Consider the following 57,671-nt stretch of genomic DNA (forward strand, 5'->3'; position numbering starts at 1 on the left):
GCTGGACGAGGAGGGCCCACCCCAGGAACGGAACCATTGCGACGGGCAGGAGCCGACGGACCAGGCGCTCGGCCTGGTCGTGCACACGCCCCTCGGTCTTCAGCCCGATGAATGCCGCCGCATGCACGAGGCAGAACAGCACCACGGCGGCCGCACCGAGGAACGCCGGCGCGGTGGCCCACGCGAAGGCCCCGCCCACGCGGTTCCCGTCGGCGTCGAGCGGGAGTCCCGTCGTCGTCAGCGCGAGGGCCGCACCGATCCCCGCCGCCGCGGTGAAGGAGCCGAGGGCGATGGCCCAGTCCCAGCGGCCGCGCCAGGCGTCGCTGTCCCGCTTGCCGCGCCATTCGAAGGCCACGGCCCGGAAGATCAGGCCGAGCAGCACGCACAGGAAGGGCAGGTAGAGCGCCGACAGCAGCGACGCGTACCAGGACGGGAAGGCGGCGAACGTCGCGCCGACGGCGGTGACGAGCCAGACCTCGTTGCCGTCCCAGACCGGGCCGACCGTGTTCAGCAGGACGCGCCGCTGCGTGTCGTTCCTGGCCATCAGCTTCATGAGCATGCCGACGCCGAGGTCGAACCCCTCGAGGAAGAGGTAACCCGCCCAGAGCACGGCGATGAGGACGAACCAGAGGGTGGGCAGTGCCTCGGTCATGACGGGGACCTTCCGGGCGAGTGGGGGCGGGGAGAAGGGAGCGGCGTCGGGCCGGTCGGGTCAGTACGCGAAGGCGAGGACATCGCCGTCGTCCTTCCCGCCGGTCGACGGATCGGCTCCGGCGCGTGCCAGTTCCGGCATGGCCGAGGCGGTGCCGCCGCGGACGTAGGTGAACAGCAGCCGCACCTCGACCACGAGCAGGACGGCGTAGACCGCCGTGAGGGCGATGAGCGAGACGACCAGTTCGGCGAGGGAGACCCCGGGCGAGACCGCCGCTGCGGTGAACATGAAGACGCTGTCGATGCCGGAGGCGTCAGGGTTGGGCGCGACGACGAACGGCTGCCGCCCCATCTCGGTGAAGATCCAGCCCGCGGAGTTCGCGCCGAACGGAGCGAGGATGCCGAACACCGCGAGGCGCATGAGCCACCGGGACTCCGGCACGGTGCCCCTGCGGAGGACCCACAGGGCGGCCGCGGCCGCCGCGGCGGCGATCGCGCCGAAGCCGATCATGATGCGGAAGCCCCAGTAGGTGACCTCCATGACGGGCAGGTAGTCGATCTCGGTGCCTGCGCGCTCGCCGTACATGGGGTCGTCCGGCAGCGTGGTGCCGTACTTCTCCTGGTACTCGGGGAGCAGGGTGTTCACGCCCTTGACCTCGGTGGTGAAGTCCCCGTTGGCGAGGAACGAGAGCACGCCGGGCACCTCGATGACGGCGGTGATGTCGTCACAGCTCTGGGCGCCGAGATTGCCGACGGAGAGGATCGAGAAGCCCGTGCCGTCGTGGCAGGCGGCTTCCGCGGCGGCCATCTTCATGGGCTGCTGGTCGAACATGAGCTTGCCCTGCAGGTCACCCGTGATGCCGGTGCCGGCGAACGCGATCATGGCGACGACGGCGCCGGCCCGCGCGGAACGGAGCCAGACCTTGTGGTCCACGGCGTCCCGGGCACCCGCCTGATCGCGGACGAGGAGGGTGCCGTCCGCACCGAGGGTGTCGAGACCGTCGTGGCGCCGCTTCCACAGGTGGTACCAGCTGATGCCCAGGAGGAAGGCACCGGCCACCGCGAGGGCGCCGAAGAGGGTGTGGGGGAACGCGACGAGGGCCGTGTTGTTCGTGAAGACAGCCCACGCGTCGACCATCACGGGCCTGCCGTCGACCATCTCGACGCCCACCGGGTGCTGCATCCACGAGTTCGCCACGAGGATGAAGTAGGCGGAGAAGACGGAGGCGAGGACGGCGGCCCAGAGCGACAGCAGGTGGATCAGCCGGGGCAGGCGGTTCCAGCCGAAGATCCAGAGACCGAGGAACGTCGACTCGACGAAGAAGGCCAGGAGCGCCTCCATCGCCAGCGGCGCCCCGAAGACGTCCCCGACGAAACGGCTGTACTCGCTCCACGCCATGCCGAACTGGAACTCCTGCACGAGGCCGGTGGCGACGCCCATGATGAAGTTGATGAGGAAGAGCTTCCCCCAGAACTTCGTCATCCGGAGGTAGTGCTCCCGGCCCGTGCGGTGCCACTGGGTCTGCATCATCGCGACCAGCAGACCCAGCCCGATGGTCAGCGGGACCATCAGGAAGTGGTAGACGGTCGTGATCCCGAACTGCCACCGGGCGATCTCCAAGGCTTCCATCGGACCCTTTCAGCAACGCCGAGCGCCGGCGACGCGCAATTTCTACACGCTGTAGAAAAGTTCTTCTACACATCGTAGAACAAATCGGGGCGCATTTCTACGTGGAGTAGAAATGTCCGCGCCGACGCTGTACGTTGGATGCACCACGCTTCATCGCCCCTCGCCGGGGCGGATCGGGACCCGGGACGGGCTCCGGTCGTGCACTGATCGAAGGAAGAACATGGCAACGCTCGGAGACCTCGAACGCACGGTGATGGACCTCCTGTGGGCGACACCGGAGGCGATGAACGCCAACGCCCTGCGGGATGCGATCGCGGAGGCGCCGTCGGGGGAGGTCGGACGCGAGCTCGCGGTCACGACGGTCCTGACCGTGCTGTCGCGCCTCGAGAAGAAGGGCCTCGTGGAGCGGGAGCGCGACAGCCGCCCGCACCGCTACCGGTCCGTGACGAGTCGTGAGGACCACACGGCGGAGCTCATGCACGAGGTGCTCGTGACGGCGCCGGACCGCGAAGCCGTCCTCGCCCGGTTCATCGGCAGCGTCTCCGCGGCCGAGGCCGAGACCCTCCGCAGGCTGCTCGGCGGCAGCTGACCCTTCGGTGTTCTGGGCCTCCTACCTGCTCGCGGCCCTCGCGATCATCCTCGCGTGGCCGGCCCCGATCGCGCTCTCACGCGCCTCGTGGCCCGCGCGGGCCCCGTTCACCGCGATGATCCTCTGGCAGTCGATCGCCCTCGCCGGCGGACTGTCCATGATCGGGGCGATGCTCGTCTGGGGGCTCGAGCCACTCGGCGACAACCTCGTCTCGGCCTCGGCGGGCTTCTTCGGCATCCTGGTCGATGAGGACTCCGCCGCGACCCTCGGCGTGATCCACGTCTTCGCGATCAGCGCGGCGACCCTGCTGTTCGGACACCTCCTCTTCACCCTGGCGCTGACCTTCGTCCGCATCCGCCGGCAGCGCCGGCGCCACCGGGACATGCTCACCCTGCTGAGCTCCCCCGCCGCCGACCAGCCCGCCACACTCGTGATCAGTCATCCGGCCCCCGTGGCCTACTGCCTTCCCGGCGGGGCCCGGTCCGTGACGGTCATGTCGGACGGCCTCATGGGCCTCCTCAGCCGCGCCGAGCTCGACGCGGTCCTCACGCACGAGAACGCGCACCTGCACCAGCGGCACCACCTGCTGCTGTGGGCTTTCGCCGCGTGGCGTGCGGCGCTGCCCTGGCTGCCGACGTCGCAGCTCGCGCAGCGTGCCGTCAGCGAACTGATCGAGATGCTCGCCGACGACGAGGCCCTGCGCCACGTCGACGAACCCACGCTCGTGCGCGCCATCGCCATCGTCGGTTCGGGTGCGCTCCCGCCCTCGCGGGACGAGCTCGACGACCCCCTCGCGGACGAGGGAGGGACCGGGGTGACCCCCGCTGCGGCCGCCGTCACCGGCGGGGTCGCCGACGCACGGTCGACGGCGCATCGGCTCCGCCGGCTGCTCACTCCCCTGCCGCCGCTGGGCCGCCTCCAGCAGGGCCTCGCCCTGTCCACGGCCGGCCTGCTCCTCGTGGTGCCCCCGGTGCTGCTGGTGGCACCGGAACTGCTGGGCTGAGCGGCTCCGGCCCGACCTTGCCCCGCTGCCACCGCAGCGGCCCGGCCTGATCGGTGGACCGCGCCGCGGGCACGCGTCAGGCGTCGATGCGGTCCCGGTCCAGGGATGCGGCCCCCGCGATGATGAAGTCCTTGCGCGGGGCCACGTCGCTGCCCATCAGGAGGTTGAAGACGTTCTCGGCCGACTCGGCCTCCTGGATGAGCACCCGCCGCAGGGTCCGGTGGCGCGGATCCATCGTGGTCTCCGCCAGCTGGTCGGCGTCCATCTCGCCCAGTCCCTTGTAGCGCTGGATGGGCGACTTGTACCGCTTGCCCTTCTTCTCGAGCGCAGCCAGGAGGCGCGTCAGCTCCGCCTCCGAGTACGTGTACATCATCTCGTTCGCCTTCGACCCGCCGTTGATCACCTCGACGCGGTGCAGGGGTGGGACGGCGGCGTAGACCCGGCCGGCCTCGACGAGCGGCCGCATGTACCGGAAGAACAGGGTGAGGAGCAGCGTGCGGATGTGGGCGCCGTCCACATCCGCGTCGGTCATGAGGATCACCTTGCCGTAGCGGCGCGCGTCCAGCTGGAAACTCCGCCCGGACCCGGCCCCGATGACCTGGATGAGGGCAGCGCATTCCGCGTTGGAGAGCATGTCGCCCACGGAGGCCTTCTGCACGTTGAGGATCTTCCCCCGAATCGGCAGGAGCGCCTGGTAGTCGGAGGACCTCGCGTTCTTCGCGGTGCCGAGTGCGCTGTCACCCTCGACGATGAACAGTTCGGAGCGCTCCGGATCGTCGATGCGGCAGTCGGCGAGCTTGGCCGGCATGGTCGACGTCTCGAGGGCGTTCTTCCGCCGCTGCGTCTCCTTGTGCACCCTCGCCGAGATGCGTGACTTCATCTCGGCGACGACCTTCTCGAGCAGCAGGGCCGACTGCGCCTTGTCGTTGCGGGCGGAGGAGGACAGGCGGGCCTGCAGCTCCGTCTCCACGACCTTCGCGACGATGGCCTTCACCGCCGAGGTCCCGAGGATCTCCTTGGTCTGTCCCTCGAACTGGGGTTCGGCCAGACGCACCGTGAGGACGGCCGTCAGCCCCGCGAAGACGTCGTCCTTCTCGATCTTGTCGCTGCCCGCCTTCAGCTTGCGCGCATTGGCCTCGATCACCTTGCGGAAGGTCTTCAGCAGGGCCTGCTCGAAGCCGGTCTGGTGGGTTCCGCCCTTCGGGGTCGCGATGATGTTGACATAGCTGCGGACCGTCGTCTCGTAGCCGATGCCCCAGCGCAGGGCGATGTCGACGTCGCAGTGCCGCTCCACCTCGGCCATCCGGCTGTGTCCGCGATCATCGAGGACGGGCACGGACTCCTTGAAGCGGCCCGAGCCCTGGAAGCGCCAGACGTCGGTCACCGCCGGGTCGAGCGCCAAGAACTCCGCGTACTCGGAGATGCCGCCGTCGTGCTGGAAGACCTCCTCCACCGGCCCCGACTCCCCCGGCGTGCCCGGGAGCTTCCGCTCGTCCCGGAGCGTGAGGCGCAGCCCCGGGACGAGGAACGACGTCTGCCGCGCGCGGGTCTGCAGCTCCTCGTAGGAGAAGGCGGCATCGGGCGTGAAGATCTGGCGGTCGGCCCAGTACCTGATGCGCGTTCCGGTGACGCCCCGCTTGGCCGTCCCGACGATCTCGAGGCGGGAGCCGTCCAGGAAGGGCTCGAAGGACGACGTGGGTGACGGCGTCCTGGCGTCCTTGAAGAGCCCTGGCTCTCCCCGGCGGAACGACATGGCATAGGTCTTGCTGCCGCGGTCCACGAAGACGTCCAGGCGGGACGACAGCGCGTTGACGACGCTCGCCCCGACGCCGTGGAGGCCGCCCGAGGCGGTGTAGGAGCCACCACCGAACTTGCCGCCGGCATGCAGTTTGGTGAAGACGACCTCCACGCCGGTCAGGCCGGTCTTGGGCTCGATGTCCACGGGGATGCCCCGGCCGTCGTCGTGGATCTCCACGGACCCGTCCGCATGCAGGATCACCCTGATGCTCTGCCCGTGCCCGGCCAGGGCCTCGTCCACGGAGTTGTCGATGATCTCCCAGAGGCAGTGCATGAGGCCGCGGGAGTCGGTCGAACCGATGTACATGCCGGGACGCTTGCGCACGGCCTCGAGGCCTTCGAGCACCGAGAGGTGCCGGGCTGTGTAGTCCGATGTGGGGGGTGTCACGAGCATTCTCCTTGGCGGAACGGGCACGAACCAGGACGGGCACCGGGCGGTGTGTTCGAAAGGGATGGGATCCTCAGTCTATTGCCCGGTACCGACACCGACCGTCAGGCGCGGGCCGGTGCTCCCCGCGAGTTTCTGCAGGGCCCCATACCCCCTGGTACGCCCGGAGCGAAAGAAGGCCAAACCTGCGAAGGGCCGCCGACGAATAGTGGTTATATGAGTACACGATCCACAGGAGGAGACACTCATGACCACTGCAGTAGCAACTCGCGAACTAACTGCCCTGGACCGCTGTGACCGATGCGGCGCCCAGGCCTACGTGCGGGCCGTCCTTCAGTCTTCCGGTGGAGAGCTTCTGTTCTGCGGCCACCACGCGCGGGCCGTCGAAGCGAACCTGAAGCCGCTCACGTCGGAGTGGCAGGACGAGACGCAGCGGCTTCACGTGAAGCCCGCCGTCGTCGGCGACTGACCACCACAGGACGCGAACCCCCCTCGACAACGAGCGCCCCGTGTACAGGCGCTGAAGCAGACGGAAAGACCCCCTCCACCGGAGGGGGTCTTTCCGCGTTCGGGGCCCTGGCCGGCCCGTCCGCGGCCGGCGGGCGGTCGTCGGCCGGGCGCCCGGGGACGACGCAGGGCCCCTCCCGGAGGAAGGGCCCTGCACTGCCGAAGGAGTCCTGCTCAGTCGAGGTAGTCGCGCAGCACCTGGGACCGTGAGGGGTGGCGCAGCTTGGACATGGTCTTCGATTCGATCTGGCGGATCCGCTCGCGGGTCACCCCGTAGACCTTGCCGATCTCGTCCAGCGTCTTCGGCTGCCCGTCGGTGAGGCCGAAGCGCATGGCCACGACGCCCGCCTCGCGCTCCGAGAGGGTGTCGAGCACGGAGTGGAGCTGTTCCTGCAGCAGCGTGAAGCTGACGGCGTCCGCCGGTACGACCGCTTCGGAGTCCTCGATCAGATCGCCGAACTCCGAGTCGCCGTCCTCGCCGAGGGGCGTGTGCAGCGAGATGGGCTCACGGCCGTACTTCTGCACCTCGACGACCTTCTCGGGCGTCATGTCGAGCTCGAGGGCGAGCTCCTCCGGGGTGGGCTCGCGGCCGAGGTCCTGCAGCATCTGGCGCTGGACGCGGGCGAGCTTGTTGATGACCTCCACCATGTGCACGGGGATGCGGATCGTCCTGGCCTGATCGGCCATGGCGCGGGTGATGGCCTGGCGGATCCACCAGGTGGCGTAGGTGGAGAACTTGAAGCCCTTGGTGTAGTCGAACTTCTCGACCGCACGGATGAGGCCCAGGTTGCCTTCCTGGATGAGGTCGAGGAACAGCATCCCGCGCCCGGTGTAACGCTTGGCGAGGGACACGACGAGCCGGAGATTCGCCTCGAGGAGGTGGTTCTTCGCGCGCTTGCCGTCGTGGATGACGAATTCGAGCTCGCGCTTGAGCTTCGGATCCATGTCCGGGTCCGCCGCGATCTTCTCCTCGGCGAACAGGCCCGCTTCGATGCGCAGGGCCAGGTCGACTTCCTGCTCGGCGTTGAGCAGGGCGACCTTGCCGATCTGCTTCAGGTAGTCCTTGACGGGGTCGGCGGTGGCACCCGCGGACACGACCTGCTGGGCCGGCGCGTCGTCGTCGTCGGCATCCGAGTAGACAAAGCCGGTGGTCGTGCCGGTCTCGGCGGCCTCGGGCTTGAGGTCCTCGGCGTCGACGTCTGCTGCGGCATCGACGGCGGGATCGGCTGCGTCGAGCGTGTCCACCGAACCCTGGGCGTCCGTGGTCGAGGCCTTCGCGGCCGCAGCGGTGGAAGCAGCCTTGGTGGCGGGCTTCTTGGCCGCTACCCGTCGCTTCGTGGTGGTGGTACCGGCGTCTGTCGACGCCGGTGCTGCTGTCTTCTTGACCGGCACAGAGAACCTTTCATACGGCGGTGTGTGGTGCCATCAGAGGGACAACACCACTATGACCCTGTCAAGTCCGCGCTGGTTATCAGGACTGTCCGGCGGGCCAGGTCCACTATGGAACGGTCCCTCGGTCCTCGCTATTCCCCGGGATCCGCCCTGGGGCGGAACGTGTTCCGGAGATGCTCGGTACGTCCTGATGCACGGACCCAACCGGGTCTCAACCTCCATTGTCTCACGGCTGCCCGCCGCCCCGGTAATCACCGCCTGACCGTGGGCCCCTCCCCGGCACCCGGTCCCGCCGGTCGGAGTCACGGCGCTCCGTACCCCGCCCTTGTGGAGTCGACGGTCCATGCGGTCGAGCGGCGCCGGGCCCAGGCCGGTAGCCCGCCGCGGTGCAGGAGTTCTGCCAGCAGCCGTGCGAGGCGGTATCCGGGCACCGCCTGCTCGGCGGCGTCGAGGAACACGGCCGCCCGGGAACCGCGCCCCCGCGCGTATTCGAACCAGGCCGACATCGTCAGGGCCGCGGCGCGCGACTCGCCGTCCGACACCGCCGCCAGCTGTGCAAGGACCTGCGTCATCGCATCGACCCGCGCCCAGGCGATCAGCCCCGTGAAGCGCCCGGCCAGGACATCGGCGTAACGCGTAGCATCGCCCGCGTCGCCCCCGTCGCCGGTGTCGCAGGGCTCCCGGCCCTGCGGATCTGCTGCCGGGGCGCCCCGCAGGGCCTCGGCGACGGGGTTCCGGGCATCGTCCACGGCGGTCGGAAGGCGCGCGCTCCATCCGCCGGTGCCGCGGACGGCAGGGAGGACGGGGACGCCGGGTCCACGTCCGAGCCCGGGGCCGGGCCCGCGCGACGTGTCGTCGGGCTCGTCGCCGCCGGCTCCGGCCCCTCCCGAGACCGCCACCCCGCCGGAGAGCCCTCCCGGCCCGGACGGCCCGGACGACTCGCGGAACCCGGACAGCCCGCAGGCCCAGGCGCCGCCGAGCGCCGGCGCGGACCCCAGGCATGCACTCACGAGCAGGAAGTCACGGACCGTCCGCGACTCGATGCTCGCCAGCAGGAAACCCGCGACGTCGGGCTCGGTCCCGGCCCCGAACTCCTCCGGGTTCAGCAGGACGGCGTCCCAGACGGCGGAGGTCGCGAGGAACTGCGGCCCCGAGGTCCAGCGCCCCGAGCAGCACGCGGCGTAGTGCGCCTGAGCGTCCTCGATGGCGTGGCGGTGGGCGTCGGACGAGGAGCCTCCCCCTGCCAGCGCGGGGGCGGCACGGAGGACGGCTGCCGGCGCCGACGCGTCGAAGGCGCTCCCGCCGAAGATGAGTTCCGCGTTGAGGGCACTGTGCGCCACGACGTCGAGGGGCCGGCCGGGCCAGGGACAGCAGGCGTCGTCCCTGCAGAAGTAGTCCCGCCACCCGGCCGGCGAGACGAACCACCCCGCCCGGACCGGGAGACCCGCGCCCTCGAGGACGGCCTCGAGGGCGAGCACCAGCCCCTGGTGCGGTGCCGGTGCGAGCCTCACCCACTCCTCGTCGCCGTACACGATCACGAGCGTGCCGTCCGGGTCGGTGTCGCCGCGCAGGTACGACAGGACACCTGCGGCGAACGCGAGCGCGTCCGCTCCGTCCGGCGGCAGGTCCACCCGGAGCGTGGCGCCCAGCTTCCGGCCGGTGGTCGTCAGGACGACGAGGCTCCGGGCAGGCATGAAGCCGAGGGCGTGGGGTATGTAGGACAGGATGTCAGCCGGCGAGGTGACGGCGAACGAGGGGGACGCTGGGGTGCCGGACACCGGGCTCTTCGAGGACGACATGCACGCCAGCCTGCTCTCCGCTCCGGGGCCACGCCCGGTCCTCCTGCGCTATGTGGACAAGTGCCGGCCGCCGGTCACGCGCGTCCTAGCCGTCCCGGCCCCTGGCGGCCTTCGCGTCCCGGCGACGGCGCCGCTCACGCGCCAGGGCCTCCCGGATCGGTGGCACCACCACGCCCTGCTCGGCCATCCGCCGCCGTACCCTCCGCCGTGCCACCAGGACGGCGACGACCCCGGTCGCGAGGACGACGAGCTGCGTGGACATCGCGAGCCGGAACGATCCGAGGGCGTAGAGGTCGCCCTGCGAGAAGCCACTGCCGAGGAGCAGGTCGAGAACCACTCCGATGACGAACATCGACAGCAGCGAGGCCATGAAGCCGCCGATGTTCACGATGCCGGTGGCCGTACCCATCCGTGCCGCCGGATTGAAGGTGCGGGCGAAGTCGAACGCGATCATCGAGCCGGGCCCGCCGACGGCCAGGGCGACCACCAGCAAGGTGAGGAGCGGCAGCGGCGCGGGCCCCGGATGGAGCAGCACGGCGAGCCATGCGGTGCTGATCAGCGCGGCGATCGCGAGGACCATGGTGGACCGCCGCAGCGGATGCCGCCCGACGTAGCGGCCGAGGAAGGGTCCGCACGCGATACCCACGGCTACGAACAGGGTCATCAGGGCCGAGGCCGTGCCTTCCCCGATCTTCTCGGCGCGCACCAGGTAGGGGTAGCCCCACATGAGGACGAAGACGGTGCCCGGGAACTGGATGGTGAAGTGCGACCAGAGGCCGAGGCGGGTGCCCGGCTGCCTCCAGGCCTCGGCGAGCGAGGTGCCGGTCTGCCGCAGCGTCTGCGCGGTACGCTCGCTCCCTGCCAGCGGCGAGTCCCTGATGACGGCGACGGCGAGCACGACGGCGAGCACCGAGAGCGCAGCGGCCGAGAGGAAGGCCGGTTGCCACCCGAAGGTCGAGAGCAGAGCCACGAACGGGACGACCGACACCACCTGCCCGAGCTGACCGATGATCCCGGTCCACTGCGTGAGGACCGGGATGCGCCGGGGCTCGAACCACGCGGGGAGGAGCCGGAGGACGCTGATGAAGGTCGTCGCGTCCCCGGCACCGACGAAGAGGCGCCCGACGATCCCGGCGCCGATGGAATCGGCGAAGGCGAGCTGCGCCTGCCCCGCTGCCATGAGGACCCCGCCGGCCACGATGAGCGTCCGTGGACCCCACCGGTCCACGAGCACGCCCACCGGCACCTGCAGGCCCGCGTAGACGAGCAGCTGGACCACGGTGAAGATCGACAGCTGGGAGGCAGAGGCGCTGAAACGGTCGGTCGCCTCGAGGCCCGCCACCCCGAAGGTGGTGCGCTGCGTCACCGCGACGAGATAGGCCGCGATTCCTGCCACCCAGACCAGGAGGGCCCTCGAAGAATTCACCTCCCCATTATCGCGGAGGCGAGCCGCATGGCGGTCCGCCGTCAGCGGGGACACCGGGCACGACGGAGCCCGCCCGTTCGACGGGGCGGGCTCCGGAGGATCTCCTGCCGGGTGGGGTCAGGAAGCGGGGGTGCCGTCGTCGTCCTGCCCCTCCGGGGCCTTCCGGCCTGCCGGCTCGTCGCGGCTCTCGCCGTGGCGGGCGTAGTCGATGGACGTCGTGCCGGGGAACTCCGTGTCCCACAGGAGCGTCGACTCCTCTTCCGCCTGGGGGCTGGCGAGATACGCCTCGACGGCGGCGCCCAGCTCCTCCGCGCTGGCGAGTTCGCTGTTGTCCTTGACCAGGAGCGACTTCCGGGCCGCCCCGTCCGCGTATTCGTCGTACCGCTTCTCGAGCGATGCGACCACCGACTGCACCTCCGCCGAGTTGCCGACCTGCCGTGCGATCTGGCGCTCGACGTCGCGCCCGGTCTCGCGGAGCCGGTCCGTCGGCAGCACCAGCCGGGCCGTCGCGCCCAGGTACTCGAGCCCGGCCACGGCGGCCGGCGGGTACTCGGCCTCGGCGAGGTAGTGCGGAACGTGGATGACGTGCCCGACGACGTCGTGCCCCGCCTCGATCAGGCGCAGCTCAAGCACGTGGCCGATGGACGCCTGCAGCTCCGCCGTGGGGCGCCAGGCATTCATGCCGTCGATGAGGTCCGCGCGGTTGCCGTGCAGGGTCACCCCGATCGGCCGCGTGTGCGGGACCGGCATGGGGATCGCGTGGATCCACGACGTCATCGGCACCTCCAGCTCCTCGACGAGGCCGACGACGGCGCTCGCGAACCGCTCCCACTGGAGGTCGGGCTCGACGCCGGTGAGGAACAGGAAGGGTTCGCCCAGCCCGTCGTACAGGCGGTGCAGTTCGAGCCGGTGCGGCTGGTAGTCCGTGAGGTGGTCCTCGGCGAAGGTGATCTTCGGCCGCCGGCCGCGGTAGTCCATGAGCTGGTCGGCGTCGAACTCCGCCACCGGGTCGTGGTCGAGGATCTCGAGCAGCTCCTCGCTGACCTGGGAGACGACATGGCCCGCATCCATGAAGCCCGTGAGGCTCACGAGCAGGGGGAGCCCGCGGCTCGCGGGGTCCTCGAAGACGTCGGTATCGATGTTGTACAGGGTTCGTGGATCCAGCATGGCTCTCTCCTGAAGGTGGTCCTGCTGGTCTCAACACCGCCGGCACCGGCTTCATTCCGGACGAGGATGAGCGGCGGCACACGGACTACGATCGTCAGGACGGTTCCCGGACCACCAGATACCGGAGCCACGAGTGATGCTGCATCTGGACAACCCAGCCGGACACGAGGAGACAGATTCCGTGATCAAGACGACCGAACTACACCTGACAGCTTCCGCGAAGGACCTCCGGAAGATTCCGAGTGACGCCCTCGTGATCGCGGTCGCGAAGGGGACGGACGGGCCGGTCCTGCTGGAGAGCCCGCTGCCGGCCAAGGCCGCACGCGCGCTCGGCGACAGCCTCCAGGTCCTCGGGGTGACGGGCGCTGCGGACGAGGTGCGGCGTCTCCCGGGGCTCCCGGAGACGGGTGCGGATTCCCTCGTGCTGTCCGGCGTCGGGCCCGCGCAGCCTGGCGACACGCTCGACCCCGAGACGCTGCGTCGCGCCGCCGGTGCCGCGGTCCGCCAGCTGACCGGCCTCGACACCGTGGTCCTCGCCCTGCCGGCCTCCACCGTGGACGCCGCGACCGCCGTCGCCGAGGGTGCCGCGCTCGGCGCGTACAGCTACGAGGGCCACAGGTCCGGGCTGAAGCCGGACGGCACCGTCGCGCCCGCCAGGGACAGGGACGCCGTCCGCAACGTCGTCGTCCACACTGAGGTGGCCGACGACGCCGACCTCGCCCCGGCGCTCCGTCGCGCCGTCGTCCTCGGCAAGAACGTCAACGCGACCCGCTCGCTCGTCAACCAGCCGCCCAGCCACCTCTACCCGGAGACCTTCGCCCAGGCCGCAAAGGAACTCTCGCGCGGCCTCCCCGTGAAGATCACGGTGATGGACGAGAAGCGCCTCGAGCGCGACGGCTACGGGGGCATCCTCGGCGTCGGGAAGGGATCGTCCCGCCCGCCGCGCATGGTCAAGGTCGAGTACTCCCCCGCCAGGTCCGCCGTGCACCTCGCCCTCGTGGGCAAGGGCATCACCTTCGACTCCGGTGGACTCTCCCTGAAGCCCGCCGCCGGCATGCAGACCATGAAGCTCGACATGGCGGGCGCCGCCGTCGTCCTGACGACGCTCCTCGCCGTCGCCGAACTGGGTCTGCCCGCGAAGGTCACGGCGTGGCTCTGCCTCGCCGAGAACATGCCGTCGGGCTCCGCGCAGCGTCCCGAGGACGTCCTGTCGATCTACGGCGGCCGCACCGTCGAGGTCCTCAACACCGATGCCGAGGGCCGCCTCGTCCTGGCCGACGGCCTCGCCGCGGCGAGCGAGGAAGCACCGGACGCGATCATCGACATCGCGACCCTCACCGGCGCGCAGATGATCGCCCTCGGCACGCGTGTCTCGGGTGTCATGGGCGACGACGGGGTGCGCGACGCCGTGAAGGCCGCCGCCGACCGTGCCGGGGAGCAGTTCTGGCCCATGCCGCTGCCCGAGGAACTGCGCCCGAGCCTCGAGTCCCAGGTCGCGGACATCGCCAACATCGGCGAGCGGAACGGCGGCATGATGACCGCCGCCGTGTTCCTCCGCGAGTTCGTGGGCCAGGTCGACGGCGAGAAGATCCCGTGGGCGCACCTCGACATCGCAGGACCGGCCTTCAACGAGGGCGCTCCCTACGGATACACGCCGAAGGCCGGGACCGGCGTCGGCGTGCGCACGCTGCTCGCCTATGTCGAGGACGTCCTCGCCCGCGCGCTCTAGCGGCCAGGGGCGCCGTGCCGGTCACGGCGCCCCTTCCCGCGCGTGTTCCCCGCGCGCGCACGTGACCCTGCGCACATCGCGCGGATTATGGCGCACACGACATGGCGTTCGGGTGGATGCCGGCTGCCTGTGGGGATAGGGTGAAAAACGAGAGCACACGAAGCACCTGCCCGGTGCACCGCGACCGCATCTGCAACCGATTCATCAATCGACGCGTCCTGCGCGTCAACGAACCACGCGAGGGAGCGTTCAAGTGGCCGAAGCGGCAACTGCGCAAGAATTCGACATCCTGGTACTCGGTGGAGGCAGCGGCGGCTACGCTGCGGCTCTCCGCGCGGTGCAGCTGGGCTTCACCGTGGGACTCATCGAGAAGGGCAAGCTCGGCGGCACCTGCCTCCACAACGGCTGCATCCCCACGAAGGCGCTCCTGCACTCGGCCGAGATCGCCGACGGCGCCCGCGACTCCGAGAAGTACGGCGTGAAGGCCAGCTTCGAGTCGATCGACATGGCCGCGGTCAACGCCTACAAGGACGGCATCATCGCCGGCAAGTACCGCGGGCTGCAGGGACTCATCAAGTCCAAGGGCATCACGGTCATCGAGGGCTCGGGCAGGCTCGCGTCGCAGAACACCATCGACGTCGACGGCACCGTCTACACCGGCAAGCACATCGTCCTCGCCACGGGCTCCTTCTCCCGCAGCCTCCCCGGCCTGGAGATCAGCGGCAAGGTCATCACCTCCGACCAGGCGCTGACCATGGACTTCGTCCCGAAGACCGCGATCATCCTCGGCGGCGGCGTCATCGGCTGCGAATTCGCGTCGGTCTGGAAGTCCTTCGGTGTCGACGTCACCATCATCGAGGCCCTCCCCTCGCTCGTGCCGAACGAGGACGCCTCGATCGTGAAGAGCTTCGAGCGGGCGTTCAAGAAGCGCGGCATCAAGTTCAACACCGGCACGCGCTTCAAGGCGGTCCAGCAGAACGACGACGGCGTCGTGGTCACCCTGGAGGACGGCAAGACCTTCGAGGCGGACCTCATGCTCGTCGCCGTCGGCCGCGGGCCCGTCACGCAGGACCTCGGCTACGAGGAAGCGGGCCTCACCATGGACCGCGGCTTCGTCATCACCAACGAGCGCCTGCACACCGGCGTCGGCACCATCTACGCGATCGGCGACATCGTCCCCGGCCTGCAGCTGGCCCACCGCGGCTTCCAGCAGGGCATCTTCGTGGCGGAGGAGATCGGCGGGCTCAAGCCCGTCGTCGTCGCCGACATCAACATCCCGAAGGTCACCTACAGCGACCCCGAGATCGCCTCCGTGGGCTACACCGAGAAGGCCGCCCGCGAGAAGTTCGGCGACGACCGCGTGGAGACCCACGAGTACAACCTCGCCGGGAACGGCAAGAGCTCCATCATCGGCACCGGCGGCATCGTCAAGCTCGTCCGCGAGAAGGACGGCCCCATCGTCGGCGTCCACATGCTCGGCAGCCGCATGGGCGAGCAGATCGGCGAGGCACAGCTCATCGTCAACTGGGAGGCGTACCCCGAGGACGTGGCGCCGCTCATCCACGCGCACCCGACGCAGAACGAGGCCCTCGGCGAGGCCCACCTCGCGCTCGCCGGCAAGCCGCTGCACGGCTGAGGCAAGCACCCGACCGCCCGAGCCTGGTCCACGCCCCGAGGGCGTGGACTAAGCTCGGAGGCAGGAATCCAAGCACGTCCAGCTGAGCGGGCCAGGCTCGTCGACCAGCTGCCAAGGAACGATCTACGAAGGAGAAACGGGCGCATTATGTCTGAATCCGTGAACTTGCCCGCTCTCGGTGAAAGCGTCACCGAAGGCACTGTCACCCGCTGGCTCAAGGCCGTCGGTGACCGCGTCGAGGTCGACGAGCCCCTGCTCGAGGTCTCCACCGACAAGGTCGACACCGAGATCCCCTCGCCCATCGCAGGCGTGATCGAGGAGATCCTGGTCGCAGAGGACGAGACCGCAGAGGTCGGCGCGCCCCTCGTGCGCATCGGCGACGGATCCGGCAGCGGGGACTCGGGCGACCCCGCTCCCGCAGCCGAACAGGCTGACGAGGCCCCGCTGCCGGTCGAGGACGCCGTCCCGTCGACGGAGAAAGCCCCCGAGACCGAGCAGACCGCCGCACCGAGTGGATCGGACGACGCCGGTTCCTCGGACGATCCCGGTGAGGGCACCGAGGTCACCCTCCCCGCGCTGGGCGAGAGCGTCACCGAGGGAACCGTCACGCGCTGGCTCAAGGCCGTCGGCGACGACGTCGAGGTCGACGAGCCCCTGCTCGAGGTCTCCACGGACAAGGTCGACACCGAGATCCCCTCCCCCGTGGCCGGCAAGCTGCAGGAGATCCGGGTGAACGAGGACGAGACCGCCGAGGTCGGTGCGGTCCTCGCCGTCATCGGCTCCGGCGCGGCAGCACCCCGGAAGGTGGAGGCCGCCTCGGGCGAGCCCCTCGTCGCGGCGCCGGCCGAGGAGCGCAACGACTCCCCGACCGAGAAGCCGGGCGCCGACCAGGAAGCCGGCCGGGCCTCGGGAACGTCCGAGTCCGACGAGGACGCAGGCGGCGCACCCTCGCCGGCACCCGCCGCCGAACCCGCCGCGCCCGAGTCGACGCCGTCGGCCGGCACGGACTCGGGAAGCACCGATACAGGGTCGGACGCCGCCTACGTGACGCCGCTTGTCCGGCGCCTGGCCAACCAGAACGACGTCGACCTCTCGACCGTCAAGGGCACCGGCGTCGGAGGACGCATCCGCAAGCAGGATGTCCTCGAGGCCGCGGACGCCCGCAAGGCGCAGCAGGCGGAGCCCGCAGCCGCACCGCAGGCAGCCCCGTCGGCACCCGCACCCGCAGCACCTGCAGCACCGTCGAAGGCCGCCCCCGCGGTCGAGCCCTCGAAGCTGCGCGGCACCGTCGAGAAGGCCCCACGCATCCGGCAGACCATCGCGAAGCGCATGCGCGAGTCGCTGGAGGTCTCCGCGCAGCTCACCCAGGTCATCGAGGTGGACATGACCCGCATCGCGAAGCTGCGGACCGCGTCGAAGGACACCTTCCAGGCGCAGAACGGCGCGAAGCTCACCTTCCTCCCCTTCATCTCGAAGGCCGTCACCGAGGCGCTCAAGCAGCACCCGAAGCTGAACGCGTCCTTCGACGAGGAGAAGAAGGAGGTCACCTACCACGACGCCGAGCACCTCGCGATCGCTGTCGACACCGAGAAGGGCCTCCTCGTCCCCGTCATCAAGGACGCCGGGAACCTCAACCTCGGTGGCCTCGCCAAGAAGATCGCCGACGTCGGGGCGCGCACCCGCAACGGCCAGATCGGTCCGGACGAGCTGTCGGGAGGCACCTTCACGATCACGAACATCGGATCGGCCGGCGCCCTCTTCGACACCCCGATCATCAACCAGCCGCAGGTCGGCATCCTGGGCACGGGCATCATCGTCAAGCGTCCCGTGGTGATCACGGGCGTCGACGGTGACGACACCATCGCCATCCGCTCGATGATGTACCTGAGCCTGACGTACGACCACCGCCTGGTCGACGGGGCGGACGCGGGCCGCTTCCTGCAGACGCTCAAGGCACGCCTCGAGGGCGGCGCGTTCGAGGCCGACCTCGGCGCGTAGCCCCCGGGCATCCCAGGAGCCGCTTCCCGCGAGGGAGGCGGCTCCTGCCGTCTGCCCTCCGGCGGCGCTCCGATGGCCGTCCCCCTGGCCTCTGGCCGCGCTGCCGCCCCGCCGTGCTGCTGCCCTGCTTGCTGCCGCCCTGCCTGCCCGGACGGATCCCATCCCCCGATGGGGCGGCCCCGCAACCCCATCCGGGCCCGATGGAACTCGGCTGCGGCGCTCCCTAGGATGGGGGAATCGGGTGCGGCGATCGTCGTGTCCGTCCCACAGCAAGGAGAACCATGGCTACCGTTCGCACAGCCCACACCGTCTGGAGTGGCGACCTTCCCACCGGCTCGGGCCAGGTCACGCTCGATTCGTCCGGTCTCGGCTCCTACGACGTCACCTGGAAGGCGCGAGCCGAGCAGTCGGGCGGCAAGACGAGCCCCGAGGAGCTCATCGCGGCCGCGCACTCGGCGTGCTTCTCGATGGCCTTCAGCCACGCCCTCGGCGAGGAGGGCAAGACGCCCGAACGCGTCGAGACCAAGGCCGAGGTCGACTTCCAGCCCGGCACCGGGATCACGGCCATCCGGCTCACGCTCGACGCCACGGTCCCCGGCCTGTCCGAGGACGACTTCCAGCGCGTGGCACAGGCCGCCAAGGAAGGCTGCCCCGTGTCGCAGGCCCTCGCCGCCGTCAAGGACATCTCGCTGACCGCGACGCTGCAGGGCTGACAGGCTCCTCCCGGAAGGGACGCGCCGTACACAGGAGGCCCCGGACGATGTCCGGGGCCTCCTGTGTACGGGATCGTGCCTGCTTCCGACCCGGCTCAGCCGCGGAGCGCCTGCGGGCGTGGGGGCAGCGGGGCCGGCCGGCGGGAGGGGTAGCCCTCCTTCGCGGGCGCCGCGTCAGTGGGCAGCCCGGCCAGCATCTCCCGCAGGACGTCCACCCCGCGGTCGAGCTGCGGGTCCTGGCCGGCCGCGTGGGCGTGCGGCGGGAACGGCACCTCGATGTCCGGGGCCACCCCGTGGTTCTCGATACCCCACCCCACCCCGCCCGTCACGTGGAAGCCGTACCGCGGCTGGTTGACGCCCGTGCCGTCGGCGAGCGCGAACCGCCCGTCGATGCCGACGACCCCGCCCCATGTCCTGGTGCCGATGACCGGGCCGATCCCCCGCAGCTTCGCCACCTGCGTGATGATGTCGCCGTCCGACCCTGCGAACTCATCGGTGAGGACGACCACGGGTCCGCGGGGCGCGTGCGCCGGGTACGTGCCGGGCGCCTCGCCGCGCGGCATGGACCACGCGGTGACGCGTCGGCCGATGAGTTCGGCCACGAGCTGTGATGTGTGGCCGCCCCGGTTGCGGCGGACGTCGACCACCAGGGCGTCCTGCGCGGTCTCGCGGTCGAGATCGCGGTGCAGCTGGCCCCAGCCGTGGGCCACCATGTCGGGGATGTGGAGGTAGCCGAAGCGGCCGTCCGACGCCTGCCGGACCGCCGCCCTGTTCGCCGCGACCCAGTTCTGGTAGCGCAGGCGCTCCTCGCTGCGCAGCGGGACCACGGCGACGCGACGGCGGGCGCCCGGAGCTCCACCCGATCCCCCCGATCCGTCGGCGCCGGACCGGACCGTGAGCTCGACGGCGAGTCCCGCGGCCCCCGTCAGGAGCACGGACGGCCCGAAGGCGGACGGCACCGGGACGCCGTCGATCGCCTCGATCAGGTCTCCTGCACGGACGCCCACCCCCGGCGCGCTGAGCGGCGAGACCGCCTGGGGATCGGAGGACTCGGTGTCGAAGACCCGCGTGACCTGCCACCCGCCGTCCGCCGGCGCCAGTTCGGCGCCGAGGAAGCCCTGGTGTCCGCCGGGCTCGGTCACGAGTGTCGGCGCGACGTAGGCATGGGACGTGCCGAGCTCACCGTGGAGCTCCCACAGCAGGTCGACGAGGTCGTCGTGCGTACCGAGGCGCTCGACGATCGGCAGGTACCGTTCCCTGACCCCGCCCCAGTCGACACCCGCCATGTCCTCGGTCCAGTAGAAGTCGCGCTGCAGCCGCCAGGCCTCCTCGAACGCCTGCCTCCACACGCTGACGGGATCGAGGGTGACCCTGATGCGCTCGAGGGCCACGTCCACGCGCTTCGGGGAATCCGCCTCGGCCTTGCCGTCGGTGGGGATCGCCGTGACCTTCCCGCCCGAGGTGTACACCGCCGTCGCGCCGTCCCGACTGACCTCGAACGCATCCGCCTCCGCCGCCAGCACCTCGACGCTCCTGCGGGCGAGGTCGAACCGTTCGAGCCGCCGTGCGGGTGCGACCGCGGACGAGGAGGCGCGCCCGTCGCCCGTGACTCCCCCGATGTCGCCCGCCGTCCACAGCAGGCCGCCGTCCACCGCGCGCAGGTCGTCGTAGGTGCCCTGGGCGACGGGCAGCGGAATCGTCCGCGCCATCAGGAGCGCCTCATCGACGACGACGCGAGCGGGAACTCCCTCCCGGGTGCCGTCCGCCCCGGCCGCGTCGTCCCGGGGGTCGGTTGCTCCGGTTGCTCCGACGGGTGCCGCGCTCGGGCCGAACGGCGACGGCGTCCCGACCGAAAGGGCCACCAGGTAGGGCTTCGTCGACGCAGGGAAGCTCAGGTCGAAGCGGTGCGTGTCGTAGACGGGGTCGAAGCTGCGGTCGGAGAGGAAGGCGAGGTACTTGCCGTCGCGCGTGAAGGTCGGCGACCAGTCTCGGAAGCGCCCGTCGGTGACGTCGATGGCGGGAGGGGTACCGGCCCCGTCTCCTGCCATCGACGTCACGCCGGTGAGCCGGATACGGCTGCGTGTCCCCTCCTGCGCCGCGGGCTCGGCCCAGGCGAGCCACGCCGAGTCGTGCGAGAACGTGACCGACTCGATCACCCCGTGCTCGGTGGAGGCGATGCGACGGCGTTCCCCGGTCGGCGTGAGGATCTCCAGCGACCCGGTCTCCGACGCCACGGCGATGCGGCTGCCGTCGGGGCTCACGGCGAGTGCCGACGCGCGGAAGCGCCCCTCGAACCCGATGCGCTGCAGGACGTCGAGGGCGCCCGAGGCCTGCGCCTCGAGGACCGCCGCCTCGCCGTCGGCCTCCGGATCGCCGCTCTCCTGCGCTGTCCCTCCGCCCGGTCCCTCGCCCGGCCCGCTCCGACCCGCCTGCGGGCCGTTCGGGGTGTGGGCGAAGACGTCCCGGACGAAGAGGGCCTCCTCGCCGTCCACGTCAGCGATGTAGGCCACGCGGGTACCGTCCACGGGGCGGCCGAGGCGTGCCCGCACGCCGGGTGCGGCCTCCACGACGCGCGACGGACCGTCCCGGTGCGTCAGCCAGTGCAGGGTCCCGTGTGCCTCGACGATCGACGCGGAGCCGTCGGCCGTCGGTACGGCTGCGGCGAGGTGCCGTTCCACCGGGAGGCGATGCGGACGTCGCGCGGTCGACGCCGAGCCGAGGGTGATCGCGAGCCGGACGGCGTCGTCGTCGAGGGACGGCAGGTGCCAGAGGTGTCCCGCCGATTCGAAGGCGATCCCGGTCCCATCCGTGCTCGCATGACGGACGTAGAACTCGTCGTGGTCCGTGTGCCGGCGCAGATCCGCGCCGCTGCGGTCGACGGAGTAGAGGTTGCCGTGGCCCTCGTGGTCGGACAGGAAGGCCAGACGGCCGGAGACCCACATGGGGTCGCTCAGGTTGCCGTCGAGCTCCGGCAGGAACCGCTCGAAGGCACCGCTCCCGTCGGCGTCCAGCCAGAACTTGCCGGCGGTGCCGCCCCTGTAGCGCTTCCACCAGGCCGGCTCGCGGGTCAGCACGCTGCCGATCACCAGCGGTCTCCCGCCCTCGAGGGCGGGCCCTTGCGCGACGGCGTCGACGGGACCGTACGGGAGGACCGACTGGGAGGATCCGTCGAGCGGTACCCGGTAGGCCCAGCCCAGCCGTGAGTCCTCGTGCCGGAAGGCGCTCGTCGCCAGCACCTCCCCCGCAGCGGTGAAGCCCTTCACGCGCGTGCTCTGGTGGCCCCAGTAGGTGAGCCGCCGGAAGTTCCCGCCCTCGACGTCCGCGGCCACGACCTCGGGGGCGCCCCCCTGGACGACGGTCCAGGCGACCGTCGACCCGTCCGGTGAGAAGCGGGGGTTCCTGGCGGCCAGCTGCAGCGCGGAGATGCGCCACGCGCGGCCCCCGCCGAGGGGAGCAACCCAGACGTCGTTCTCGGCGACGAAGGTGATCCTGGTGCCGTACAGGTGCGGGAAGCGGAGGTAAGAGGAGCCCATTGGTCGATCTTAGCCACGGCGGACCGGGCGGCTCCCGGGCGCCCGACGCCCGTCCCGCACGGCACCGCCACCAGGTCCTCCGCCACGACGCTCACGACGTCGTCCGGTCCGGCACCGGCACCGCGCCGACCGTGCGAGCGGACCGCGCCCGGGGCGTCCGATACCTTTCGCGGGTCGCAGGTGGTTCGATGGTGCCATGCGCATCCTCCTCGCCGGCGCGTCCGGGACCATCGGAACAGCCCTCACCCACCACCTCGAGCCGGACCACGAGGTCCGGCGCCTCGTCCGCAGGGCGCCCAGGGGTCAGCAGGAGGTCCGATGGAACCCGGCGGCCGGCGAACTGGACGTCGAGGCCGTGGAGTGGGCGGACGCCGTCATCAACCTCTCGGGAGCCGGCATCGCCGGCGGGCTCTGGACGAGGAGCTACAGGGAGACGCTCTATGCCTCGCGCGTCCTGCCGACCAGGACACTCGTCGAGGCGATGCGGAGGGCGACCAACCCGCCCGGGGTCTTCATCAGCCAGTCGGCGTCGGGCTACTACGGGGACCGCGGCGACGACGTCCTGACCGAGGCGTCGTCCTCGGGGGACACCCTCATGGCGGACATCTGCCGGCGGTGGGAGGCGGAGGCACTCCGCGCTCCCGGCGCCGTCCGCGTCGTCCTGCCCCGGACGGGCATCGTGATGGCGACGGAAGGCGGCGCCCTGCCCAACCTGCTGATCCCGATCCGTTTCTTCGCCGGGACCTCCCTCGGTTCCGGCCGCCAGTGGTGGCCGTGGATCAGCCTCAACGACGAGGTCCGTGCCGTCGGGTTCCTCCTCACCGCGTCACTGTCGGGCCCCGTCAACCTGTGCGCGCCGGCGCCGGCGACCCTGGACACGATCACGCTGCAGCTCGGCAGGGTGTTCCACCGGCCGGTCTGGTTCCGCGTCCCCGGCGCCATCCTGACGGCCGTCCTCGGGCAGCTCGGCCGGGAACTCCTCCTCGTCAGTGCGCGGATGGAGCCTCGCGCCCTGACGGGCGCAGGGTTCTCCTTCGACGAACCCACGCCGGAGGCGCTCGCCGACTGGGTGCACCGCACCGTCACCCGCTAGGGCCGCGGACCTGCCGGTCACCGCCGAGCCCCCGGCGGTGACACGACGGAGTGGATCCGCCAGCCCGGATCGGTCCTCCAGAGGACGAAGATGAGCTCCTGCCGTCCGGCGGCCATGAGCGGCCCCGGCGCGGCACCGGGCTGCCGTTCCGTCCCGGATGACGACGTCGACGACGGGTAGGCGGGGGTGTAGGACGACAGGGCTGCCGTCGCCCGGACGACGGCCACCTCGGCCGCGGCGGGCGCGGCGACCGCTGGGAGGGAGGCCACTGCGGGCAGGGCCGCGAGGTCGGACCCGGTCAGTACCACCGGGTCCCGGATATCGATCGACAGGCCCCGGAGCACCCTGCCCGAGCCGGCGAGCGCCTCCACGGCTCCCCGGTCCGCTGCCAGTGCGGGTGACCCCTCGACGTCGACGTGCCCGAGGATGGCGGGATCCGCCGTCGCGAACGCGGCCGCGCGACGAGCGGCGAGGCCCGCCAGTGCCGTCGACGGGTCCTCCACGGCCGAGGCCTCCGGCGACGCGTCGTCCGGTGATGCCTCGTCCGGTGATGCCTTGTCCGGTGATGCCTTGTCCGACGGGTCCGACGGGTCCGACGGGTCCGAGGCGGCCTCCGACGCGGCGGATGCGCTCTGCCCCTCCGGCGCGGGCGGCTCGCGCGACGGTCCCCTGCCGTCCCGGTCCCGGGCCCCGCCCTGCACGACCCGCGGGAGTTCCTCCTGCCCTGTCCCTTCCTCCAGCCCCGTGGGCGCCGGGCCACCGGTCGCCACCGTCGGCGCTCGGGGTTCGCCGAGCGTGAGCAGGATCCCCGCGACGAGGAGTATCGCGGCGGCCAGTCCTGCGACGATCGCCAGCAGGCCGCGCATCCGGCGCGCGCCCCTCTGCCGTGGTCCGCGCCCCCGCGCGGAGCGGGTTGTCCCGTCCCGACCGGACGGGGACGGGGACGGGGACAGACGGGAGGGTCGGGCCGACGGAGTGGCGAACGCCTGGGACGAGGTGCGGGAGTGCGCCCCGCGGGACCGGGACCACCCGGACCCTCGGGACCCTGCGCGGCTGATCACCTGCTTCCACCGCGGGAGCGGGACGGCAGGGGTATCCGCACGACACGTCAGCAACTCGGGCAGGACACTGGCGTGGACCGCGGACACCAGGCTGATGGGGGCCGGAACCGCGCTGGCCAGCAGGGTACGCGCGAACCGGTCGGCCGTGGGCCGGCGGTCCCTGTCGGCACCGAGCCCGTCCTCGACGAGCTGCACGAGTTGCGGGGGCACCTCGGGCACGATCAGCGCGAGGGGCGGTCTCTGCTCGGTGGGACCGGGGATGCGGCCGGTCAGCGCGAACCACGCGACGGCAGCCAGCGCGAACACGTCTGCTCCCGCGTCGAAATCTCCCTCCCACGCCGGGTCGAGGAAGCCCGGTGTGCCCGCGACTCCGCGGGGAACCGATCCGAGGAGCCGCCCGGTGCCGAAGTCGCCGAGGAGGGGTTTGCCCTCGTGGGTGAAGAGGATGTTGGCAGGTGCCACGTCGCCGTGCAGCGCACCGGCTGCGTGCAGGTGGTCGAGCGCCTGCGCGATCGGGGCCAGTGCCGTCACGACCTCCGGGACAGGGAGCGGACCACGGCTGGTGACGAGGCCCAGCAGGGACCCTCCCTTCGCCAGGTCCAACAGCAGCCCCGTGCCCCGGTCCGTCTCGACCAGTCGGTGCACCCGGACCAGGTGTTCGTGGGCCGACCCCTGCAGCAGCCGGAGCTCCTGCACCGCCTCCTGCAGGCCGTCCTGCGGGCGCCCGGGCTGCTGCACCGGACGGAGCGGTCCTGCCGCGCCGGCGCCGGTCAGGCCCACCGGGGGTATCGGGATCCTGCGGTCCGCCCGCCTCCCGTGCTGTCCCCCGATCGCCGCCGGCGGCGGGATCGCCTGCGCCGAGGGATGTGTCCGTGCCGTCTTGAGCGCGAAGGATCGTCCCGCGTCGTCCGTGACCAGCCAGACGGTGGAGGAGCCACCCCGCCCGAGCAGCCGGCCGACGTGGAGGCCCGCGACGGTGGGACGGTCGGCGTCGTCGGGATCCGCGGGCACCGGCTCGTCCCGCGGCGCGAGGGACTCCTCCCCGTGCGGGGGTGCGGCCCGGGTGGCCCCGGCGTGCCGTGATCGCATCTCGTCGCTCATGCACCAGTTCTAGGCCACGGCGCCCCCGTGATCCCGTTATCCACAGGGAGAACTGCTTCCGACGCCGGAATCGCTTGCCTCGATCGAACGCATGTTCTATTTTTAACCCCTCAGCTCTCGGCGGAACAGGTGTGCCATGAACCCCAACCCATCCGATCCGATCGATCGGTGGCGGCCGTTCGACGAGGCCGTCACCGTCACCTTCGAGACCGGTCCGTGCGGTCCGCGACCCCTCGCCCTGCACTGGCGTGGTTCGCCGTGGCGCGTCGTCGGGGAGAGTCTGCACTGGTCCACCTGGCGGGCACTGCCCGTCGCGCCCAGCCGCCCCGACGACCACCCGTCTCCCCTCGGTCTCCGGGCCGACTTCTGGAGATTCCGGGCGCAGTCCGATCCCGTCTCGCCCGTCCTGCATTTTGAGGTGCGGAGGGCGGGCGCCGGCTGGCGGCTGGTGAGGCTCGGCGCGACCTTCGGCCTGCCGGACCGGAGCACCACGGACCTGAATACCACGGACCTGAACACCACGGACCTGAACACCACGGACCTGAGGACCACGGACCGGACATCCGATGGCGCCGCGGCGGGATGCGCGAGCCCCGTCCCGGCAGGAGGTGTCGGCGCACGGGACTAGGCTTGACCCATGACTCTTGTGCTGTCACGCGTCGGCCTCGCGCCGGACTACATCGAGTACACACGGGGCTGGGAACTGCAGAAGACCCTGCACGAGCAGGTGGTCGGCGGCACCGCCCCCAGCACCGTCCTCCTCCTCGAACACACCGCCGTCTACACGGCGGGCAAACGCACCGAGGACCACGAGCGGCCCTTCGACGGGACCCCTGTCGTCCCCGTCGACCGCGGCGGGAAACTCACCTGGCACGGTCCGGGACAGCTGGTGGGCTACCCGATCCTCGCGCTGCGCGACCCGGCCCGGGTGGCGGATTACGTCCACACGCTCGAGGAGATCATCATCGTCGCGCTGCGCCACTTCGGCATCGACGGCGTCCGGATCGACGGGCGGTCCGGCGTGTGGCTCGCGGCGGCGGAGAGCCGGCCGGCTCGGAAGATCGCGGCGATCGGGATCCGCGTGAAGCACCGCGTCACGATGCACGGGTTCGCCATCAACTGCAGCAACGATCTCGCACCCTTCCAGCAGATCGTCCCGTGCGGGATCAGTGATGCCGGGGTGACGTCCATTTCCGCCGAATGCGGAAGGACGGTGACGCCCGGGCAGCTCGTGTCGCTGATCGAAGCCGGACTGCGCGACAATGAGGCGGTGCTGGTGGGCGGGGTCGAAGTCGACACGCTCCCACCGGGCACTGCTGCTGCCGGCCCATCCGGCCCGGCCCAGGACACCCAGTCAGAAGGAGCTTTACTGTGAGCCTTGCACCCGAGGGCCGCCGCCTGCTGCGCGTCGAGGCGCGCAATGCCGAGACGCCGGTCGAACGCAAGCCGGACTGGATGAAGGCGAAGGTCAACATCGGGCCGGAATTCGTGGCGATGAAGAACCTGGTGAAGAAGGAGGGGCTGCACACCGTCTGCGAGGAGGCGGGCTGCCCGAACATCTTCGAGTGCTGGGAGGATCGCGAGGCCACCTTCCTCATCGGCGGCTCGGAGTGCACGAGGCGCTGCGACTTCTGCCAGATCGACACCGGGAAGCCGCAGCCGCTGGACAGGAGCGAGCCCTTCAAGGTGGCCCAGTCCGTCCGGTCCATGAACCTGCGCTACGCCACCGTCACCGGCGTCGCCCGGGACGACCTCCCCGACGAGGGCGCCTGGCTGTACGCCGAGACCATCCGCCAGATCCACAGCATGAACCCCGGTACAGGCGTCGAGATCCTCATCCCCGACTTCTCGGGACGCCCGGAGCACATCGCGGCGATCTGCGACGCCGCACCGGAGGTCTTCGCGCACAACGTCGAGACCGTGCCGCGCATCTTCAAGCGCATCCGCCCGGCGTTCCGCTACGAGCGCTCGCTCGACGTCATCACGCAGGGACGCGACCGCGGGATGGTCACGAAATCCAACCTCATCCTCGGCATGGGCGAGACGCGCGCGGAGATCTCGGAGGCGCTGCGCGACCTGCACGACGCCGGGTGCGACCTCGTCACGATCACGCAGTACCTCCGGCCCAGCGAGCGGCACCTCCCCGTGGACCGCTGGGTCAAGCCCGGCGAGTTCGTCGAACTCAGCGAGGAGGCCGAGGAGATCGGCTTCCTCGGCGTCATGAGCGGGCCGCTCGTCCGCTCCTCCTACCGCGCCGGCCGCCTCTGGGCCCGGGCCATGCGGAAGAAGGGCCTCGACCTGCCCCCGGAGCTCGCCCACCTCGACGAGTCCGGCTCCGCCGCCCAGGAGGCGTCCTCCCTCCTGGCCGGCTGACCGGACCGGTTGCGGCGGGCGGACCGCGGTGGGCGGCGCGCGCCGTCGCCGCCCGCCCGGCATCCCGTAGAATCGGATCACTATGTCGCACACGATCGATCCTTCAGGTCCCCCGCCCAGACGCCGGCTCTTCTCGCGCAAGCCGAAAGCCGCGAAGGGGCCGAAGAAGCCCGGGCGCATGAAGCAGGTCGCCGAGGTCTTCCAGATGACCCGGCGCAACGACCCGAGTGCCGTCTGGTTCATGCTGCTGGCCTTCGTCGGCATCATCGCCGTCGGCCTCCTGATCGGCCTCCTGATCGACAACGTGATCACCCTGATGATCATCGCGATCCCGCTCGCGTTCCTCGCGGCCATCTTCATCCTCTCCCGGAGGGCGGAGCGTGCGGCGTTCTCCCAGATCGAGGGGAAGCCGGGCGCAGCCGGTGCGGCGCTGAGTGTCCTGCGCCGCGGGTGGATCCTGCAGGAGCAGCCGGTGGCCGTGAACCCGCGGACCCAGGACGCCGTGTTCCGGGTCATCGGCCGCCCGGGCGTCGTCCTCGTCACCGAGGGCCCCTCCTCACGCGTGAAGCAGCTGATCGACGGCGAGAAGCGGAAGATGGCGCGCATCATCCCCAACGTCCCGGTGCACGTCATCGAGACGGGCCGCGACGAGCACCAGGTCCCGCTGGCGAAGCTGCCGAAGAACGTGCAGAAGCTGAAGAAGACCCTCACCAAGCAGGAGGTCCATGCGGTCGACAAGCGGCTGACCGCCCTGGGCACGAAGCTCCCGATCCCGAAGGGCGTGGATCCCTTCAAGGCCCGGCCCGACCGGAAGGCGATGCGCGGACGCTGATCCACCCGATCGTCTCCAGACACAGAACGAGCCCCTCCCACACCTGGAGGGGCTCGTTCTGTGTCTGCGGCGTCTCCGGCGTCTGTGGCGTCTCGGGCCGGAGGCGGAAGAGCCTAGATGCGGAAGAGGCCCGTGGCGCGCGCCCGGTCGTGGAGCCCGCGCTGGTCGGCGTCGATGACGAGGGCCGGGACGACGAGGCACAGCAGCGCGCTCCGGATCAGGGCCGTGAGGAACCCAGCGGGCCTCCCGTCGAGCGTCTGCACCTGCATCCTCAGCACTCGGTGGCCGATGCTGTAACCGAAGAAGCCGACGAACAGGACCTGCTCCACGAGGAAGACGGACAGGGTCGCGAAGCCGTCGTAGCCGAAGAAGGCGGCGGAGATGAGGGAGCAGATGATCCAGTCGATGAGGAGCGCTCCCGCCCTGGGGCCGAAGCGTGCCAGCGATCCCGGGCCCGCTTCCGGCCGCCCGAGCCGCTGCCCCGGCCAGTCCTGGTTGCCCGAGGGCGGCGGGCCCTCCATCCACGAGCCCACGTCATTTCTGTCCACCGGCTCAGCGTACCGGCCGGGACCGGGAAGCTTTCCGCCCCGGCTCCGCGGGGAGGCGCTAGGGTGGACGGAGCAGTCCCAAGTAACGTCCCGGAAACAAGGGCGACACCAGCGAGAAACTGCCCGCTCCTACAGTTGGGACGAGTCGGCGGCAGCGATCCACCTGCCACAGCTCGTCATCATCGAGCGGTGCACGGACACGTGCTGACGCCGAGTCTTTTCACCAGCCATGCGTTAGGAGCATGAATCGATGTTTAAGAATGCGGACGAGGTCCTCACATTCATCGCCGACGAGGACATCAAATTCGTCGATGTCCGGTTCACCGATCTTCCGGGGGTGCAGCAGCACTTCAACGTACCGGCGAAGTCGGTCGACGCCGACTTCTTCGTGCACGGCCAGCTCTTCGACGGTTCCTCCATCCGCGGCTTCCAGGGCATCGCGGAGTCGGACATGCAGCTCATCCCGGACGTGACGACGGCGTTCATCGACCCGTTCCGCACCGAGAAGACCCTCGCGCTGAACTTCTCCATCGTCAACCCGCGGACCGGTGACCCCTACCACCGTGACCCCCGCAGCGTCGCCGAGAGGGCCGAGGCCTACCTTTCCTCGACCGGCATCGCCGACACGGCGTTCTTCGCCCCCGAGGCCGAGTTCTTCATCTTCGACAACGTGCAGTACGAGTCCTCCCCGCAGGGCAGCTTCTACAAGGTCGATTCGATCGAGGCACCCTGGAACAGCGGGCGCGAGGAGGTCGGCGGCAACCTGGGCAACAAGACCCCCTTCAAGGGCGGCTACTTCCCGGTCTCCCCCGTCGACAAGCAGGCCGACCTCCGCGACGCCATCTGCGTGGAGCTCGACAAGGCCGGCCTCGAGGTCGAGCGTTCGCACCACGAGGTCGGCGGCGCGGGCCAGGCCGAGATCAACTACAAGTTCACGACCATGACGCACGCTGCGGACGACCTGCAGAAGTTCAAGTACATCGTGAAGAACGTCTCCAACGCGTGGGGCAAGTCGGCCACGTTCATGCCGAAGCCGGTCTTCGGGGACAACGGTTCGGGCATGCACTGCCACCAGTCGCTGTGGAGCGACGGACAGCCCCTGTTCTACGACGAGCGCGGCTACGCGGGACTGTCGGACATGGCCCGCTGGTACATCGGCGGCCTGCTGAAGCACGCCTCGGCGGTCCTCGCCTTCACGAACCCGACCGTGAACTCCTACCGCCGCCTGGTCAAGGGCTTCGAGGCGCCGGTCAACATGGTGTACTCGCAGGGCAACCGCTCCGCCGGTATCCGCATCCCGATCACGGGGTCGAACCCGAAGGCCAAGCGCATCGAGTTCCGCGCACCGGACCCGTCGTCGAACCCGTACCTGGCATTCGCGGCGCAGCTCATGGCCGGCCTCGACGGCATCAAGAACCGCATCGAGCCCGCCGAGCCCATCGACAAGGACCTCTACGAGCTCCCGGCCGAGGAGGCCAAGGACATCCAGAAGGCTCCCGGCTCGCTCGAGGAGGCCCTGCTGGCCCTGGAGGCGGACAACGAGTTCCTGCAGGCCGGCGACGTGTTCACGCAGGACCTGATCGACACGTGGATCGAGTACAAGCGCGAGATGGAGATCAAGCCGCTCTCGCTGCGCCCGAACCCGTACGAGTTCGAGCTCTACTACGGCGTCTAGCAGCACCCCGCACGACCAGCACGACCAGCACGGACCGACGGCGGCTCTTCCTTTCCGGAAGGGCCGCCGTCGTCGTGCCGCGGGCCACGCGGTCGCCCCGCCCCCGAAATACACGGACAGCGGCGACGCGGACCTTACACTCGTCGAGGCCACAGCTGCCGCTGCCGGCGGGAGGGACTCAGGGCGGGCCTCCGCCCCCGTGGCCGAGAAGGAGAACTGTTGACGACCAGCGACACCGCCGCGCCGGCCCTGGTGCTCGCCCGGACCAGCGAGCCGCAGGCACCGGCTGCCCGGTCGAAGGCGCCCCGGAAGGACATCCAGGCGCTGCGGGCCCTGGCTGTCGCCTTCGTCGTCCTGAACCACGCGGCACCGGATCTGCTCCCGGGCGGATACGTCGGAGTCGACATCTTCTTCGTCATCTCCGGCTACCTCATCACCAAGCACCTGCTGGGTGAACTGTCGGCCACGGGACGGGTCCGCCTCGGCTCGTTCTATGCCCGCCGTGCCGTCCGCCTGCTGCCCGCCGCGCTGACCGTCTCCGCCGTCTCCCTGGCGGTCGCGTGGGTGGCGCTGCCCTATCCACGGTGGATCGGGGTCGCCCAGGAGACCCTCGCCGCCAATCTCTACGTCGAGAACTGGGTCCTGGCACTCAAGTCCGTCGACTACTCCGCGCAGACCGAGTCCGCGTCGCCCCTGCAGCACTACTGGTCGCTCTCGGTCGAGGAGCAGTTCTACCTCCTCTGGCCCCTCCTGCTGACCGCCGTCGTCACCCTCGCCGTCCGCCACCGGATGCGGAGCCGGGCGCTCCTCACCCTGGTGCTCGGAGCGGTCCTCGTGCTGTCCCTGGCCTTCTGCATCCACCTCACGTCCGTGAACAGGAGCGCCGCCTACTTCGTGACTCCCGCGCGTGCCTGGGAGTTCACGGCAGGCGCCCTGGTGGCCGTGCGGGCCCTGCGCCACCAGCGCAGCCTGACGATCCCCCTGGCCCCCGCACTCGCCGGAGCCGCGCAGGTCATCGGGTACGGGCTGATCCTCTTCTCCGCCATCGGCTTCACGGAGCGGACCCCCTTCCCCGGCTACCTGGCACTGGTCCCCGTCGTGGGCACCGTCCTCGTCATCGCCAGCGGCCCGCACCACCCCGCCTGGGCGCCCGGAGCCGTGCTCGGCGCCAGGCCCGTCCAGTTCGTCGGGGACATCTCCTACTCCCTGTACCTGTGGCACTGGCCCGCCCTGCTCCTCGTACCGGCCCTGGTCGGCCGCGACCTCCAGCCGATCGACACGGTCATCCTCCTCGCCGGAACGGTCCTCCTGTCCTTCGGCAGCAAGCAGCTGATCGAGGACCCGGCGAGGACCGGACTCCTCCGCCGCTTCGGCACCCGCACCTCCGGCATGCTCCTGCTCGGCGCCATGCTCGCCGTCATCCTCGCGGCGACGGCCCTGACCGTGTCCGCGAACGCAGCGGGCGATCGCCAACGGCAGGCCCTCGACGCGATCTCCGGCGGACCCTGCTTCGGCGCGAAGAGCCTGTCCACCCCCGACTGCGACCCGTTCGGCCCGCCCGCGCTCGCGCAGGTCGGCCCCGAGGAGGCTCCCTGGTTCGACGGCGCGGAATGCGCGGCGTCACCGGACCCCATCGAGGTGGGCGGAGGGACCCGCCTGAGCAGCTGTGACTTCGCCGCCGGCGGGGCACCGGCCGCAGAGGCATGGCTCGTGGGCGACTCGCATGCCGAACAGTGGAAGACCGCGCTCTACGCGCTGGCCCGGGAGTCCTCCTGGCGCCTGCAGGAGAGCCTCGTCGGCGGCTGCCCCTATGTCGGTGTCCGCCGGACGGAATTCAATGGCCGGCCGGAGGCCGAGGGGTCGCAGGACGCCTGCCTCGCCTGGAGCCAGGAGGTGTCGGACCGCATCCTGGACCAGAAGCCGGACCTGGTCTTCGTCTCGGCCTTCGGTGCCCGCGAGACCATCGACGACGGCTCGGGCCGGGACCAGCTGAGCCAGTACCGTGACGCCTTCGCGGATCGCGTCGGCGCCTGGGCCGACGCGGGCGTCGAGGTCTACGTCCTCCGGGACACCCCGCTGACGCTCGGCCGGGCCGGCCCGGACTGCCTCGCCCTCCATGCGTCGGAACCGCTCGAGTGCTCCAGCCCGGCCGGCGAGGCCCTCGCCGTCGACCCGCTCGCCGAGGCGGCTGTCGCCCTCGGTTCACCGCGGGTGAAGGTGCTGGACCTGCAGGACCAGTTCTGCCCCGGTGGCCGGTGCTATTCCGCCATCGGCGGCGTGCACGTCTTCTTCGATGCGAACCACATCACGAGCACCTACATGCGGTCGCTCACCCCCGTGCTCGCCGAGCGATTCGCGGCCCTCGACCGCTGAGCGTGCCCGCGGCCAGCCCTGCCGCGACCCTCACCAAGCGCAGAGCTGCGGGCCTCAGTACCCGTAGAAATGCCGCTCGAAGACGGCCCTGCTGCGCCGTGTCACCCGCAGGTAGTCCTCCTCGAGGTCCGAGCCGCTGCCCGGTCCGTAGCCGCACCAGCGCGCCACCGCCTCGAGGTCCCGCCGCGACGACGGCAGCAGATCGGAGCCGCGTCCACTCCAGATGACGTTCGCCGCCCGAATGCGGGTCGCCAGGTTCCAGCTCTCGCGGAGCGTGGCGACGTCCTCCGCGGGCAGCAGCTCCTCCGCGGCGACGACGTCCAGGGCGGCGAGCGTCGACTGCACGCGGAGGGCAGGGACCGCCCGCGCGTGCTGCAGCTGAAGCAGCTGCACGAGCCACTCGACGTCGCTCAGGGCGCCGCGTCCGAGCTTGAGGTGCCGCGACGGGTCGGCACCGCGCGGGAGCCGCTCGGACTCCACGCGGGCCTTGATGCGCCGGATCTCCCGGACGTCCGTCTCCCGAAGCTCCGCCGGGTAGCGCACGGCGTCGATGACCTCGAGGAACTCGGCCGCCAGGCCGTCGTCGCCCGCGAGGGGACGGGCGCGCAGGAGCGCCTGGGCCTCCCAGACCAGCGACCACCGACGATAGTATTCCCGGTACGAATCGAGGGACCGCACCATCGCTCCCTGCTTGCCCTCGGGCCGGAGCGCCGTATCGATCTCGAGGACCCGCTCCGCGAGCACGGGCGGCTTGCACGGCTGGGTGAGCAGGGCGGCCAGGCGTGCAACGATCGCCTCCGCCTGCTTCTGCGCGGCCTCCTCGTCGACGCCCGGGAACGGGCGGTGGACGTAGATGACGTCGGCGTCGGACCCATAGGTGATCTCCCTGCCGCCCTGGCGCCCCATCGCCATCACGACGACGTGCGTGAGCTGCTCCTCCCGCCCGAGGACCTGGCTCTCGGCCACGTGCAGGGCTCCGAGGATCGCGGCGCGGTCGGCGTCGGCCAGCGCCTCGCCCACCTGCGCCTGTGACAGCAGGCGGGAGCTGTCGGCGATGGCGATGCGCAGCAGCTCCCTGCGGCGGATCAGCCGGATCAGCCGGATGGCCTCCGCCGGCTCGGGGTGCCGCGACATCTTCGACTGGATCTCCTGCCACTGCGCATCGAACGTGCCGGGCACCAGCGCCGCATCCGAGCCGAGCCACTGCGTGGATTCGGGCGAGACCTCCAGCAGGTCGGTGATGAACCGGCTGCTCGACAGGACGGCGCACAGCCGTTCGGCCGCGGCGTTCGAATCGCGCAGCATCCCCAGGTACCAGTGGCTCTCGCCGAGCGACTCGCTGAGGCGGCGGAAGCCGAGGAGGCCGGCGTCGGGGTCGACGCCGTCGGCGAACCACGCGAGGAGGATCGGCAGGAGCTGGCGCTGCAGCATCGCACGACGCCGGAGCCCGCCGGTGAGGGCCTCGATGTGGCGCATCGCCCCGCGCGGGTCGAGGTACCCGAGCGCGGCGAGGCGGGCCTGGGCCGCCTCGGCGGTCAGCTGGACGTCCTCGGGGCGCAGCGTCGCCGCGTTGTTGAGCAGGGGCCGGTAGAAGATGGACTCGTGGAGCCGCCGGACCAGCTTCCGGGTCCGCTGCCACGAGTCGTGGAGGCTCTGCGGGCTGGGACGGACCGTGACCAGGCAGCCCTGCGAGGACCGGGCGAGGGCCCGCAGCGAGCTCTCGTCCTCGGGCATGAGATGCGTGCGGCGCATCTGCATGAGCTGGATCCGGTGCTCGAGGACCCGCAGGTAGCGGTACGCGTCGTCGAGGTCGAGGGCGTCCGACCGTCCGACGTATCCCGCGGAGCTGAGCGCAGCGATCGCGGTGACGGTGTCCCGGACACGCAGCGATTCGTCGAGCCGGCCGTGCACGAGCTGCAGCAGCTGCACTGTGAACTCGACGTCCCGCAGACCACCCGCTCCAAGCTTCAGCTGGCGGGCCTCCTCGTCGCGCGGGATGTTGTCGGTGACGCGGCGCCGCATCGCCCGGACGCCCTCGACGAAACCCTCACGCTGCGACGACGCCCACACGAACGGGGCGATGGCCTCCTCGTAGCGGCGTCCCAGCCCCGGATCGCCGGCTGCGGCGCGCGCCTTCAGGAGCGCCTGGAACTCCCAGCTCTTCGCCCAGCGCTCGTAGTAGGAGATGTGGGACTGCAGCGTGCGGACGAGCTGGCCGTCCTTGCCCTCCGGGCGGAGGTTGGCGTCGACCTCCCACAGTGCCGGCTCGGTCCCGGCGGAATAGACGCCCCGGGCCATGCCCGAGGCGAGGCCCGTCCCGATCCTCGTGACCGCCGTGTCGTCGAGCTCCTCGCCCTCCACCACGTACACGACGTCGACGTCCGAGATGTAGTTCAGCTCGCGTGCGCCGCACTTGCCCATGGCGATGACCGCGAGCCTGACGCGCGCCACGTCGTCGGCCCCGTACACCTCCCCGAGCTCGGCCCGGGCGACGGCGAGGGACGCCTCGAGCGCGGCCGTGGCGAGATCGGCCAGCTCGCGGGCGACGACGGGCAGGTAGTCCACCGGCGCACAGTGGCAGAGGTCGCGTACCGCGAGGTCCGTCAGGTGGCGCCGGTAGGCGACCCGGAGCCTGCGGTAGGCATCGGCCCCCGTGACGCCCGCGACGGGGTTGTCCTCCGCCGGGTCGGCGTCGACCGAGAGCAGCAGCGCGGACCTGAGGGCGTCGGGTCCGACGACGGCCGGCGTCGCCGGGCCGGGCCCGACCACGTCGAGGTGCTCGGGACGCCGCATGAGGAACTCGCCGAGGGCCTCGGAGGCCCCCAGGAGCCGGAAGAGCGGTCCACGCCTGCCCTCGTCGGAGAAGGCCGCAAGGACCGCCTTCCGGCTGCCGGCCAGCAGGCGCACGAAGGACTGCAGCGCGAGATCGGGGTCCGCGGCCGCCGCGAGGCCCGCGAAGAGGTCGTCGTCGTTCAGCCCGTCCAGTTCGGGCGCGTCCAGGAACCGCCGGCTCTTCTCGAGGTCCGTGAAGCCGTAACTGATCAGCTTGCGGTTGAGGCTCATCCCCCAACCCTAGCCATGTCGCCTCGGGCCCCGGCAGGCACTACAGGATGTTGAGATTCCGGCGCAGCTCGTACGGGGTCACCTGGATACGGTAGTCGTGCCACTCGGCGCGCTTGTTCCGCAGGAAGTTCTCGAAGACCTGCTCCCCCAGGATGTCCGCCACGAGTTCGGACTCCTCCATCACGCGGATCGCATCGTGCAGGCTCGCGGGCAGGGGGTCATGACCCATCGCACGGCGTTCCGCGGCCGTCAGGCTCCACACGTCGTCCTCGGCGGCCGGCGGGAGCTCGTAGCCCTCCTCGATGCCCTTCAGGCCCGCACCCAGGAGCACCGAGTAGGCGAGGTACGGGTTGCTCGCGGAGTCGATGCCGCGGTACTCGATGCGCGCGGACTGGCCCTTGTTGGGCTTGTACAGCGGCACGCGCACCAGGGCGGAGCGGTTGTTGTGGCCCCAGGAGAGGTAGCTGGGAGCTTCCCCGCCGCCCCACAGGCGCTTGAACGAGTTGACGAACTGGTTCGTGACGGCCGTGAACTCGGGTGCGTGGCGGAGGATGCCCGCGATGAACTGGCGTGCGGTCCTCGACAGCTGGAACTCGGCGCCGGCCTCGAAGAACGCGTTCGTGTCCCCTTCGAAGAGGGAGAAGTGCGTGTGCATACCGGAGCCCGGGTGCTCGGAGAACGGCTTGGGCATGAAGGTCGCGTAGCTGCCGGAGGTCAGGGCGACCTCCTTGATGATGGTGCGGAACGTCATGATGTTGTCCGCCGTCTGCAGCGCGTCGGCGTAGCGCAGGTCGATCTCGTTCTGCCCCGGGCCGGCCTCGTGGTGGCTGAATTCCACCGAGATGCCGACGGACTCGAGCATCGCCACGGCGGTCCTGCGGAAGTCCTGGGCCACGCCGCCGGGGACGTGGTCGAAGTAGCCGGCGTGGTCCACGGGCACCGGCTGGCCGTCGGCGCCCAGCTCGGCGGACTTCAGCAGGTAGAACTCGATCTCGGGGTGCGTGTAGCAGGTGAACCCCATGTCGGCGGCCTTCGCCAGCGTCTTCTTGAGGACTCCCCGCGGATCCGCGGTGGACGGCCGGCCGTCCGGCGTGAGGATGTCGCAGAACATGCGGGAGGTCTGTTCCTTCTCGCCGCGCCACGGCAGGATCTGGAACGTGGACGGATCGGGCTGCGCCAGCATGTCCGATTCGTAGACGCGGGCCAGGCCCTCGATGGAGGACCCGTCGAACCCGAGGCCCTCCGCGAAGGCGCCCTCGACCTCCGCCGGCGCGAGCGCCACGGATTTCAGGGAGCCGACGACGTCGGTGAACCACAACCGTACGTAGCGGACGTCCCGCTCCTCGATGGTGCGCAGTACGAACTCCTGCTGCCGGTCCATGACCACCTCTTCCCGTTCCTCGTCGCCCTGCCGCCCCGGAGGCGGAGGGCCGTGCCCGACGTCGTGCGCACCCGGTGCCGCCGCCTCCGCGGCATGCCACGGGCGTCGGCACGCGAGCGCCTGCCGTGAATCACTCTACTGACCCGCGGGAGCAGATCGGTGCGTCCGTCCGCCGGCCAGGGTGCATCGACCCGTGCGCCGTCCCGTGCGCCGTCCTGTGCGCCGTTGGCCGTGTGCACGCGGCGGGAGGCCGTCCGGCCCCGTCCGATAGGCTCGTTCCATGACTTCCGCCGAACAGCCAGCACCCTACGGAGAGGGAGCAGGCGCCGCTCCGGCCCCTCCGCCCGGCTCACCGGCCGCCGCACGACCGTCCGGCCGCATCCGCCTCCGCCACCTGCAGCAGGCCAAGGACCAGGGCACGCGCTTCGCGATGCTGACGGCGTACGACCAGTACGCGGCGCAGGTGTTCGACGAGGCAGGCATCGAGGTGCTCCTCGTGGGCGATTCGGCGGCCAACAACGTCCTCGGGCACGCCACGACCCTGCCCATCACCCTCGACGAGATGATCCTGTTCAGCCGCGCGGTGAGCCGGGCCGCGACACGCGCCCTCGTCGTCGCCGACCTGCCCTTCGGCAGCTACGAGGTGTCGCCGCAGCAGGCCGTGGAGTCGTCGGTCCGGCTCCTCAAGGAGGGACTGGTCCATGCCGTCAAGATGGAGGGCGGGGCCGACTACGCGGACACCGTCCGCGCGCTCGTCCGTGCCGGGATCCCCGTCATGGCGCACATCGGGTTCACGCCGCAGAGCGAGCACGCGCTCGGCGGCTACCGGGTGCAGGGCCGCGGGGAGGCGTCCGGGCGGATCGTCGACGACGCCGTCGCCCTCGCGGACGCGGGCGCGTTCTGCGTGCTGATGGAGATGGTCCCCGCCGGGACGGCGGCGGCCGTCGACGCCGCCGTCCGGGTACCGACCATCGGTATCGGCGCGGGTCCGGGGACCACCGGCCAGGTGCTGGTGTGGCAGGACATGGCCGGGCTGCGCGGCGGCAGGCAGGCGAGGTTCGTCAGGCAGTACGCCGACCTGCGGACGGTGCTCTCGGACGCCGCCCGCGCCTACGCCGACGACGTCCGCGCGGGCAGCTTCCCGGGACCCGAGCACACCTTCTAGGCGCTAGTCGTCCTCCCGGTCCCAGGCGTCGTTGCGCTGCTGGACCTTCTCGAGGGCCTTCTCCGCCTCCCCGCGGGTGGCGTAGGGCCCGATCAGCTGGGTCCAGTCCGACTGCCGGTCCTCCTCGACCTCGTGCGTCCGCACGTTGTACCAGTACTCCGTCATGGCGTCCTCCTCGGTGCAGGGCCCGGTGCTGTCGTCCGGGATCCGGGGCACCGCTTTTCCGGCCGTCCCCGTGCCCGCTATAGGATCAAGGGTATGCCCCAGTCCTCCGCCACGGCCCCCCTCGGGACGCTGACACCCGGCACGGTCTCGCCGCAGCGCCCTGTTCCTCCGGGCATCGCCCGGCCCGAGTACGTGGGCCGCAAGGCTCCCGCCCCCTTCACGGGCTCCGAGGTGAAGACAGCCGAGACGATCGAGAAGATCCGGGTCGCGAGCCGGATCGCCGCGCAGGCCGTCGTCGAGGTGGGCCGCGCCGCGACACCCGGCGTCACCACCGACCAGCTCGACCGGATCGGCCACGAGTTCCTGCTCGACCACGGCGCGTACCCCTCGACCCTGGGCTACCGGGGCTTCCCCAAGTCGCTGTGCTCGTCCCTCAACGAGGTCATCTGCCATGGGATCCCCGACACCACGGTGCTGCAGGACGGCGACATCCTCAACATCGACATCACCGCCTACAAGGACGGCGTGCACGGCGACACGAACTACACGTTCTGCATCGGCGACGTCGACGAGGAGTCACGGCTCCTCGTCGAACGCACCCGCGAGGCCCTCGACCGGGCGATCCGCGCGGTGGCCCCGGGCCGGGAGATCAATGTCATCGGGCGCACCATCCAGTCCTACGCGAAACGGTTCGGTTATGGTGTTGTCCGTGACTTCACCGGACACGGCGTCGGGGAAGCGTTCCACACGGGCCTGATCATCCCGCACTACGACGCCGCTCCCGCCTACAACCGCGTCATCGAGCCGGGCATGGTCTTCACCATCGAACCGATGCTGACGCTCGGCACGATCGACTGGACCATGTGGGCGGACGACTGGACCGTCGTCACGAAGGACCGGAAGAGGACAGCGCAGTTCGAGCACACGCTCGTTGTCACCGACCGCAGCGCGGAGATCCTGACCCTGCCCTAGCGCACCGCCCGCGGACCGTGCCCGACTCTTGCCCGACCACTGCCCGACCACTGCCCCTCCGGCTCGCGCCGGCCCCACTTCGACGGAGAATCATGGCCAAGGACACCGACAAGAAGAAATCGAAGAAGCTCCCAGCGACCGTCATCGGCGTCGACATCGGCGGCACTGGCATCAAGGGCGGCATCGTGGACCTCGAGAAGGGTGTCATTGTCGGTGAGCGCTACCGGATCCCGACGCCCAAGCCCGCCACGCCCGAAGCCGTCGCGGGGGTCGTGGCGCAGATCGTCGCCGAGCTGACCTCACGGCCCGAAGGACCCCCCGCCGACGTCCCCGTCGGGGTCACCTTCCCCGCGATCATCCAGCACGGCGTGGCCCGCTCGGCGGCGAACGTGGACAAGAGTTGGGTCAACACCGACGTCGACGCCCTGTTCACCAAGGTCCTCGGACGCTCGGTGCACGTGATCAATGACGCCGACGCCGCCGGGCTCGCGGAGGTCCGCTACGGTGCGGGCAAGGGCAAGATGGGCACGGTCCTGGTCATCACCCTCGGGACCGGCATCGGCTCGGCCTTCATCTTCGACGGCAGGCTGGTGCCGAACGCGGAGCTCGGCCACCTCGAGATCGACGGGCACGACGCCGAGACGAAGGCGTCGGCGGTCGCCCGCGAGCGCGACGGCATCGGCTGGGACGAGTATTCCGTCCGCCTGCAGCGCTACTTCTCGCACGTCGAGTTCCTCTTCTCGCCGGAGCTGTTCATCGTGGGCGGCGGCATCTCGAAGCGGAGCAGCGAGTACCTGCCGTCGCTCCAGCTGCGCACCCCGATCATCCCGGCGGAGCTCCGGAACCACGCGGGGATCGTCGGCGGAGCGCTGCAGGCCGCCCTGCTCTTCTCCTCGCGGGCCTGACCACCCCTCCCGCGCAGCCGGAAGCCCGGGTACGGATCCTGTCCGTACCGGGCTTCCTGGCTGTCCGGTCGTCATGTCCGGTCGTCCTGCCGCCGGGGGCGGACGTGGAACCGGTGGTGGCGTCGGCTTCCCCTCCGCAGCCACCACCGGAATCTGTAGGGCGCTAACGCGCCGTCAACGGCCGTTGCGCGCCGCTCGGCACGCGCTCGTTGTCCTTCGCCTGCTCGCGCAGGGTGTCGATCGCCTCTTCGAAGTCCTCGAGCGACTCGAACCCCTGGTACACGCTCGCGAAGCGCAGGTAGGCGATCTGGTCGAGCTTCCGGAGCGGGCCGAGGATGGCCAGCCCCACTTCGTGCGCGTCGATCTCCGCGACACCGCTCGCGCGGACGTTCTCCTCGACCTCCTGCGCAAGGAGTGCGAGGTCGTCCTCGGTGACCGGCCGGCCCTGGCAGGCCTTCCGGACACCGTTGATGATCTTCGACCGGCTGAACGGCTCCCCCGCGCCCGAACGTTTCACCACGCTGAGGCTCGTGGTCTCGACCGTGCTGAAACGGCGTCCGCACTCGGGGCACTGGCGGCGGCGGCGGATGGCCGAGCCGTCGTCCGCGAGGCGACTGTCCACGACACGCGAGTCGGGGTTACGGCAGTACGGGCAGTACATGGCCTCCCCTTCCGCTCGACAACAACCGTCCCGCCCATTTTAGGACTACATATGGTGAAACAACAACACTGTCATTACCAGATGTAGTGGGTGGGCGTGCCGGAGGGGTGTCCGGGTGGTGTCCGAGGGTGTCCGGCGGGCCCGGTCAGGCGGCGGTGCCGTCGAAGCGCGCCGTGACGGCTTCTCCGTGCGCCGGGAGGTTCTCCGCGTCGGAGAGGGCCAGGATGGACGACGACACCCGGGCCAGCGCCGCGCGGTCGTAGTCGACGAGCTGCACCGCACGCAGGAACGTGGTGACGTTGAGGCCGGAGGCGAAGGACGCGGTGCCGCCCGTCGGCAGCACATGGTTGGAGCCGGCGCAGTAGTCGCCAAGGCTCACGGGGCTGTACGCGCCGACGAAGATGGCTCCCGCGTTGCGGATCCTCGCCGCCACGGCACCGGCGTCGGCGGTCTGGATCTCCAGGTGCTCGGCCGCGTAGGCGTCGCACACCGCGATGCCGTGGTCGAGGTCCTCGACGAGGATCACCCCGGACTGCGGTCCGGAGAGTGCCGTCCGGACCCTGTCGGCGTGGCGTGTCGCGGCGGCGCGGACCTGGAGGGCCGCGACGACCGCGTGCGCGAGGTCCTCGGAGTCCGTGACCAGCACGGACGCCGCCTGCGGGTCGTGCTCGGCCTGGCTCACGAGGTCGGCCGCGACGAGGTCGGCGTCCGCCGTCGCGTCGGCGAGGACGGCGATCTCGGTGGTGCCGGCCTCGGAGTCGATCCCCACCTGGCCGCGGACCAGGCGCTTGGCCGTCGCGACGAAGACGTTGCCCGGTCCCGTGACGACGGTGACCGGGTCGATCCCCGGGCCCGCGTCCGAGCCGTCCGGGATGCCGTGGGCGAGGGCCGCGACGGCCTGCGCGCCACCCATCGCGTACACCTCGGTGACGCCCAGCATGGACGCCGCCGCGAGGATCACGGGGTGCGGCCAGCCGCCGAACTCCTTCTGGGGCGGTGACGCGAGGGCGATCGAGCCGACGCCCGCGGCCTGCGCCGGGACGACGTTCATCACCACGGAGGACGGGTAGACGGCCAGCCCGCCGGGGACGTACAGCCCTACCCTGTCCACGGCGATCCACTTGTGGGTCAGGTGCGCGCCCTCGGCGATCTCGACCTGCACGTCCGCCGGGACCTGGGCCCGGGCGAAGATGCGCGCGCGGCGGATGGCCTCCTCGAGAGCCGACCGCACGTCGCCGTCGAGCCCGGCCACGGCAGCCGCGATGACCTCCGCCGGCACGCGCGGGTGGTCCTGCTCCACGCCGTCGAACCGCCGTGCGAGGTCCCGCAGGGCGTCGAAGCCGCGGTCGCGGACGTCGTCGATGATCGCCTGCACGGCGGCCTCCGAGGACAGGGCACTCGCCGACGCCCGCGGCATGGCGTTCCTCAGCTCCCGGGGGGACAGCGCCAGGCCGCGCAGGTCGAGGGTCCGGAAACTGACGGGGGAGGTACTGGGCGCGGGAGTCACCCGACGAGTCTATCGGGAGCCGCACCGGGTACGCGGCGGGACCGGGCGCGCGACGGGCCGCTCAGGTCCTGCGGCGGGCGAGCCCGACGAGTGCCGTGACGAAGACGATGACGGCGGCGACGCCGGGCCAGATCGCCAGGGCCCCGTAGGACTGCAGCACGAAGGAGGAGCCCGGCAGCCCTTCCGTGCCGTGCGGCCCGAGGAGGTAGGCGAGGCCCTCCCCGACGCCGAGGGCCAGGAGCGAGCCGAGGATCGATCCGCCGATCGCGGCCACGATCCGGGGCACCACGCCGGGCCGGGTCAGGCGGAGCGCCACGACGGTGCCGACGGCGATACCCGCGACCAGTTCCAGTCCGGCGAGCGTGAGGTCGCGGAGCACCCAGTCCGCCGCGACCTCGGGGTCGCCGAACAGGCGCCCCGTGGGCGCGAGGAGCCACCACGCGGCGCCGAGCAGGGCACCGAGGAGGACCGTGGAGCCGAGCCACCAGAAGATGCCCGAGGGCGGCACGGACCGCCTGTCCTCGGCGACGGCGTAGACCGGCGGCGGGTAGTTGCCCGATCCTGTGTCCGGTTGCTGGCTGGCGCGCATGACTTCTACATTAACAAACCCTCCCGCGCCCGGGGACCGCGCCTAGGGTGGAGGAGCCGCTGAGGTGGGCCTTCCCCTGCCCGGGTCCGCCCGCCGCCGCGGCGTCCACTGCCGATACTGCCCGGAGGAACCCTGTGACCAACCCCAGCACCGCCCAGGGAGGCCCGTCGTCGTCCCCCGTGCTGCACGGCGAATCCTTCCGCGAGGTCTTCCGCCGCCACGCGGCCGGCGTCTCCATCATCACCGCGACCTACGACGGTGTCCCCTACGGGTTCACCGCCACCTCGGTGGCCTCGCTGTCCGCCGACCCGCCACGGTTCTCCTTCAACATGGCGAGGACGTCCTCCTCGTGGCCCGCGGTCGCGAACACGAACTTCGTGGGCGTCCACATGCTCAGCACCGAGAACGAGGGGCTCGCCAACCGGTTCGCCCGCACGAAGGACCGGTTCACGGGCGACCACTGGGAGCCGGGGCCGGAGGGCGTGCCCATCCTGAAGGACGTGGCCGGCTGGCTCGTGGGCCGCATCAGCATGCGCCTGTCCTTCGAGAACAATGCGGTGGTCGTCGCCGAGGTGATCGACGGGACCATCGGGCCGGACGGCGCACCCCTGCTGTACCACGGCGGGAGCTACGGCACGCCGACGGCCACCGACTACGTCATCTGAGCCGGCCGGCCGGCCGTCCTCAGGCGTCGAGGCAGGCGGGCCCGAGCAGCACCTTCAGGTCGCCGAAGAGCCCGGGGGTCGGATTGACCCGCAGGTCGACCCCGAGCTTCATCACCTCGACCTTGCGGGAGCCGTTGAGCCGGATGAGGACCTCGCTCGTCCCGGGGTGCGTCCGCAGGACGTCGCCGAGGGCCGTGACCGCCGTCTCCGTCGCCTTGTGCTGCAGCATCGAGATCACCACGGGGCCGGAGTGCCCCTCGCTGAGGTCGGGCACGGTGAGTTCCTGCGCGTTGAGCATGACGGCGCCGTCGTCGCGGCGCTGCAGGCGCCCGCGGACCACCACGATCAGGTCCTCCGCGAGGACACCCGAGATGGGTCCGTACACCTGGCCGAAGAACATGACCTCCATCGACCCGGCGAGGTCCTCGACCTCGGCGCGCGCATAGGCGTTGCCGCTGTTCTTCGCGATCCTGCGCTGCAGGGAGGTGATCATGCCGGCGATCGTGACGATCGCGCCGTCGGCCGGGCCCTCCTCGCTGATGATCGACGGGATGGAGGAATCGGCGTGCTGGCCGAGGATGCCCTCGAGTCCCTGCAGCGGGTGGTCCGACACGTAGAGTCCGAGCATGTCGCGTTCGAACGACAGCTTGTCCTTCTTGTCCCACTCCGGGAGGTCCGGCACGTCGACGGACAGCCCGCTCACTCCCCCGCCGTCGCCGCCGTCGAACGCGCTGAAGAGATCGAACTGGTTCGCCGCCTCGTTGCGCTTGAGGACGATCACGGAGTCCACCGCTTCCTCGTGGATCATCGCGAGGGCCCGGCGCGGATGCCGCAGCGAGTCGAACGCGCCGGCCTTGATGAGCGATTCGATGGTCCGCTTGTTGCAGACGACGGCGGGCACCTTCTGCAGGAAGTCGCTGAACGAGGTGAAGGCACCCTTCTCCTCGCGCGCCCCCACCATGGCGCCGACGACGTTCGCGCCGACGTTGCGGATGGCGCCCATGCCGAAGCGGATGTCCTTGCCGACCGGGGTGAAGTTGACGCTCGACTCGTTGACGTCCGGCGGCAGCACCGTGATGCCCATGCGCCGGCACTCGTTGAGGTAGATGGCCAGCTTGTCCTTGTCGTCGCCGACGCTGGTGAGCAGGGCCGCCATGTACTCGGCGGGGTAGTGGGCCTTCAGGTACGCCGTCCAGTAGGACACGAGGCCGTAGGCGGCGGTGTGGGCCTTGTTGAACGCGTAGTCCGAGAAAGATTCGAGCACGGTCCACAGCTTGTCCATCGCGGCCTGCGAATAGCCGTTGGCCTTCATGCCCGCGAAGAAGTCCGCCTGCTGCTTGTCGAGCTCGGACTTCTTCTTCTTGCCCATCGCGCGGCGCAGCATGTCCGCCTGCCCGAGCGTGAAGTTCGCCAGCTTCTGGGCGGCGCTCATCACCTGCTCCTGGTAGACGATCAGGCCGTACGTCCCGCCGAGGATCTCCTCGAGCGGGCCCTCGAGCTCGGGGTGGATCGGCTCGATGTCCTGCAGGCCGTTCTTGCGGAGCGCGTAGTTGGTGTGCGAGTTCACGCCCATCGGGCCCGGCCGGTACAGCGCAAGGACCGCGGAGATGTCCTCGAAGTTGTCGGGGCGCATGAGCTTCAGGAGGGACCGCATGGGCCCGCCGTCGAGCTGGAAGACGCCGAGCGTGTCGCCGCGCGCCAGGAGCTCGTAGGACTCCTTGTCGTCGAGTTCGAGGTCCTCGAGGACCAGGTCGACGCCCTTGTTGCCCTTGATGTTCTCGACGGCGTCCGTGATGATCGTCAGGTTCCTCAGGCCGAGGAAGTCCATCTTGATCAGCCCGAGGCCCTCGCACGTGGGGTAGTCGAACTGCGTGATGATCTGGCCGTCCTGCTCCCGGCGCATGATCGGGATGATGTCGATCAGCGGGTCCGAGGACATGATGACGCCGGCCGCGTGCACGCCCCACTGGCGCTTCAGCCCTTCGAGGCCGAGGGCCGTCTCGAACACCTTCTCGGAGTCGGCGTCGGTCTTCAGGAGCTCCCGCAGCTCCTCCGCCTCGGAGTAGCGCTTGGCGCCCTTGTTGTGCACGTCGGCGAGGGCGAGGCCCTTGCCCATGACGTCCGGCGGCATGGCCTTCGTGAGGCGCTCGCCCGTGGAGAACGGGTAGCCCATGACGCGCGAGGAGTCCTTCAGGGCCTGCTTGGCCTTGATGGTGCCGTACGTGACGATCATGGCCACGCGCTCGTCGCCGTACTTCTCCGTCACGTACCGGATGACCTCGGAGCGGCGGCGGTCATCGAAGTCGACGTCGAAGTCGGGCATGGACACGCGCTCGGGGTTGAGGAAGCGCTCGAAGATGAGGCCGTGCTTGAGCGGGTCGAGGTCGGTGATGCGCATCGCGTACGCCACCATGGACCCGGCGCCCGAGCCGCGGCCGGGACCGACGCGGATGCCGTTGTTCTTGGCCCAGTTGATGAAGTCGGCGACCACGAGGAAGTAGCCCGGGAAGCCCATCTGCGTGATGACGCCGACCTCGAACTCGGCCTGCTTGCGGACGTCGTCAGGCACGCCGGCGGGGTAGCGGAACTGCAGGCCCGTCTCGACCTCCTTGACGAACCAGGACTGCTCGTTCTCGCCCTCGGGGACCGGGAAGCGCGGCATGTAGTTGGCCTTGGTGTTGAACTCGACGTCGCACCGCTCGGCGATGAGCAGCGTGTTGTCGCAGGCCTCGGGGTAGTCGCGGAAGATGGCGCGCATCTCGGCGGGCGACTTCAGGTAGAACTCGTCGGCGTCGAACTTGAAGCGCTTCGGGTCGGCGAGGGTGGACCCGGACTGCACGCAGAGCAGCGCGGCGTGCGCCTTCGAGTCCTCGGCGTGCGTGTAGTGCAGGTCGTTGGTGGCGACGAGCGGAAGGCCGAGCTCACCGGCGAGCCGGATGAGGTCGGCCTTGACCCTCCGCTCGATGTCGAGCCCGTGGTCCATGAGCTCGCAGAAGTAGTTCTCCGCGCCGAAGATGTCGCGGAAGTCCGAGGCCGCCTGCCGGGCCTCGTCGTACAGGCCGAGCCGGAGCTTGGTCTGCACCTCCCCCGACGGGCAGCCGGTGGTGGCGATGAGGCCCTTGCCGTAGGTCTGCAGCAGGTCGCGGTCCATGCGCGGCTTGTACAGGTAACCCTCGAGGGACGCCAGGGACGACATCCGGAAGAGGTTGTGCATGCCCTCGGTGGTCTCCGACCACAGCGTCATGTGCGTGTACGCGCCGGCGCCCGAGACGTCGTCGCGGCCGCCGCCGCCCCACTGGACGCGCGTGCGGTCGTTGCGGGCCGTGCCGGGCGTGACGTAGGCCTCCACGCCGACGATGGGTTTGATCCCGGCGCTGTTGGCCTTGCTCCAGAAGTCGAACGCACCGAACACGAAGCCGTGGTCGGTGGTCGCGAGGGCCTTCATCCCGAGTTCCTCGGTGTGGCTGAACAGGTCGGTCAGCCGGGCCGCGCCGTCGAGCATCGAGTACTCGGTGTGGTTGTGGAGATGGACGAACGAGTCTTCGGATGCAGGAGTGGCCACCGGGCAAGTCTAGTGCTCCCCTACCCCGCGGACGGCCGCCGGGACCGTCGCCCGAGGTCGGCACGGCGTGTCATGCGGGGCCCGTCGGCGTGTCAGACCAGGCCGGTGGAGAGGGCCGTGACGGCGTAGGCGAGGTCCACCGGGTAGGGGCTCGTGGCGATCACCGGCTCGCCCGTCCGCGGGTGGGCGAAACCCAGGCGGTGGGCGTGGAGCCACTGCCGCGTGAGGCCCAGCTCGGCGGCGAGCCGGGGATCGGCCCCGTAGGTGAGGTCGCCGGCGCAGGGGTGGCGCAGGGCGGAGAAGTGCACGCGGATCTGGTGGGTCCTGCCGGTCTCGAGGTGCACCTCGACGAGGCTCGCCCGGCCGAAGGCCTCCAGCACCTCGTAGTGCGTCACGGAATCCCTGCCGCCCTCCATCACCGCGAAGCGCCACTCGTGGTGCGGATGGCGTCCGATCGGCGCGTCGATGGTGCCCTTGAGCGGCTCGGGCAGCCCCTGCACCACCGCGTGGTACACCTTGTCGACGGTGCGCTCCTTGAAGGCGCGCTTGAGCGCCGTGTAGGCCGGTTCGGTCTTGGCGACGACCATGGCCCCCGACGTGCCGACGTCGAGCCGGTGGACGATCCCGACACGTTCGGGCGCCCCCGACGTCGAGATGCGGTACCCGGCCGCGGCGAGGGCGCCGACGACGGTCGGCCCGACCCAGCCCGGTGACGGGTGCGCGGCGACGCCCACGGGCTTGTCGACGACGACGAAGTCCTCGTCGTCGAGCAGGATCCCCATGCCGTCGACGGCTTCGGGGATGACGCGGTGCCTGTCGCCGGGGTCGGGGACGTCGACGTCGAGGCGGTCCCCCGCGTGCACGCGGTCCGATTTCACGAGGGGCACGCCGCCGCGCAGGACGCGGCCGTCGGCGCACCACTGGGCCACGGCCGACCGCGAGACGTCGAGCAGCCGGGCTAGGGCGGCGTCGACACGGCTGCCTGCCTCGGCGTCGGGGACGACGAGCTGCTGGTCAGCGCTCATCGTCGCCCTGTGCTTCCGCGGACCGTCCGTCCGTGCCGCGGCTGCCGTCCATGCCGATGCCGCGCAGCGTCAGGATGCAGACGAGTACCACGCCGCTCACGACGGCGGAGTCGGCGATGTTGAAGATGGCGAAGTTCGGCAGTGCGATGAAGTCCACCACGTGGCCCTGGCCGAAGGACGGCTGCCGGAGGAGCCGGTCGGTGAGGTTGCCGAGGGCACCGCCGAGGACGAGCCCGAGCGCCACGGCCCAGCCCCACGAGGCGACCTTCCGCACCTGCAGGACGATGGCGACGGCCACGACGACCATGATGATCGTGAAGACCCAGGTGTAGTCGGTCCCGATGGAGAACGCCGCCCCGGGATTGCGGATGAACCGCCAGGAGAGCAGGGGCGGGAGGACCGGGGTGACCTGCCCCTCGCTCATCGTCGCCACGACCCACTGCTTCGTGAGCTGGTCGATCGTGTAGGCGACGAGGGTGCACAGCAGCATGACCGCCCCGTACCGGACCGGGGTGCGGACGCGGGCGGGGCCTCCGGCGGGGCTGGGATCGGCTGGCTGGTGCTCGTTCACGGTGCGTCCAAGGTCTACTGGGTGGGACCGCCGCGGTGCGCGGCGGCTGGAACGGCGGAAGGGCCGGCCGCCGGGGATCGTGCCCCCGGCCACCGGCCCTTCCCGTGCGGCCCGAGGCAGTCGGGCCGGATGTCCTGCTAGGAGGCCGACGCGTCGGACGCCAGCGAGCCGCGGGCGTCGAGGTCGCGCAGCTGGCCCTCGATGTACGCCTTGAGGCGGGCCCGGTAGTCGCGCTCGAAGCCGCGGAGCTGCTCGACCGTCTGCTCGAGTTCGGTCTTCTGCTCCTCGAGGTCCCCGAGGGTCTTGCGGCTCTTCTCCTCGGCATCGTTGACCAGGCCGCTGGCCTCGATCTGCGCCTCGGCGATGATCTTGTCGCGCTGCTCCACACCCGCGTTGACGTATTCGTCGTGCAGGCGCTGGGCCATGGCGAGGACGCCCGCGGCGGACTCGGCCGAGCTGCCGGCCTGTGCGGCGGGGGCGGCCGGAGCGGGGGTGGGCTCCTCGACCGCGACCGGCTCGGGGGCCGTCCCCGCGTCGGTGACCTCGACGGCGTCCTCGGTGTGCGTGCTGGCGGCGACCGGGGCCGGGACCGTCAGGGGCTGGGAGGTGTCGGTCGATCCGTCCGTGGCCCGGCGCCGCAGTTCCTCGTTCTCGGAGTTCAGGCGGCGGAGCTCGACGACGATCTCGTCGAGGAAGTCGTCGACCTCGTCCTGGTCGTAGCCCTCGCGGAACTTCGTCGGCTGGAACCTCTTGTTGACAACGTCTTCTGGCGTCAAAGCCATCTGGTCACCTCATAGTCATAGAAGCCGTCCACCGAAAGGCGGGCATGGCTGTGGTACCGAATTACGGACATGAACACTGGACTCACGTCGAACTGTGAATCAGCGTATATCTTCTGGAACCGCATCACGAAACGGCGTCGGGGGGCTAGGCTGCGAGCCCCGCGGCCACCGACATCAGGATCAGCACCAGGATGAAGAGCACCAGGAACGCGAGGTCCAGCTGCACCCCGCCCAGCCGGAGCGGCGGGATCAGCCGGCGGAGTGCCTTGATGGGCGGATCGGTCACCGAGTACACGCCGGACGCGAGGACCAGCGCGAGCTTCTGGGGACGCCAGTCACGGGCGAAGCCCTGGACGGCGTCGTAGACGATCCGCAGGATCAGGGCGAGCTGGAACAGCATCAGTACGAGGTAGATCAGGGCGAATACCAGACTCACGGAGCAGTTCCAGTCCTTCGGGTCATCGGAGGGTCGGATGCGACCGTGGCGGCCGCAGCGGTCAGCTCTGGTTGAAGAAGCTGGTCTGTGCTTCGCTTGCCTTCAGGTCCTCGCCGAGGACTTCAATATACGACGGCGACAGCAGGAACACCTTATTGGTGACCCGCTCGATGCTGCCGTGCAGGCCGAAGACGAGTCCGGCGGAGAAGTCGACGAGCCGCTTGGCGTCCGCCTCGCCCATGTCGGTGACGTTCATGATGACGGGGATGCCGTCCCGGAAGCTCTCGCCGATCAGCTTGGCGTCGTTGTAGGAGCGCGGGTGGATGGTGGTGATCTGGCGCAGCACGCCGGACTCCTCACGCGACGACGGCGCACGCTTGATGGGCGTCACGGGGGCGCGGTACTCCTCCGCGGGAGCGACCCGGGTCACCGCCGGGGCGGGCTCGAGGTGGCGTTCGTCGCGGTCGTAGTCCACTGCGTAATCCTCGTTCCTGCTGTGCGCGCTCTTCGGTTCGGGCTCGTAGTGCTCATCACCATCGGCGAGCCCAAGGTAGATCATCGTCTTGCGCAGTGCGCCAGCCATGGTGACTCCTGTTCTGAGGAAGTGGATTGGTGGGGTCCGGCGGCATGCGTCCCGCCCGGCCACCCGTCGGGCCGCCGTTCTAGCTGGAACGCTACCCCACGGCCGGACGGGGACCGAGCACATCAGAACCGATCCTGAGGTGTGTCGCGCCGGCGGCGACGGCCGCCTCGAGGTCCCCGCTCATGCCTGCGGAGACGGCCGACGCGGAGGGGTCCACGGCCCGCACCGCGGCGCCGATGCGCAGCAGGCGGCCGAATGCGTCGGCGGGGTCCCCACCGAGCGGGGCGACGCCCATGACGCCGGCGAGGCGGAGGCCGGTGGTGGCTCCGACGGCGCGGGCCAGGTCCTCCGCCTCGGCCGGGAGCGCGCCGCCGCGACTGCCGGGGCGGGGCGCGTCCCGCTCCGTGGACGAGGCCGGCGACGCACCGTCGTCGAGGGTGAACTGCAGGAAGCAGTCGAGGTCGGGACGGCCCGGGAGGCCCTGTGCCTCCCTGCGGGCCTGCTCGGCGGCCATCGCCTTCCCCAGCGCTCCCACGAGCGGCGCACGGTCCACCGAGTGCACGCTGTGCGCGTACCGCACGACCGACTTAGCCTTGTTGGTCTGCATCTGCCCGATGAAGTGCCACCTCAGCGCGAGGTCCTCGAGTTCGGCGGCCTTCCCGGCGGCCTCCTGGTCCCGGTTCTCCCCGACGTCCGCGACGCCGAGGCGCGCGAGGATCCGCACGTCGGACGCCGGGAAGTACTTGGTGACGACGATCAGGTCCGGTGCGGCGCGCCCGGCGGCGACCGCGGCGGCGGAGATGCGCGCCCGGACGTCGCCGAGGCGCGCGGCGAGCTCGAGTGCGCGGCGGTCGTCGGACCCGGCGACGCCGTCGTCGGGCGTCATGATCGCCAGACCAGGCCGGCGATGCGGCCCGCTCCCGGCTCGCGGCGGTGGGAGAACAGCCCCGGATTCTCCAGCGTGCACGGGGTGCCGTTCCCGGACACCGATCCGACACGGACCCGGGCGTCCTCGAGCTGGCGGCGGACCGCGGCGGGCAGGTCGAGCGCGGGAGTGCCGGTGCGGGTCCGGGACGCGGCCTCGGGCAGGACCTTTGCCATCGAGCGCATCATGTGCTCGGGGACCTCGTAGCAGGATCCGCAGACCGACGGGCCGATCCACGCGATCAGGTCGCGCGCACCCGACCGGGCGAGGATCCGCGCCGCGTTCGCGACGATCCCGTTGCCGACGCCGGCGCGGCCGGCGTGGACGACCGCCGTCGCGCCCGTGCCGCCCTCCGCGACCGACGCATCGGCGAGGACGATCGGCACGCAGTCGGCCACGAGGACCGCCAGCGGGTGGAGGCCGGCCGGGGAGACCAAACCGTCGGCATCCGGCACCCGGGCGGTGTCCCCCGCGTCCCCCGCGTCCCCCGCGTCCCCCGCGTCCCCCGCAGCGCCGCGGTCGGCCCGACCGTGCCGGCCGTGCCGCTCGTGACGGCCGTCGTCGAGCACCGCGACACGGTCGGAGTGGGTCTGGCTCATGAAGCGCAGGGCCCCGGCGGAGACCCCCATCGAGTCCTCGAGGCGGCGGCGGTTCCGGCGTACGTCGTCCGGGTCGTCCCCGACGTGGAGCGCGAGGTTACCCGCCGCCGCGGTGGTGAAGGCGACCCGGAGCCCCGGACGGACCTCCGCGTTCCAGTGGAACGGGGAGCCCGGTCCGGGACCGGCGGCTGCGTGCACCGACTACTTCAGGAAGTCGGGTACGTCGAGGTCGTCCGATCGGCCGGCGGACAGATCGGGCTCCACGATCGCGGGCAGGTCCACGTCGAAGCCCGAATCGGCCGGGACGGCCTGGACGTTCTGCGCACGCTGCTGCGACCAGGCGCCGAGTCCGGCCGTGGCCGGCACGCGCTGCCTGTCACCGCCGACGCTCGGGGCGACGGCGGGGCGCGAGGCGGGAGCGGGCGCGGCAGCGGGCTGCGAGGTGGCGTCAACCTGGTCGAACCCCGCGGCGATCACCGTCACGCGCGCCTCGTCGCCGAGCGCGTCGTCGATCACGGCGCCGAAGATGATGTTCGCCTCCGGGTGTGCGACCTCCTGGACGAGGCGCGCGGCCTCGTTGATCTCGAACAGGCCGAGGTCGGAGCCGCCCTGGATCGACAGCAGGACGCCGTGCGCGCCGTCGATGGAGGCCTCGAGGAGCGGTGACGCGATGGCGAGCTCCGCGGCCTTCACGGCACGGTCCTCGCCGCGTGCGGAACCGATGCCCATGAGCGCGGACCCGGCTCCCTGCATGACCGACTTCACGTCGGCGAAGTCGAGGTTGATCAGGCCCGGCGTGGTGATGAGGTCGGTGATGCCCTGGACACCCGAGAGCAGCACCTGGTCGGCGGAGCGGAACGCGTCGAGCATCGAGACGTTGCGGTCGCTGATGGACAGCAGCCGGTCGTTCGGGATGACGATGAGGGTGTCGACCTCCTCGCGGAGCGTGTCGATGCCGCTCTCGGCCTGGTTGGAGCGACGGCGTCCCTCGAAGGTGAAGGGACGGGTGACCACGCCGATGGTCAGCGCGCCCAGGGAGCGTGCGATGCGTGCGACGACGGGAGCGCCACCGGTCCCGGTGCCGCCTCCCTCTCCGGCGGTCACGAAGACCATGTCGGCCCCGCGCATGACCTCCTCGATCTCCTCCGCGTGATCCTCCGCGGCGCGCCGGCCCACTTCGGGGTCCGCGCCTGCACCGAGGCCGCGGGTGAGCTCGCGCCCGACGTCGAGCTTGACGTCCGCGTCACTCATCAGCAGCGCCTGGGCGTCCGTGTTGATGGCGATGAACTCCACGCCGCGGAGCCCGACCTCGATCATCCGGTTGACGGCGTTGACGCCGCCGCCGCCGATGCCGACGACCTTGATGACGGCCAAGTAATTCTGAGGTGCTGCCACGTCCTGTGTCCCTTGTTCGAATCTGTGTGCTGTACGGGGGCTGCCGAGGGTTCGGCCGAACCTTCACGCGTAAAAACGTTAACGTTCAGGTTGAGAGTTAACGTTATGTCAGGTAACTTCTATCTCTGACGCTAGGGGCTTACGCTGCGCGTTGCAAAGACCGGGCGCCGTGTGTCGGGCGTGTCGCCCGTGTTGCCCTCCTCGCCGATGTCTGATCGGCTCCCACGAGTACCGTCGGGACCCGCAGGGAATCGTCGGCGACGACCGGGGACGGCCGGCGATCGGCGCCCGTCGGGGAGCACTCGCCCGCCGGTTCCCGTCATCGCGTGACGGGCCGGTCGGGGGTGCTGACGTCGAACTCCCGGACCGGTGGGTCGCCGGCGGGCATGGCGAGCATCGCCTCGAGCACCCGCGCCTTCTCGGCACTGCGCTCCGAGCTGCCCCAGAAGATCCGCTGGTCGCCCGACAGGGACAGCTGGATGGAGTCGACGCTCGCCGCCGAGGCGTTGTTGAGCCGGGAGAGCACGTCCACGGGCAGCTCGGCCAGGACGGCGGTGATGGAGGAGAAGACCTCGGAGTTGACCGCGTTCGTGCCCCCGTCGATCAGCGGCAGCTTGGCCTGGCCGCGCTGCGCGACGCTCGCGAGCTGGCGTCCCTCGGAATCGATCAGCACGAACTCCCGCCCGTTCTGCAGCACGGCGACGGGGACGCGCTCCTGCACGGTGACCACGAGCGTGGAGGGTGGCTCCGCGGCGATCCGGACGTCGTCGATGGGCGCCTTGTCCGCGAGCAGGCCGCGGACCTGGTCCGGCGAGATCCTGGTGAGGGAGGTGCCCAGGAGCGGGGCCAGGGCGGCGTCCACCTCCTCCGTGGGCACCAGCACGTTGCCCTCGACCACGACGGTCCTGAGGGCCAGGGCGGGCGAGAAGACCACGTAGGCGACGACGCCGCCGAGCACCAGCACCACCGCGGTGACGGCGAGGAGGATGTTCCGGACCCTGTGCGACTTCCGCGGCGTCGGGAAGTCCAGGACCTTCCCCGGCGGGATCCGGTCGTCGCTCCGGTCGAGCTGCGATACCGTCCCGCCCGCCGCGACGGCGGCGCGGGAGGGGGCGGCGGGAACTGTGGGTCGGGGCTTCCGCGGCGTCATCGTGGCGTCCCCGACCGGTCCTGCGTTGCTGCCCGTTCCCGGAGCCGCGCGACGAGCTGCACGCCGTACCGGGTGACGTCGCCCGCACCGATGGTGAGGACGATGTCGCCCGCCCGTGCGTGCGCCGTGACGGCGCGCAGTGCCTCCTCCGGGTCCTCGACGTAGGCGGCACCGGCGAGGAGGTCCGTGATGGTCCAGCCGCCGACGTCGTCCACGGGGTCCTCGCGGGCCGCGTAGACGGGCAGGACGGTGACGGTGTCCGCGAGCGAGAGCGCACTGGCGAAACCGGCGGCGAACTCCCGCGTGCGGGAGAACAGGTGCGGCTGGAAGAGCGCGTGCACACGGTACTCCCCCGCCACCGTCCGGGCGGCCGTGAGGGCCGCCTCGACCTCCGTGGGGTGGTGGGCGTAGTCGTCGAACACCCGGACGCCGTCGCCCTCTCCCCGGGCCTCGAAGCGCCGTGCCGCCCCCGAGAACAGCGACAGTGCCGCCGCCGCGACGGCGGGGTCGACGCCGAGTTCGAGTGCGACGGCGAAGGCCGCCGCGGCATTCAGGATGTTGTGGCGGCCTGGGACGCCGAGTTGCAGCTCCTGCTGGGCGTCCAGCCCGTCGACGGCGAACGAGAGGAGGCTGTTGGTGGTGCTCCCGACGGCCCGCGTGGCACTGATCCTGAGGTCCGCGGTGGCGGCGTAGCCGTAGGTGCGGACCCGCCGCGGCTCGCATACACCCTCCGCGAGGGCGGCGGCGCCGGGATCGTCGGCGCAGGCCACGAGCAGCCCGTCCTCGGGCAGCTGCCGGGCGAACTGCCGGAAGGAGTCGTGGACGGCCTCGGCGGTGCCGTAGTGGTCGAGGTGGTCGGCCTCGACGTTGGTGACGACCGCGATCCGCGGGGCGTAGTTGAGGAACGAGCCGTCGGACTCGTCCGCCTCGGCCACGAACACGTCGCTGCCGGTCCAGGCCGCGTTCACGCCGAGGGCCGCGACGTCGCCGCCGATGGCGAAGGACGGGTCGAGCCCGGCTTCGCGGAGCAGGACCGTGATCATGGCGGTCGTCGTGGTCTTGCCGTGCGTGCCGGCCACGGCGACGCCCTGCTGCCCGTGCATGGCCGCGGCGAGGGCCTGCGAGCGGTGCAGGACGGGCAGGCCCCGCCGCTGCGCCTCCACGAGCTCGGGGTTCGTCGCGCGGATCGCGGACGAGATGACGATGGTGCCGCCGTCGGGCACGGCACCGGCGGAATGCCCGACGTGCACCTCGGCGCCCAGCGCAGCGAGGGCGCGGAGTCCCTTCGACTCCGCGGCGTCGGAGCCGGAGACGCGCACCCCCTGGCCGAGGAGGACGCGCGCGACGGCGGACATGCCGGCGCCTCCCAGCCCGATGAAGTGGACGGGTTCCCGCAGTCCGGCCCCGTGCGGGGTGGCGGCGTTCATCGTGCGCTCCGCACGGCGCCGAGGACCAGGTCCGCCATGCGTCGGTCCGCGTCCCGCACCCCCTGCGCGTAGGAGGCCGCGGACATGGCGGCCAGCCGTGCCGGGTCGGTGACGAGCCCGGGGAGGTGGTCTCCGATCCACGCGGGCGTGAAGTCCACGTCGTCCACGAGGAGGGCCCCGCCGGAGCCGACGAGCGCGCCGGCGTTGAATCGCTGCTCACCGTTGCCGTGGGGCAGCGGGACGAGCACGGCGGGCAGGCCCACGGCGCTGAGCTCGCTGACCGTGGCCGCCCCGGCCCTCGCGACGAGGAGGTCGGCTGCGGCGTAGACGCGCTCCATCCCGTCGACGAATTCGACCTGGTGGTAGCCGGGCACGGCCGGTGGGGTGCCGTCCTGCGCCGTCACCTGCTTGCCCCGCCCGGTGATGTGGAGGATCTGCAGGCCGGCCGCGGTGAGCCCGGGTGCGGCCTCGGCGACCGCCCGGTTCAGGCTCGCCGCGCCGGAGGACCCGCCCGTCACGATGAGCGTGGGCCGGTCCGGGTCGAGCCCCAGGGACGCGCGCGCGTCGGTCCGGCCGGCCGCGCGGTCCAGGTCCGCAATGCTGCGGCGCATGGGCATGCCCACCAGCACGGCGTTCCTCAGGCCCGTGCCCCCGAACGCGACGGCCACGCGGGAGGCGATGCGGGCGCCCACCCTGTTCGCCATCCCGGGGCGCGCGTTCGCCTCGTGGATCACCACGGGCACGCGGCGCGTCCAGGCGGCCAGGTACACGGGGGTGGAGACGTACCCGCCCACCCCGACGACGACGTCGGCTCCTGTGTCGGCAACGATCGCGCGTGCCTGGCGGACCGCGCGGACGAGTCGCGCCGGGAGCTTGACGAGGTCGATCGACGGTCTCCGCGGCATGGGTACGCGGTCGATGGTGCGGAGGTCGAACCCCGCGGCGGGGACGAGGCGTGTCTCCATCCCCGCCTCGGTGCCGACGGCCGTGATGCGGGTGCCGGGCCGCCGGTCGACGATCGCCCCCGCGATCGCGAGCAGGGGGCTGATGTGACCCGCCGTGCCGCCGCCCGCGAGGACCACCGACACGGGGCGTTCAGGAGTGGAGGGGGATGTCATGGAAGTGCGGG

General features: G+C 71.0%; 47 protein-coding genes (2 of these 47 only partly in view). 18 read left to right on the plus strand and 29 right to left on the minus strand.

The window, feature by feature from the left end:
• Both cydB and ACX80K_RS04070 read right to left on the minus strand, forming a co-directional pair.
• Nucleotides 1–652 carry the 5' portion of a cytochrome d ubiquinol oxidase subunit II gene (gene cydB, locus ACX80K_RS04065; RefSeq protein ID WP_459270564.1) on the minus strand. It extends 371 nt beyond the left edge of the window, so 652 of the gene's 1,023 nt are visible here — the first part of the coding sequence; it begins with the start codon at nucleotides 650–652; its stop codon lies off the left edge, out of view.
• Nucleotides 653–712: 60 nt separating this feature from the next.
• The gene (locus ACX80K_RS04070; protein WP_459270565.1) at nucleotides 713–2,281 is read right to left on the minus strand and encodes a cytochrome ubiquinol oxidase subunit I; all 1,569 of its coding nucleotides are present in this window, start codon (nucleotides 2,279–2,281) and stop codon (nucleotides 713–715) included.
• Between the two features lie 220 nt (nucleotides 2,282–2,501).
• Here ACX80K_RS04070 and ACX80K_RS04075 point away from each other — a divergent pair, with 220 nt between their 5' ends.
• On the plus strand, nucleotides 2,502–2,870 hold the full coding sequence (locus ACX80K_RS04075) for a BlaI/MecI/CopY family transcriptional regulator (RefSeq protein WP_459270566.1): 369 nt from the start codon (nucleotides 2,502–2,504) through the stop codon (nucleotides 2,868–2,870).
• Nucleotides 2,871–2,877: 7 nt separating this feature from the next.
• On the plus strand, nucleotides 2,878–3,873 hold the full coding sequence (locus ACX80K_RS04080; RefSeq protein ID WP_459270567.1) for a M56 family metallopeptidase: 996 nt from the start codon (nucleotides 2,878–2,880) through the stop codon (nucleotides 3,871–3,873).
• Between the two features lie 76 nt (nucleotides 3,874–3,949).
• On the opposite strand, the gene ACX80K_RS04085 is transcribed toward ACX80K_RS04080, so the two are convergent.
• Entirely contained in the window at nucleotides 3,950–6,058 is a 2,109-nt protein-coding gene (locus tag ACX80K_RS04085; RefSeq protein ID WP_459270568.1) for a DNA gyrase/topoisomerase IV subunit B, read from the minus strand.
• A 247-nt stretch (nucleotides 6,059–6,305) separates the two neighbouring features.
• Here ACX80K_RS04085 and ACX80K_RS04090 point away from each other — a divergent pair, with 247 nt between their 5' ends.
• The gene (locus tag ACX80K_RS04090; RefSeq protein ID WP_104179434.1) at nucleotides 6,306–6,527 is read left to right on the plus strand and encodes a DUF7455 domain-containing protein; all 222 of its coding nucleotides are present in this window, start codon (nucleotides 6,306–6,308) and stop codon (nucleotides 6,525–6,527) included.
• A 212-nt stretch (nucleotides 6,528–6,739) separates the two neighbouring features.
• Here the strand turns inward: ACX80K_RS04090 and ACX80K_RS04095 are convergent, their stop codons facing one another.
• The 4 genes from ACX80K_RS04095 to ACX80K_RS04110 form a co-directional block, all read right to left on the minus strand.
• The gene (locus ACX80K_RS04095) at nucleotides 6,740–7,957 is read right to left on the minus strand and encodes an RNA polymerase sigma factor (protein WP_459270569.1); all 1,218 of its coding nucleotides are present in this window, start codon (nucleotides 7,955–7,957) and stop codon (nucleotides 6,740–6,742) included.
• Nucleotides 7,958–8,259: 302 nt separating this feature from the next.
• A complete protein-coding gene (locus ACX80K_RS04100) occupies nucleotides 8,260–9,756 on the minus strand; it encodes a DUF4192 family protein (RefSeq protein ID WP_459270570.1) in 1,497 nt (498 codons plus the stop codon).
• Nucleotides 9,757–9,841: 85 nt separating this feature from the next.
• Nucleotides 9,842–11,182 (minus strand): MFS transporter, encoded by a 1,341-nt coding sequence (locus ACX80K_RS04105; protein WP_459270571.1) that lies wholly within the window; start codon nucleotides 11,180–11,182, stop codon nucleotides 9,842–9,844.
• 117 nt (nucleotides 11,183–11,299) lie between these two features.
• On the minus strand, nucleotides 11,300–12,349 hold the full coding sequence (locus ACX80K_RS04110; RefSeq protein WP_459270572.1) for a proteasome assembly chaperone family protein: 1,050 nt from the start codon (nucleotides 12,347–12,349) through the stop codon (nucleotides 11,300–11,302).
• Nucleotides 12,350–12,530: 181 nt separating this feature from the next.
• Between ACX80K_RS04110 and ACX80K_RS04115 the strand changes: the two genes are divergently transcribed.
• The 4 genes from ACX80K_RS04115 to ACX80K_RS04130 all read left to right on the plus strand — a co-directional run bounded on the left by ACX80K_RS04115 (nucleotide 12,531) and on the right by ACX80K_RS04130 (nucleotide 18,425).
• The gene (locus tag ACX80K_RS04115; RefSeq protein WP_459270573.1) at nucleotides 12,531–14,078 is read left to right on the plus strand and encodes a leucyl aminopeptidase; all 1,548 of its coding nucleotides are present in this window, start codon (nucleotides 12,531–12,533) and stop codon (nucleotides 14,076–14,078) included.
• Between the two features lie 253 nt (nucleotides 14,079–14,331).
• Complete coding sequence (gene lpdA / locus ACX80K_RS04120) at nucleotides 14,332–15,714, plus strand: dihydrolipoyl dehydrogenase (RefSeq protein WP_459270574.1); 1,383 nt, start codon at nucleotides 14,332–14,334, stop codon at nucleotides 15,712–15,714.
• A 147-nt stretch (nucleotides 15,715–15,861) separates the two neighbouring features.
• A complete protein-coding gene (sucB, locus tag ACX80K_RS04125; protein WP_459270575.1) occupies nucleotides 15,862–17,712 on the plus strand; it encodes a 2-oxoglutarate dehydrogenase, E2 component, dihydrolipoamide succinyltransferase in 1,851 nt (616 codons plus the stop codon).
• A gap of 281 nt (nucleotides 17,713–17,993) precedes the next feature.
• Entirely contained in the window at nucleotides 17,994–18,425 is a 432-nt protein-coding gene (locus ACX80K_RS04130) for an OsmC family protein (protein ID WP_459270576.1), read from the plus strand.
• A 95-nt stretch (nucleotides 18,426–18,520) separates the two neighbouring features.
• Here ACX80K_RS04130 and ACX80K_RS04135 read toward each other — a convergent pair whose 3' ends face one another.
• The gene (locus tag ACX80K_RS04135; protein WP_459270577.1) at nucleotides 18,521–21,958 is read right to left on the minus strand and encodes a S41 family peptidase; all 3,438 of its coding nucleotides are present in this window, start codon (nucleotides 21,956–21,958) and stop codon (nucleotides 18,521–18,523) included.
• A 196-nt stretch (nucleotides 21,959–22,154) separates the two neighbouring features.
• Here ACX80K_RS04135 and ACX80K_RS04140 point away from each other — a divergent pair, with 196 nt between their 5' ends.
• Nucleotides 22,155–23,051: a TIGR01777 family oxidoreductase gene (locus ACX80K_RS04140; protein ID WP_459270578.1), complete on the plus strand. Its 897-nt coding sequence runs from the start codon at nucleotides 22,155–22,157 to the stop codon at nucleotides 23,049–23,051.
• A gap of 17 nt (nucleotides 23,052–23,068) precedes the next feature.
• Here the strand turns inward: ACX80K_RS04140 and ACX80K_RS04145 are convergent, their stop codons facing one another.
• Nucleotides 23,069–25,213, minus strand: coding sequence for a protein kinase domain-containing protein (locus tag ACX80K_RS04145; RefSeq protein ID WP_459270579.1), 2,145 nt, complete (start codon nucleotides 25,211–25,213; stop codon nucleotides 23,069–23,071).
• Between the two features lie 136 nt (nucleotides 25,214–25,349).
• On the opposite strand from ACX80K_RS04145, the gene ACX80K_RS04150 reads away from it, so the two are divergent.
• From ACX80K_RS04150 to ACX80K_RS04165, 4 genes are all read left to right on the plus strand, one after another.
• A complete protein-coding gene (locus tag ACX80K_RS04150) occupies nucleotides 25,350–25,841 on the plus strand; it encodes a hypothetical protein (RefSeq protein ID WP_459270580.1) in 492 nt (163 codons plus the stop codon).
• A 9-nt stretch (nucleotides 25,842–25,850) separates the two neighbouring features.
• A complete protein-coding gene (lipB, locus tag ACX80K_RS04155; RefSeq protein WP_459270581.1) occupies nucleotides 25,851–26,588 on the plus strand; it encodes a lipoyl(octanoyl) transferase LipB in 738 nt (245 codons plus the stop codon).
• Nucleotides 26,585–27,586: a lipoyl synthase gene (gene lipA / locus ACX80K_RS04160; protein ID WP_459270582.1), complete on the plus strand. Its 1,002-nt coding sequence runs from the start codon at nucleotides 26,585–26,587 to the stop codon at nucleotides 27,584–27,586. Before lipB ends, lipA begins: the two co-directional genes overlap by 4 nt.
• Nucleotides 27,587–27,668: 82 nt before the next feature.
• The gene (locus ACX80K_RS04165; protein ID WP_459270583.1) at nucleotides 27,669–28,418 is read left to right on the plus strand and encodes a DUF4191 domain-containing protein; all 750 of its coding nucleotides are present in this window, start codon (nucleotides 27,669–27,671) and stop codon (nucleotides 28,416–28,418) included.
• 113 nt (nucleotides 28,419–28,531) lie between these two features.
• Here ACX80K_RS04165 and ACX80K_RS04170 read toward each other — a convergent pair whose 3' ends face one another.
• Nucleotides 28,532–28,939, minus strand: a complete 408-nt coding sequence (locus tag ACX80K_RS04170; RefSeq protein ID WP_459270686.1) for an RDD family protein — start codon at nucleotides 28,937–28,939, stop codon at nucleotides 28,532–28,534.
• Between the two features lie 277 nt (nucleotides 28,940–29,216).
• Between ACX80K_RS04170 and glnA the strand changes: the two genes are divergently transcribed.
• Both glnA and ACX80K_RS04180 read left to right on the plus strand, forming a co-directional pair.
• A complete protein-coding gene (gene glnA / locus ACX80K_RS04175) occupies nucleotides 29,217–30,641 on the plus strand; it encodes a type I glutamate--ammonia ligase (RefSeq protein ID WP_104179418.1) in 1,425 nt (474 codons plus the stop codon).
• 219 nt (nucleotides 30,642–30,860) lie between these two features.
• The gene (locus ACX80K_RS04180; RefSeq protein ID WP_459270584.1) at nucleotides 30,861–33,014 is read left to right on the plus strand and encodes an acyltransferase family protein; all 2,154 of its coding nucleotides are present in this window, start codon (nucleotides 30,861–30,863) and stop codon (nucleotides 33,012–33,014) included.
• Nucleotides 33,015–33,068: 54 nt separating this feature from the next.
• Here ACX80K_RS04180 and ACX80K_RS04185 read toward each other — a convergent pair whose 3' ends face one another.
• Both ACX80K_RS04185 and ACX80K_RS04190 read right to left on the minus strand, forming a co-directional pair.
• Nucleotides 33,069–36,077, minus strand: a complete 3,009-nt coding sequence (locus ACX80K_RS04185) for a bifunctional [glutamine synthetase] adenylyltransferase/[glutamine synthetase]-adenylyl-L-tyrosine phosphorylase (RefSeq protein ID WP_459270585.1) — start codon at nucleotides 36,075–36,077, stop codon at nucleotides 33,069–33,071.
• A gap of 40 nt (nucleotides 36,078–36,117) precedes the next feature.
• Nucleotides 36,118–37,458, minus strand: coding sequence for a glutamine synthetase family protein (locus ACX80K_RS04190; RefSeq protein ID WP_459270586.1), 1,341 nt, complete (start codon nucleotides 37,456–37,458; stop codon nucleotides 36,118–36,120).
• 280 nt (nucleotides 37,459–37,738) lie between these two features.
• Here ACX80K_RS04190 and panB point away from each other — a divergent pair, with 280 nt between their 5' ends.
• Nucleotides 37,739–38,623, plus strand: a complete 885-nt coding sequence (gene panB, locus ACX80K_RS04195) for a 3-methyl-2-oxobutanoate hydroxymethyltransferase (RefSeq protein ID WP_459270587.1) — start codon at nucleotides 37,739–37,741, stop codon at nucleotides 38,621–38,623.
• Nucleotides 38,624–38,626: 3 nt separating this feature from the next.
• Here the strand turns inward: panB and ACX80K_RS04200 are convergent, their stop codons facing one another.
• Nucleotides 38,627–38,788: an SPOR domain-containing protein gene (locus tag ACX80K_RS04200; protein ID WP_146069559.1), complete on the minus strand. Its 162-nt coding sequence runs from the start codon at nucleotides 38,786–38,788 to the stop codon at nucleotides 38,627–38,629.
• A 93-nt stretch (nucleotides 38,789–38,881) separates the two neighbouring features.
• On the opposite strand from ACX80K_RS04200, the gene map reads away from it, so the two are divergent.
• Together map and ppgK are read left to right on the plus strand one after the other, a co-directional pair.
• Nucleotides 38,882–39,760, plus strand: coding sequence for a type I methionyl aminopeptidase (gene map / locus ACX80K_RS04205; RefSeq protein ID WP_459270588.1), 879 nt, complete (start codon nucleotides 38,882–38,884; stop codon nucleotides 39,758–39,760).
• A 92-nt stretch (nucleotides 39,761–39,852) separates the two neighbouring features.
• The gene (gene ppgK, locus ACX80K_RS04210; protein ID WP_459270589.1) at nucleotides 39,853–40,665 is read left to right on the plus strand and encodes a polyphosphate--glucose phosphotransferase; all 813 of its coding nucleotides are present in this window, start codon (nucleotides 39,853–39,855) and stop codon (nucleotides 40,663–40,665) included.
• A gap of 163 nt (nucleotides 40,666–40,828) precedes the next feature.
• Here ppgK and nrdR read toward each other — a convergent pair whose 3' ends face one another.
• From nrdR to ACX80K_RS04225, 3 genes are all read right to left on the minus strand, one after another.
• Entirely contained in the window at nucleotides 40,829–41,326 is a 498-nt protein-coding gene (gene nrdR, locus ACX80K_RS04215; protein WP_104179413.1) for a transcriptional regulator NrdR, read from the minus strand.
• A gap of 145 nt (nucleotides 41,327–41,471) precedes the next feature.
• A complete protein-coding gene (hisD, locus tag ACX80K_RS04220; RefSeq protein WP_459270590.1) occupies nucleotides 41,472–42,833 on the minus strand; it encodes a histidinol dehydrogenase in 1,362 nt (453 codons plus the stop codon).
• Between the two features lie 61 nt (nucleotides 42,834–42,894).
• Nucleotides 42,895–43,422: a hypothetical protein gene (locus ACX80K_RS04225; protein ID WP_459270591.1), complete on the minus strand. Its 528-nt coding sequence runs from the start codon at nucleotides 43,420–43,422 to the stop codon at nucleotides 42,895–42,897.
• Nucleotides 43,423–43,556: 134 nt separating this feature from the next.
• Between ACX80K_RS04225 and ACX80K_RS04230 the strand changes: the two genes are divergently transcribed.
• Nucleotides 43,557–44,087: a flavin reductase family protein gene (locus ACX80K_RS04230; protein WP_459270592.1), complete on the plus strand. Its 531-nt coding sequence runs from the start codon at nucleotides 43,557–43,559 to the stop codon at nucleotides 44,085–44,087.
• Between the two features lie 19 nt (nucleotides 44,088–44,106).
• On the opposite strand, the gene dnaE is transcribed toward ACX80K_RS04230, so the two are convergent.
• The 13 genes from dnaE to ftsW all read right to left on the minus strand — a co-directional run.
• Nucleotides 44,107–47,649 (minus strand): DNA polymerase III subunit alpha, encoded by a 3,543-nt coding sequence (dnaE, locus tag ACX80K_RS04235; RefSeq protein WP_459270593.1) that lies wholly within the window; start codon nucleotides 47,647–47,649, stop codon nucleotides 44,107–44,109.
• Nucleotides 47,650–47,741: 92 nt separating this feature from the next.
• The gene (locus tag ACX80K_RS04240; protein ID WP_459270594.1) at nucleotides 47,742–48,674 is read right to left on the minus strand and encodes an RluA family pseudouridine synthase; all 933 of its coding nucleotides are present in this window, start codon (nucleotides 48,672–48,674) and stop codon (nucleotides 47,742–47,744) included.
• Complete coding sequence (gene lspA / locus ACX80K_RS04245; RefSeq protein ID WP_459270687.1) at nucleotides 48,664–49,164, minus strand: signal peptidase II; 501 nt, start codon at nucleotides 49,162–49,164, stop codon at nucleotides 48,664–48,666. The genes ACX80K_RS04240 and lspA overlap by 11 nt, the downstream gene beginning before the upstream one ends.
• Before the next feature lie 218 nt (nucleotides 49,165–49,382).
• A complete protein-coding gene (locus tag ACX80K_RS04250; protein ID WP_459270595.1) occupies nucleotides 49,383–50,027 on the minus strand; it encodes a DivIVA domain-containing protein in 645 nt (214 codons plus the stop codon).
• A 145-nt stretch (nucleotides 50,028–50,172) separates the two neighbouring features.
• Nucleotides 50,173–50,463, minus strand: a complete 291-nt coding sequence (locus tag ACX80K_RS04255; protein ID WP_459270596.1) for a YggT family protein — start codon at nucleotides 50,461–50,463, stop codon at nucleotides 50,173–50,175.
• 61 nt (nucleotides 50,464–50,524) lie between these two features.
• On the minus strand, nucleotides 50,525–51,046 hold the full coding sequence (locus tag ACX80K_RS04260; protein WP_459270597.1) for a cell division protein SepF: 522 nt from the start codon (nucleotides 51,044–51,046) through the stop codon (nucleotides 50,525–50,527).
• 91 nt (nucleotides 51,047–51,137) lie between these two features.
• Nucleotides 51,138–51,932, minus strand: a complete 795-nt coding sequence (locus ACX80K_RS04265) for a YggS family pyridoxal phosphate enzyme (RefSeq protein ID WP_459270598.1) — start codon at nucleotides 51,930–51,932, stop codon at nucleotides 51,138–51,140.
• Nucleotides 51,929–52,768, minus strand: a complete 840-nt coding sequence (locus tag ACX80K_RS04270; protein WP_459270599.1) for a polyphenol oxidase family protein — start codon at nucleotides 52,766–52,768, stop codon at nucleotides 51,929–51,931. The genes ACX80K_RS04265 and ACX80K_RS04270 overlap by 4 nt, the downstream gene beginning before the upstream one ends.
• Before the next feature lie 3 nt (nucleotides 52,769–52,771).
• Complete coding sequence (ftsZ, locus tag ACX80K_RS04275; RefSeq protein WP_104179406.1) at nucleotides 52,772–53,965, minus strand: cell division protein FtsZ; 1,194 nt, start codon at nucleotides 53,963–53,965, stop codon at nucleotides 52,772–52,774.
• A gap of 319 nt (nucleotides 53,966–54,284) precedes the next feature.
• Nucleotides 54,285–55,115, minus strand: a complete 831-nt coding sequence (locus ACX80K_RS04280; protein WP_459270600.1) for a cell division protein FtsQ/DivIB — start codon at nucleotides 55,113–55,115, stop codon at nucleotides 54,285–54,287.
• Complete coding sequence (gene murC / locus ACX80K_RS04285) at nucleotides 55,112–56,542, minus strand: UDP-N-acetylmuramate--L-alanine ligase (protein WP_459270601.1); 1,431 nt, start codon at nucleotides 56,540–56,542, stop codon at nucleotides 55,112–55,114. The genes ACX80K_RS04280 and murC overlap by 4 nt, the downstream gene beginning before the upstream one ends.
• The gene (murG, locus tag ACX80K_RS04290; RefSeq protein WP_459270602.1) at nucleotides 56,539–57,660 is read right to left on the minus strand and encodes an undecaprenyldiphospho-muramoylpentapeptide beta-N-acetylglucosaminyltransferase; all 1,122 of its coding nucleotides are present in this window, start codon (nucleotides 57,658–57,660) and stop codon (nucleotides 56,539–56,541) included. Before murG ends, murC begins: the two co-directional genes overlap by 4 nt.
• Nucleotides 57,657–57,671 carry the end of a putative lipid II flippase FtsW gene (ftsW, locus tag ACX80K_RS04295; protein ID WP_459270603.1) on the minus strand. It continues 1,395 nt past the right edge of the window, so only the last 15 of its 1,410 coding nucleotides appear in the window; the start codon falls outside the window, past its right edge; its stop codon occupies nucleotides 57,657–57,659. Before ftsW ends, murG begins: the two co-directional genes overlap by 4 nt.

The organism is Arthrobacter sorbitolis, assembly GCF_054510995.1.

Excerpts from the sequence above, each read along its gene's own strand:
- ACX80K_RS04070 (WP_459270565.1), bottom strand. The coding sequence starts at position 2,281 with ATGGAAGCCTTGGAGATCGCCCGGTGGCAGTTCGGGATCACGACCGTC.
- ACX80K_RS04075 (WP_459270566.1), top strand. The coding sequence starts at position 2,502 with ATGGCAACGCTCGGAGACCTCGAACGCACGGTGATGGACCTCCTGTGG.
- ACX80K_RS04090 (WP_104179434.1), top strand. The coding sequence starts at position 6,306 with ATGACCACTGCAGTAGCAACTCGCGAACTAACTGCCCTGGACCGCTGT.
- ACX80K_RS04100 (WP_459270570.1), bottom strand. The coding sequence starts at position 9,756 with ATGTCGTCCTCGAAGAGCCCGGTGTCCGGCACCCCAGCGTCCCCCTCG.
- ACX80K_RS04110 (WP_459270572.1), bottom strand. The coding sequence starts at position 12,349 with ATGCTGGATCCACGAACCCTGTACAACATCGATACCGACGTCTTCGAG.
- sucB (WP_459270575.1), top strand. The coding sequence starts at position 15,862 with ATGTCTGAATCCGTGAACTTGCCCGCTCTCGGTGAAAGCGTCACCGAA.
- ACX80K_RS04130 (WP_459270576.1), top strand. The coding sequence starts at position 17,994 with ATGGCTACCGTTCGCACAGCCCACACCGTCTGGAGTGGCGACCTTCCC.
- ACX80K_RS04135 (WP_459270577.1), bottom strand. The coding sequence starts at position 21,958 with ATGGGCTCCTCTTACCTCCGCTTCCCGCACCTGTACGGCACCAGGATC.
- ACX80K_RS04140 (WP_459270578.1), top strand. The coding sequence starts at position 22,155 with ATGCGCATCCTCCTCGCCGGCGCGTCCGGGACCATCGGAACAGCCCTC.
- ACX80K_RS04145 (WP_459270579.1), bottom strand. The coding sequence starts at position 25,213 with ATGAGCGACGAGATGCGATCACGGCACGCCGGGGCCACCCGGGCCGCA.
- ACX80K_RS04150 (WP_459270580.1), top strand. The coding sequence starts at position 25,350 with ATGAACCCCAACCCATCCGATCCGATCGATCGGTGGCGGCCGTTCGAC.
- lipB (WP_459270581.1), top strand. The coding sequence starts at position 25,851 with ATGACTCTTGTGCTGTCACGCGTCGGCCTCGCGCCGGACTACATCGAG.
- ACX80K_RS04165 (WP_459270583.1), top strand. The coding sequence starts at position 27,669 with ATGTCGCACACGATCGATCCTTCAGGTCCCCCGCCCAGACGCCGGCTC.
- ACX80K_RS04170 (WP_459270686.1), bottom strand. The coding sequence starts at position 28,939 with ATGGAGGGCCCGCCGCCCTCGGGCAACCAGGACTGGCCGGGGCAGCGG.
- glnA (WP_104179418.1), top strand. The coding sequence starts at position 29,217 with ATGTTTAAGAATGCGGACGAGGTCCTCACATTCATCGCCGACGAGGAC.
- ACX80K_RS04185 (WP_459270585.1), bottom strand. The coding sequence starts at position 36,077 with ATGAGCCTCAACCGCAAGCTGATCAGTTACGGCTTCACGGACCTCGAG.
- ACX80K_RS04190 (WP_459270586.1), bottom strand. The coding sequence starts at position 37,458 with ATGGACCGGCAGCAGGAGTTCGTACTGCGCACCATCGAGGAGCGGGAC.
- panB (WP_459270587.1), top strand. The coding sequence starts at position 37,739 with ATGACTTCCGCCGAACAGCCAGCACCCTACGGAGAGGGAGCAGGCGCC.
- ACX80K_RS04200 (WP_146069559.1), bottom strand. The coding sequence starts at position 38,788 with ATGACGGAGTACTGGTACAACGTGCGGACGCACGAGGTCGAGGAGGAC.
- map (WP_459270588.1), top strand. The coding sequence starts at position 38,882 with ATGCCCCAGTCCTCCGCCACGGCCCCCCTCGGGACGCTGACACCCGGC.
- ppgK (WP_459270589.1), top strand. The coding sequence starts at position 39,853 with ATGGCCAAGGACACCGACAAGAAGAAATCGAAGAAGCTCCCAGCGACC.
- nrdR (WP_104179413.1), bottom strand. The coding sequence starts at position 41,326 with ATGTACTGCCCGTACTGCCGTAACCCCGACTCGCGTGTCGTGGACAGT.
- ACX80K_RS04225 (WP_459270591.1), bottom strand. The coding sequence starts at position 43,422 with ATGCGCGCCAGCCAGCAACCGGACACAGGATCGGGCAACTACCCGCCG.
- ACX80K_RS04240 (WP_459270594.1), bottom strand. The coding sequence starts at position 48,674 with ATGAGCGCTGACCAGCAGCTCGTCGTCCCCGACGCCGAGGCAGGCAGC.
- lspA (WP_459270687.1), bottom strand. The coding sequence starts at position 49,164 with ATGCTGCTGTGCACCCTCGTCGCCTACACGATCGACCAGCTCACGAAG.
- ACX80K_RS04250 (WP_459270595.1), bottom strand. The coding sequence starts at position 50,027 with ATGGCTTTGACGCCAGAAGACGTTGTCAACAAGAGGTTCCAGCCGACG.
- ACX80K_RS04260 (WP_459270597.1), bottom strand. The coding sequence starts at position 51,046 with ATGGCTGGCGCACTGCGCAAGACGATGATCTACCTTGGGCTCGCCGAT.
- ACX80K_RS04265 (WP_459270598.1), bottom strand. The coding sequence starts at position 51,932 with ATGACGCCCGACGACGGCGTCGCCGGGTCCGACGACCGCCGCGCACTC.
- ACX80K_RS04280 (WP_459270600.1), bottom strand. The coding sequence starts at position 55,115 with ATGACGCCGCGGAAGCCCCGACCCACAGTTCCCGCCGCCCCCTCCCGC.
- murC (WP_459270601.1), bottom strand. The coding sequence starts at position 56,542 with ATGAACGCCGCCACCCCGCACGGGGCCGGACTGCGGGAACCCGTCCAC.
- murG (WP_459270602.1), bottom strand. The coding sequence starts at position 57,660 with ATGACATCCCCCTCCACTCCTGAACGCCCCGTGTCGGTGGTCCTCGCG.